Below are 52,254 nucleotides of genomic sequence, written 5' to 3' on the forward strand. Positions count from 1 at the left end.
CCCCGCGTCAGCCTTCAGCAGTCCCGACGACGCCGCGGGGCAGACCACCACGATCGCCCTGACCGCGGGGCAACCCGTGACACCGTCCACCGTGCTGGGCCCCGGGGTGCTCACGGGTCAGCCCCAGGGGACCACCGCTGCGACGGTGCGGGTGAGCGATCCCGCGGTGCTACGACATGTCCGACCGGGTGACGTGGTGGACGTGGTGCACCACACCGACGATGCCTCGAACGGGCGCGGTCGCGCCGTGGCCCAATCGGTCACCGTGCTGTGGGCCGCGACCGCACGCTCCCCCGACACCTCGTCCCTGCTCTCCGCGTCGGGCACCGACGGGGATGCCGGGCTCGTGGTCCTGGCGGCGTCCCGTGAGACCGCCGCGGAACTGGCCACGCTCGACGGGACGGGTCGGGTGTCCCTCGTCCTGGTGTCGTCGTGAGGGAACGCGGGATCATGCAAAACCCTGCCCCGGGTCGAGGTCATACGGACTCGGGTGGAATCACCACCGGATCCATCCGGCAGCCGGTTCACCCCCAGTGGGGCGGGCGCTGCTGTTTCAACCACTGCGCGTGGCCGCTCTCCGCGGCAGCCTCCCGGGGGTCCGGGGCGTCGCCGCCCAGCTCGTCGGAGCCCGCACCCCACTCAGTGGTGCGCAGCGCGCACTCCGCGTCCGGCGCGGTTCCGCCCGTCGCGCGGCGGTGGCCGCGGCGGCGTCGTCCCCCGGGCTGGGCGGAAGTGGCGCCATCCGGGGCGCCCTCGGACGAGGTGACCGCTGCGCCCGGGGCGTCCTCGCCATCCGTGGGCCTTGGGCCCCACGCAGGATCCGGAGCCACCTCCTTCGGCGCCGCCTCGTCCCGCGAGCGCCCGTCCCCGGCGTCCGAGCCGTCCCGCGAGGACTCAGGACGGCCCGCCGGGCGATCAGTCGTCACGCGAACCGCTCACTCTCCGCGCGTCGGTCCCCGAGTCGGACCCCGCATCGGACCCCAGGCCGAGGTAGCGCTGGACGAGACCGGCCACGGTCTGCGGGTCCGTGAAGACCTCCACGGACCACAGGCTCACGTAGTTCCAGCCCGCGCGTTCGAGCTGTTGCGGGATGAGCCGCGAGCGTTCGCGCACGCTCAGCGCGCGGCTGCGCTCGGACCCGTCGGAGCGCAGCGCCACCGGGATGCGTACGGGCTCGCCCGTGGCCGCACGCTGGGTGACAGCCCCCGCGGACAAGGACTCGGTCTCCGCGTACGCGGCCATGTCGATCATGTGGGCGTAGCCGGTGTGGACCGTGGCTCCGGCGCCCCGCAGCCGTCGGGCGAGATCAGCGACCAAAGCATCCGGGGCGGCGTCGGTGTCCTCGGCGGGAGCCACCGCGCGCTCCGACGTGGTGTCCTCCCCAAAGAGGATCTCGAGCATGTGGTACATGTCCCTGGCGCCGTTCTGCAGCCGCCGCGGCTCGGTGTCCTTGGGGTGGATGGACGTGACGATGTGCGTATGGCGACGCGAGCGGGTCATCCCGCGCACGAACGCCTGGCGCCCGTCCCGCTCGGACAGTGCACCCAACTGCGGGGTGCTGCGCCCGGACGTGGTGCGCCCGAAGCCGAGCGAGAAGATCACGGTGTCCCGCTCGATCCCCGCGGCCCGGTGCAACTCGACCACGCGGAAGGACTCCCGCCCCGGGGCGAAGAACTCGGCGGACTCACCGGTCTCCCGCAGCCGACGCTGCACGGCCTGGGCCACGCGGGCGGCATGCATCGCACTCGCGGTGACCACGGCCAAGGACCGCTCGGGGTGCCGCTCGGCGTGGGCGAAGACCAGGTCCACGGTGCGGTGGACCTCTGCGGTGGGTGCCTGCACCCCTTCGCTGCCTGCGGTGAGCATGCCCACGCCGTTCACGACGTACTCGGCGGACATCCCCGTGCTCACGCTCGTCAGTTCCGAGGCCTGCGGCACGCGGGTCAGGGTGCCGTCGTAGAACGCGTCGTTGAGGTAGTCGAACAAGCGGGGGTCCATGGGCCGGCGCACCGAGGTCAGGGACCGGGAGTCCACCACGCGGGTCAGTGCGTCGTACGCCGAGTCGATGTCCGCGACGGGTTGCGGAGTGTCCCGGGCCGCGACGTGCGGGGCCACCGTGAAGGGCTGAGGACCCGCGGCGTTGCGGTCACCGAACGCGATGACCTGATCCGCCCGCACGAGCGCGGGCAGCGTGGCCGCGAGCGGGGTGGACTCGGCGTCCAGGACCACCACGGTGTCCACGGACTGCTCCTCCCCCAGCGTGGCGGTGAGCACGAGCGGGCTCGCGGTCCACACGGGCACGAGCGACGGCGTGAGGTGCTGGACCCGGTCCAGCTCCTCGGTGCGCACGTGACCGCTGCGCAGCATGTTCCGCAGCGCGCGAGCCTCCCGGGGGTTGCGCTTGGTGTCCCGCGCCCAGCGCTCGGCCAGCGCGTACTCGAGTCGCGCCGGTGCGGCCGCGATGTGGGCGGAATCGGCGCGGCGGAACACGGATTCCGTGCGGCGCAGCTCGGAACCGTCCGGCATGGCCACGAAGTCATCACCGCTGATCATGGCCTCGAGCACGGACTGCCACCACGCGAGGTCGAGTTCCTCGCCCACGCGCTCGGCGGGTACCGCGCGGGTCTCGAGGTCTTGCAGGAACTCCCCGAGCCCGCGCGCCCGCAGGTCGTCGAGCAACACGGTGCGTTCGGGCAGGGTCGCGAGGTGGGCCTCGTCGTTGATCAGTTCGTCCAGGATTTCCTGGAGTTCGTCCACCCCGGCCGTCTCCAGGCGCGCGGCAGTGCGCGAGCCCTCGAGTGCGATCGCGAGCCCCTCGAGGTCCTCTCGGAACCGGCGATGGATCTGCAGGGTCTCCCCGGCGCGGTCCGAGACGGCGGGCTGTTCGAGCGTGGTGGCCCATTGGCGCCACCTGTCCCGTTCGGACTGCACTTTCACGAGCGCCGAGTGCAGGTCCGAGAGGTGCACGCCGGGTCGGAGGTATTCCTTGGCGGCCTTGCGCAGGCGGGAGCGCTGCAGCCCACTCAGCTCGATCTCGTGGTCCCGCCGCCAGGACGCGGAGGCCGTCGCGGCGATCAGGTCCGTCACGGGCCGGTCGTAGATGTCCGGTGTGAGGTACTCGAGCGACTCCCCGACCTCGATCACGAGTTCGAGCTGTTGCTCCCATTCGCCGATGGTCGAGCCCACGCGCAGCCCCGAGACCCCCAGGACGTTGCGCAGGGCCGTCTTGAGGGTGGTCAGTTCGAGCAGCAGGGACTTGGCGAGGTCGTGGGCCTCACGGGCCTCGTCGTCGTTGACGAGCCGCGCACCGTGCCACGGGCTCGCGAGCGCCGCAGCGTCGAACGCGCCGAGGGTCGCGGCGCGCTGGAGCTGACGCTGCACCTCGCTGCGGTGGGACACGGCGTCCAGCACGGAACGGCGGAACCGCACGGCGGTCTGCGGTCCGGGGGTGCGCGCGGTCAGTTCCGCGAGCGCCTGCATGGCCTCGTAGGGCGAGGCCTGCCAGCGGGGACGCAGTGCGTGCAGGGATTCCTCGTGCACCCGCAGCTGTTCGCGGCTGCGCTGCAGGGCGTCCAGGTGCTGTTCCAGCTGCGGCTGCTCGGCGCGTTCGTTGCGGGCGACGGCGCGCACGAGCCGCTCCGCGACGTCGTCCGGACTCAGGTGGGAGCCCAGCGGCAGGACGAGGGAGTCCAGGCCGGTGCGGTTCCACGCGCGGTTGAACGCGGCGAGCGTGGTGCGGGACTCGCCGAGCACCAGGACGCTGCGGCCACGGTGCACGAGTGCGCCGACCGTGGAGACCACGGTGTCCACCGCGGCGGTGCCCACGGGTGTAGCGACCACGAAGCTCTCACCCTGTTCGGCGAGGTCCACGATCTCCTGCTGATTGGCGTCCAGGTCCGTGAGCAGCAGCTCCTGGGCGGGGTCGCGCTCGTCGAGACCGGGTGCCTGATCGGTCAGGGGGCGCACGACTGGCAGTTTGCCGACCTCGGGGTTCTTGAGCCGGGCGAGGTCCTCGATCAACTGGGTGTGCGCGACCACGTGCTCGTCCGCGGGACGTTCGTGCAGATCCGCGAACGTGGAGACCAGCAACTCGTGTTCCACGTGCATGCCCGGGACATGGGCCGCGAGCTGGCGCAGGGTCTCCAGCACGGGCGCGGGGTCCAACTTGCGGGTGCCGTACGCGAGCCGGGACATCTCCGCCGTGGCCAGTTCCACGCCGTGGTCCTCGCGCAGCCGACGCACGAGTGCCGGGTTGAGGTGGGCGGGACCCACGATGTGCAATTCGAAGTCCTTGTGGTCCGGGCGCAACTTGACCGTGACCGGGGCGAGCAGGACCGGGGCGATGAACCGGCGCAACCCGTCCGCCACGGGATCGGCGAGCCACGACGCCGTGCCCGCGGCCAGGTAGGAGGCGTCCAGACCGTGCATCACCGACAGCTCGTGGACCTTGGTGCGCAGCGCCCGGGCCGAGCGCACGGCGCGCTCGTACGCGGGGCTGTCCTGGTGGATCATCGTGGACAGCCGGGTGGGACGGCCCATGAGCAACTGTGCCTGCCCCGAGGAGTTGGCCTCGGTGAGATCGATGCAGACGTTGTCCACCTGGTTGAAGTCCAGCAGGGTGTCCGGGCCCGTGTAGGCGTCCATCTGTTGGGTCCAGGAACGCAGGGACACGCGGGGGTGTTCGCGCTCGCCCGTGGCGCCCGTGTCCTGGGGGATTGTTCGGGAACGGTCCGGGGCGGGTGTCGACATGGTGCTCCTACTCACGAGTGCGCCGGTCTGCTCACCACGGGGGATGGGGCGGACCGGCGCACCGCAACTAACGATGGCTCTCTACGCGGTGGGGTTCACTCCCACTCGATGGTTCCCGGCGGCTTGGACGTGACGTCCAGGACCACCCGGTTGATCTCCTCGACCTCGTTGGTGATGCGGTTGGACATCCGGGCGAGCAGCTCGGAGGGCAAGCGGGACCAGTCAGCGGTCATAGCGTCCTCGGAGCTGACCGGGCGCAGCACCACGGGGTGGCCGTACGTGCGACCGTCCCCCTGGACGCCCACCGAGTGCACATCCGCGAGCAGCACCACGGGCATCTGCCACACGTCGTCGTCGAGACCGGCGCGCGTGAGCTCCTCGCGGGCGATCGCGTCCGCGCGGCGTAGGATGTCCAGGCGCTCCTCGGTGACCTCACCGATGATCCGGATCCCCAGACCCGGACCGGGGAACGGCTGGCGGCCCACGATGTTCTCGGGCAGTCCCAGTTCGCGGCCCACGGCGCGGACCTCGTCCTTGAACAGGGCGCGCAGCGGTTCCACGAGTTCGAACTGCAGGTCCTCGGGCAGCCCACCCACGTTGTGATGGCTCTTGATGTTGGCGGCACCCTCACCGCCGCCGGATTCCACGACGTCCGGGTACAGCGTGCCCTGCACGAGGAACCGGACGGGCTGGCCGTCCTGGGCCTCGTCGCTGAGCACCTTTTGCTCGGCGGCCTCGAACGCGCGAATGAATTCCCGGCCGATGTTCTTGCGCTTGGTCTCGGGGTCGGTGACACCCTTGAGCGCGGCGAGGAAGCGGTCCTGCTCGCGGGCCACGTGGAGCTTGATGCCCGTGGCGGCCACGTAGTCCTTCTCGACCTGCGCGACCTCGTCCTGGCGCATCAGACCGTGATCTACCAGCACGCACGTGAGACGGTCCCCGATCGCGCGCTGCACGAGGGCTGCAGCCACCGCGGAGTCCACCCCGCCGGAGAGCCCGCACAGGGCCTTGCCGTCACCCACCTGGGCGCGGATCGCGGCCACCTGCTCCTCGATGATGTTGCCCGTGGACCACGTGGGCGTGAGCTGGGCCCCCTCGAAGAGGAAGTTCTCCAGGATCTTCTGCCCGTACGCGGAGTGCTTGACCTCGGGGTGCCACTGCACGCCGTAGAGCCTACGCTCGCGGTTCTCGAAGGCCGCCACCGGGACGCCCTCCGTAGTAGCCAGGGTCGTGAAACCCTCGGGCGCGGCGGTGACCGAGTCACCGTGACTCATCCACACTGTCTGCACGTCCGGGGTGCCGTCCAGGATGGTGCCCACGCCGTCCCCGGAGGTCGAGGCGGCGGTGGCCCCGTACTCGCGCACACCCGTGCGCTCAACGGTCCCGCCCAGGGCGTTGGCCATGATCTGAAAGCCGTAGCAGATCCCCAGCACGGGCACGCCAGCTTCGAACAGTTCGGCGTCCCGTTGCGGCGCACCGGGCGCGTACACGGACGCCGGGCCGCCGGAGAGGATCAGCGCGGCGGGGTTGCGCTGCAGGATCTTCTCGGTGGACCAGGTGTGCGGGACGATCTCGGAGTAGACGTTCGCCTCGCGTACCCGGCGGGCGATCAGCTGCGCGTACTGCGCGCCGTAGTCGACCACGAGTACCGGACGTTGCTCCAGTTCGCTCAGGGTGTCAGGGGATTCACTCACGCGGACAAGTCTAGAACACCGCTCGGACACCCTCGCCCGGTCTCAATAGCGCCGGGCGGCGCGCGGATTGGCCACGAGTTCGGCCTCCGTGGAGCGGTGGATCTTGCGTTCCACGATGAACGAGAGGAACGGCACCACACCGCCCAGGGCCATCACGACCAGCTGCGCGAACGGCCAGCGCATGAGCGACCACACGCGCAGGCATGAGAGCAGGTAGATCACGTAGAACCAACCGTGGATGATCAGGATCCACGTGGAGATGTTCACGCCCCCGGCCAGGTTCTCGAGCTCGAGGTCCTGCCAACCCAGGGCCACGCTCTGCCCCGTGGCCTTGTCCGTGCCGCCCGCGATCAGGTCGTAGCCGAAGCCGTAGCGGGTGATCATCTCCGCGACGAGCAGCAGCAGGAAGGTACCCGAGATCCACGCGCACACCTTGTAGAAGGTCAGCGCGCCGCGGATCTGCGCCTCGGTCCCGCCGAAGCGCCGTCGTGGTTTCAGCGCGGCGGCCTTGGCGCGCACGCTGTCCGGGACGGTCGCGCGCTCGGGGCTCGCGTCCTCGGGCGCGGTGACCCGCACGCCGTCGGTGCGACGCACCGGGCGGGGCTGGGAATCGGGCTGCGGCGTGTGATCACTCATGACTGGCTCCGTGGGATCGCGGGGTGGAACTCGTGGGTGGGGTGCGCGATTCCGTGCGCACCGCGGGTTGGTCGTCGAAGTAGTAGTAGCACTGGTCCTGGGCGTCCCAGTAGTAGTAGGACTGCTCGGCCTCGTCCCAGAAGTAGTCGCCGTCGAAGTAGAAGTACTTCTCGGGGTCCTGCCGGCGCAGGTAGTCGTCCCGCACGAAACGCCACCACATGAAGAACGCGAAGCCCGCGAACACGACCCACTCGATCGCGTAGAACAGGTTCAGGGCGTGCACGGAGGTGTCCGCGGGTTGCTGCTGGATCTGCAGGGGTTCCAGCCCCTCCCCTATGAGCCCGGCCGACACCGCGAGCGTACCCTCCCGGGTCACGGGCGCCGGTTCCGCCGCGGGGTTCTCCGCGAACGCGGCCACGTACCCCGAGTACAGGGGCGCGTCCCACAGATTGCTCAGCTGCGCGGACGCCACGGACGCGACCTGCCCGGCCGGCACGTTCTCGCTCGGTAGCGGGGAGTCCGTGGGCAGGAGTCTGCCGATCACCCGGATCTCGTCCGACGGCGCTCGCGGCACCCGGTCGGCGGAAGCGACCCAGCCCCGGGCCACCGCGATCGAGACGTCGTTATCGGCGGCGTCCCAGCGCTGTTGCGAATCGGGGATCGCGAGTTGGGTGACCACCCAGTACCCAGGGTTGCCGTCCTGCAACCGCCCCGGAACCAGCACCGTGGAATCGGGGACGTAGCGCCCGACCGCGGATACCATGTGATCGGCTTGCTGAGCGGTCGTGGCCTCCCCCGGGGAGACCACGTCTTCCAGGGTCGAGACCCGGTCCTTGGCGGGATCCACCACCGTGGAAGACTGCAGGGAAGCGTTCAACTGCCACATGCTCAACACCACGAACAGTGCCGCCACGATCAGCGCGACCGCCAGGAAAGCCAGGGAGCGGGGGCGCAGGGCGGTCTTGAGCACCCCTCAACCCTAGTGCTCCGGGCTGGACGTTTCCCAAATCAGCGGGGGTACGGGCAGCCCCGATCACGGGACGGCCACGGGTCACGGGTCCGTAACGGCCACCGGTTTCCGGGCCGGAAGCGCGGGCGTACCCGCGGCCCGGCACGGGGGGATCAGCTGCGGATCACCACGTCCGCGCGTTGGAACTCCTTGAGCTCGGAGTAGCCGGTGGTGGACATGGCCCGGCGCAGGGCACCGATCACGTTAGAGGAGCCGTCCACGTGGCGCGAGGGCCCGTTGAGCAGCTCGCCCAGAGGACCCACGGTCCCCACGTGGGTGCGCACACCGCGCGGTGAGTGCGGGTTGTGGGCCTCGGGACCCCACAGCCAGCCCTGACCCGGGGCCTCCTCCGCGCGGGCCAGCAGGGTCCCGAGCATCACGGCGTCGGCGCCCATGGCGATGGCCTTGACGATGTCACCCGAGGTGCCCAGACCGCCGTCGGCGATCACGTGGACGTACCGACCGCCCGACTCGTCGAGGTAGTCGCGGCGGGCCGCGGCGACGTCGGAGATGGCCGAGGCCATGGCGGCGTGGATGCCCAGGATGGATTCGGTGCGCAGGGATGCGCCGCCCCCGAAGCCCACGAGCACGCCCGCCGCACCTGTGCGCATGAGGTGCAGGGCCGGGGTGTAGCCCGCGGCGCCGCCCACGATCACGGGAACGTCCAGGTCATAGATGAACTTCTTGAGGTCCAGGGGCTCCTGGGTGCGCGAGACGTGCTCGGCGGAGACCGTGGTGCCGCGGATCACGAACAGGTCCACGCCCGCCTCGAGCACGGTGCGGTAGTGCTCCACGACGCGCTGCGGGGACAGGGAGCCGGAGACGATCACCCCGGACTCGCGGATCTCGGCCAACCGGGCCTTGATCAACTCGGGCTGGATCGGGGCGGAGTACAGCTCCTGCATCCGCCGCGTGGCCTGCGGCAGGTTTTCAGAGCTGAGGTCCGCGATCTCGTCCAGGACGGGCTGCGGGTCCTCGTAGCGGGCCCACAGGCCCTCGAGGTCCAGCACGCCCAGACCGCCGCAGCGGCCCAGGGCGATCGCCGTGGCCGGGGACATCACGGAGTCCATGGGCGCACCCACCACGGGGATGTCGAAGTTGTAGGCGTCGATCTGCCACGAGGTGCTCACGTCCTGCGGGTCGCGCGTGCGTCGGGAGGGCACCAGGGCGATCTCGTCCAGGCTGAACGTGCGGCGTGCCCGCTTGGAGCGCCCGATTTCGATGTCGTAACTCACGAGGGATCCTTTCACCGCGCGGAGAGCGCGGGGGCTGGCGCGATCAGCGCTTGTAGTTGGGGGCTTCCACCGTCATGGTGATGTCGTGCGGGTGGGACTCCTTGAGCCCGGCCGGCGTGATCCGCACGAACCGCCCCTTGTGCTTGAGCTCCTCGATGCTGTGCGCGCCCACGTAGAACATGGTCTGGCGCAGCCCACCGTCCAACTGGTGCAGCACGGACGCGAGTGGCCCGCGATAGGGCACCTGGCCCTCGATGCCCTCGGGGATGAGCTTCTGGTCGTCGGCCACGTCCGCCTGGAAGTAGCGGTCCTTGGAGTAGGACGTGTTCTTGCCGCGCGACTGCATGGCCCCGAGCGAGCCCATACCGCGGTACGCCTTGAACTGCTTGCCGCCCACGAACACGAGTTCCCCGGGGGACTCGTCGCAACCGGCCAGCAGGGAGCCGAGCATCACGGAGTCCGCACCGGCCACGAGGGCCTTGCCGATGTCCCCAGAGAACTGCAGCCCGCCGTCGGCGATCAGCGGCACGCCCGCGGGGATGGTGACCTGGGCGGCCTCGTTGATCGCGGTGATCTGCGGGACGCCCACGCCCGCGATCACGCGGGTCGTGCAGATGGAACCCGGACCCACACCCACCTTCACGGCGTCCGCGCCGGCGTCCACGATCGCCTGGGCGCCCGCGCGGGTCGCGGCCTGCCCACCGATGATGTCCACGTGGGCGGCGGCAGAGTCCTTCTTGAGCCGGGCGATCATGTCCAGCACGCCCTGGGAGTGACCGTTGGCGGTGTCGATGAACAGGGCGTCCACCCCGGCCTCCACGAGCGCCATGGCGCGCTCGTAGCCGTCGCCGAAGAAGCCCACGGCGGCACCCACGCGCAACCGGCCCTCGTCGTCCTTGGTGGCCAGCGGGTACTGCTCGGCCTTGGTGAAGTCCTTGACCGTGATCAGCCCGGTCAGCCGGTCCTGGTCGTCCACGAGCGGCAGCTTCTCGATCTTGTGCTTCGCGAGCAGCGCGTGCGCCTCGTCCTTGCTCATCCCCACCTTGCCGGTGACGAGCGGCATGGGGGTCATCACGTCCCGCACGAGCCGGGTCTCGAAATCGCTCTCGGGCAGGTAGCGGGTGTCCCGGTTGGTGATGATCCCGAGCAGCTTCTGGGACTCGTCCACCACGGGCAGACCGGAGACCTTGTAGTAGCCGCACAACCGGTCCAGTTCCGCGAGCGTGGCTTCCGGGGATACCGTGACCGGGTTGGTGATCATCCCGGACTCGCTGCGCTTGACGCGGTCCACGTGATCCGCCTGGTCCTGGATGGACAGGTTGCGGTGGATCACGCCGAGTCCGCCCTGGCGGGCCATGGAGATGGCCATGGCCGATTCCGTGACGGTGTCCATCGCGGCGGAGAGCACGGGAGCCTCCAGCGTGATCCTGCGGGACAAGCGAGTCCTGGTGGAGGCCTCCGACGGGATCACGTCCGTGTTGCCGGGAAGCAACAGCACGTCGTCGTAGGTCAGTCCGGTGAAGCCGAACGGGTCGTCCATGAGGGCCGTGGGCACGGGTTCAGACACGAATAATCCCTTTCACGCGAGAATGTCCCCACCAGTCTACGGCGCGCGCCGAGGGCTCACTCCGCGGCCACCCCCGGTGTGACCTGGACCGCGCGGACCAGGGTGTCGTGCAACAGCGGGGCCATGCTGCGCGTGTAGTCCCACGTGAGGTGGTGCGAGTCGAGCCACACAGCCACATTGCCGATCACGGGTGCACACACGTCCACCGGACAGATCAGGTTTGTGGGGTCGATCCCCACGAAGCCCGGAATGCTGTCTAGGCTCGAGGCGGGATCCGTGTCCCCGAGAACGGTCTGCCGTGCAACTCGGCAGGATTCGTCGTCCCGGCCCTTCTCCGCGATGCAGCGGGTGGGGTCGAAGTCCAGCCGGGGGTTGTCCCGGAATCCCACCACTATGCTGCCCTGCTCCGTAAGGTCCTGGGTGAGCTCCTCGAGCCCGCTCACCACGTGCTCGGCGCCCCCGTCCATGAGCTCCGAGCGGGTGGAAGTGGTCATCACAACGTCCGGTTTCAGGACCTCGAGGTAGTCCATGACGGCCTCGTTTCCATCGCGGCACGTGCTCGACTGACCCTCCACCCCGAAGCCGCACCCGGGTTGCAGCACCGAGATCAGCTGCCAGTTCTCCTCCTCCGCCACCGGGATCACCGCGCCCATGTACTGCTCCATGTGGGAGTTGCCAACAACGGCCACCACCTTGGTCGGGTTCTCCACCTTCTCCGCCTGCCGACAGAAACCCTGGGCCGTTCGGTTTGCACTCTTGTACTCTCCCTCGCAGGCGCGGGGCAGTCCCACCCACTGGTCCTGCATCGAGGCAGGCAGTACGGGCGCGTTCTCGTCCCCCGTGAACTCGTAGCCGGGTTCCAGCACCCGAGCCCCCGGGTTGTTGAGTTCAGCCCGCGCCTCGAGCTGGGCCGTGCGGTGACGCTCCACCGCAGACCACGTGCCGGCGCTCGCCAGCACCAGACCCATGCAGATCACAATGACCAGAGCGAGCCGCCAGTTCCTCGCCTCCGGCCACTTCCACCGCTTCAACGGGTTCTCCACGAACTTCGTCAGCAGCAGCGCCAGCACGATCGAGACCACCACGAGCGCCACACCCGAGCGCGGCCCCGCCACAGGCCGCTCCCGGACCACCAGGTAGGTAATCAGCAGCGGCCAGTGGACGAGGTAGAGCGCGTAGGCGGCGTCGCCCATCTTCACCACCGGGGCCCACGAGAGGAACCTGTCGACCCCGACCGGCAAACCGGACTGCCCCGCCACGATGATCGCCGCCGCCGACAGCAGCGGCCACAGCGCGATCCACCCGGGGAATGCGCCCTGCACATCCACGAGAATGCCAACAAGGACCATGCTCACAAAACCTCCCCACCCCAGGACCAGCCGCACCGCACGGGGAAGCTTCACATAGGGAATGGCGAGCGCCACCAGGGACCCCAGGGCGAACTCCCACAGCCGGGCCCTGGTGTCGAAGTACGCGAACTCCTGGTGCGTGGCCGTGGAGAGCACCGAGAAGGCCAGCGAGGCCGCGAACACCAGCCCGAAGCATGCGGCCAGAACGGGGACGCTGCTGTGGCCCGTCCGGCGCTTGTCCAGCCACGCCAGGCCGAAGATCAGCGGCCACAGCAGGAAGACCTGCCCCTGGACCGAGAGGGACCAGAAGTGCTGGAACGGCGAGGCCGAGGAGTGGTCCGCCGCGTAGTAGTCCACCGCGTTGAAAGCGAGCGTCCAGTTCTCGAAGTACAGGATCGAGGCCACGCCCTGAAAACGGAAGTCCGCCACGTCCTGTGCGGGGTACAGCCACCACACGAGGAACAGCGTGGCCAGGATGACCACGGTCGCCAGCGGCAGCAGCCGCTTGAAGGTGTGGAGCCAGTAGCGGCCCAGCGCCAGGGGACGCCCGCCCTCGAGCTTGCGGACGAACGAGAGGGTCATGAAGAACGCGGAGATGAACAGGAAGACGTCCACACCACCGGACACCCGGCCCATGAACACGTGGTAGACGACCACCAGGAGCACGGCCACGGCCCGCAGCCCCTGCACCTCGGGGCGGAACCCCGAGAACCGGGCCACACGGGCCGCGGCATCCGAGGATCCCGGGGACGCGGACGCGGTCGGTGCCCCGGCGGAGGAGACGTTCCCCCAGGGCGCGGGCGCCGAGGACGGCGCAGCGGTGGCTGAGGTCTCGTCACGGGGAAGCACGCAGGCCATCGTAGACGTTTCCCCCAGTCGGGTGGCAGGCGGGACTCAGCGGGGCGCGTCGAGACCCGCTCCACCGTCCGCGCTCATCGCCTCCGCGGTGCGCTCTGCGAAGATCGGCGCGGTCGTGGCCGAGTACATGCCCGTGATGTGGTCGTCGTCCAGGTACACGTACACGTTGCCGATCACGGGGTGGCACTGCTCGCGCGGGCAGATCACGTCCGTCATGTCCACGGCCGAGAACCCGGGCAGCACATCCGCAAGGGTCTGCTGCGGGTCCTCGGTGCCCAGCATGGGGTGGGTGCCCACGCACTGCGGGGCGTCCTCCCCGTTCTCCACAGCGCACTCGGACGGTGACTGCGAGAAGCGGGGGACGTCGCGGATGCCCACCACGTCGATGCCCTGGGAGACGAGATCCCGCACCCGGGTCTCCAGGCCGGCCTTCCAGAACTCCCCGTCCACGTTGGTGAAGGTTCCCTGGACGAACATGAGACCGGGGTGCACGGCGTCCACCATGGGCTGCGTTCCCTCGAACCATCGGTCGCACGTCTCGAACGGGGGTTGCTCCCCGGCCACGGTGTAGTAGCACCCGGGCTGGATGTAGTTCACGACCCGCCAGTTGTTCGCCTCGGCCAGGGCCGTGATGGCCGGTAGCCAGTGCTGCGTGTGGCTGTTACCCGTGACGAGCACAGTCTCGGTGGGGCTCTCCGCGGCCCTGGTCTCGTGGCAGAACTGCCGGAACTGCTCGGGCAGCTCGATGTCCTCGGGGCATGCGCCGCCCAGCTCCGCCGCGCTACGGGACAGGTCCTCGGGCAGCGGCAGCGTGGCTGCTTCCGGGTCCCCCGCGAACTGGAAGCCGGGCAGCAGGGACACCGCGCCCGGGTTGTTCTCGGCCGCGTTCCACGTGAGCTGTTGCGTGCGGTGACGTTCGACGGCGCTCCAGGCCCCCGCGGTCGCGACCACGAGTCCCATGCACACCACGATCACGAGGCCCATGCGCCATTTCCGGGCCTCGGGCCACGCCCACCGCTTCAACGGGGTCTCGATCCACCGGGTCAACAGCAGTGCCAGTACGACTGAGAGCACCACGAGCGCCACACCGGACCGGGGCCCCGCCTCGGGGCGCTCCCGGAGCACCAGGTAGGAGATCAGCAGCGGCCAGTGCACGAGGTAGAGCGCGTACGCCGCATCCCCCAGTCGCACGATGGGACCCCACGAGAGGAACCGGTCGAAACCGATCGGCGATCCCGTCTGCCCGGCCACGATGATCGCCGCCGCCGACAGCAGCGGCCACAACGCGATCCAACCCGGGAACGCGCCCTGCACGTCCACGAGGATGCCCACCAGGACCATGCTCACGAAACCGAGCCAGCCCAGCACCACGCGCAGCACGCGGCCCGGGTGCAGGTACGGGATCGCGAGCGCGATGAGCGACCCCAGCGCGAACTCCCACAGTCGGGCACGGGTGTCGAAGTACGCGAACCCCTGCCGGGTCGCCGTCGTCACCACCGAGAACGCGAGCGAGGCGGCGAACACGAGACCGAAGCACACGGCCAGCACGGGGATGCTGTTACGCCCCGTGCGCCGTTTGACGAACCACGCGAGCGCGAAAATGAGCGGCCACACCAGGAACACCTGGCCCTGGACGGACAGGGACCAGAAGTGCTGAAAGGGAGAGGCGGTCGAGTGGTCCGCCGCATAGTAGTTGACCTCGTTCGCCGCCAGGGCCCAGTTCTCCAGGTACAGGATCGAGGCCACGCCCTGGGACCGGAACTCCGCGACGTCCGTGCGCGGGAACACGAGCCAGATGAGCGCCAGGGTGAACAGGATGATCACCGTGGCCAGGGGCAGCAGGCGTTTGAACGTGTGCAGCCAGTACCGGCCCAGCCCCAGAGGCCGCCCGCCCTCGATCCGACGCACGAACGACAGGGTCATGAAGAACGCCGAGATCAGCAGGAAGACGTCCACACCACCGGACACCCGGCCCATGAACACGTGATAGACGACCACGAGCAGCACCGCGATCGCCCGCAACCCCTGCACCTCCGGGCGGAACCCCGAGTACCGCTGCACCCGTTGCGCGGAGGAGGATCCGGCAGCCCACCGGGGTCGCTGCCCCACCGGGAGCGGGGATGAACCGGCAACGGGATCCAAGGCTGGGGGAATGCGCATCTGGTCAGCCTAAACGCAGCGGGGCGCACCGATCACATCGCACCCGGTTCCGCCCCGACCCGTCTCCGTAGGTGGGCAGCGCGCATGGCCTGCGGGTTGAGCCACCCGGTCGCGCGGGGGCAGACGTCGAGCACCGTCGCCGGTCGCAGCACCACAGACGACCGGCGGCCCACCCCCCGAAAGGGGCGGGCCGCCGGCCATTCAGCGATTCCCGGAAGGATCGGGAGGACTCAGTCCTCGTCGTCCTGCTTCTCCGCCACGAGGGTCTCCGTGGTGAGCACGAGCGCCGCGATGGACGCCGCGTTCTGCAGAGCGGAACGGGTGACCTTGACGGGGTCGATGATGCCCGCGGCGAGCAGGTCCTCGTACTCGTCCGTCAGGGCGTTGTAGCCGTTGCCGGGCTCGAGGTCCGCCACACGCGCCGCGACGACGTTGCCGTCCTGGCCCGCGTTCTCCGCGATCCAGCGCAGGGGCTGGGTCAGGGCGCGCCGCACGATGGTCACGGCCGTAGCCGCGTCCCCGGTCAGACCGAGGTCCGTGCCGTCGAGCGCCTTAGAAGCGTGGACCAGCGCGGAACCGCCGCCGGCCACGATGCCCTCCTCGAGGGCCGCGCGGGTCGAGGACACGGCGTCCTCGATGCGGTGCTTGCGTTCCTTCTGCTCGACCTCGGTCGCGGCACCGACCTTGATCACCGAGATGCCACCGGCCAGGCGCGCGAGGCGCTCCTGGAGCTTCTCACGGTCCCACTCGGAGTCCGTGCGGGCGATCTCCGCCTTGATCTCCGCCACACGCTCGGCCACGGCCTCCGAGGAGCCCGCACCGTCCACGAGCGTGGTCTGGTTCTTGGTCACGGTGATCCGGCGGGCGTTGCCCAGCTGGGACACGTCCACGCCCTCGAGCGAGATGCCGAGCTCGGGGGTGATCACGGTCGCATCCGTGAGCACGGCCAGGTCCTGCATGATCGCCTTGCGGCGGTCACCGAAACCGGGGGCCTTCAGGGCCACGACGTCGAGCGTGCCGCGCAGCTTGTTGACCACCAGGGTGGACAGGGCCTCGCCCTCGACGTCCTCGGCGATGATGGTCAGCGGCTTCTTGGCCTGCAGCACCTTCTCGAGCACGGGCATGAGGTCCTGGACCGAGGAGATCTTGCCCTGGAACAGCAGCACGAAGGTGTCGTCCAGGACGGCTTCCTGGCGCTCCGGGTCCGTGACGAAGGACGGGGACAGGTAGCCCTTGTCGAACTGCATGCCCTCGGTGACGTCCAGCTCCACCTCGGTGGAGGAACCGTCCTCGATGGTGATCACACCGTCCGTGCCCACGGTCTCGAAGGCGCGGGCGATCAGTTCGCCGATCTCCATGGACTGCGCGGAGATCGCAGCCACGTGGGCCACGTCCTTGCCCTCCACGGGGCGGGCGTTGTCGAGCAGACGCTGGGCCACGGTGGCCACGGCAGCTTCCACGCCGCGCTTGATGTCGCCCGGGGCCGCTCCGGCGGCCACGTTGCGCAGACCCTCCTTGACGATGGCCTGCGCGAGGACGGTCGCCGTGGTGGTGCCGTCACCGGCGACGTCATTGGTCTTGGTGGCCACTTCCTTGGCCAGCTGGGCGCCGAGGTTCTCGTACGGATCCTCGAGCTCCACCTCACGGGCGATAGTCACGCCGTCGTTCGTGATGGTGGGTGCGCCCCACTTCTTGTCCAGGACCACGTTGCGCCCGCGGGGGCCCAGCGTGACCTTGACGGTGTCGGCCAGTCGGTTGACACCGGATTCGAGCGCTTTGCGAGCGGCGTCGTTGAACACCAACTGCTTGGGCATGTGTGCTCCTTACGAAACGAGAAGGGTGTGGAAATGACGGCGCGGTGCCCGCGTGGCCCGTTCTCGGGCGAACGTCCGGGCACCGCGCACGAAAGTCGTTGCGGGGATTACTTCTCGATGACGGCCAGCACGTCGCGCGCGGGGAGCACCAGGTACTCCTCGCCGTTGTACTTGACCTCGGTCCCGCCGTACTTGGAGAAGATGACCACGTCACCCTCCTTGACGTCCACGGGGATGCGGTTGCCCTTGTCGTCCACGCGGCCCGGACCCACGGCCAGGACGGTGCCTTCCTGCGGCTTCTCCTTGGCGGTGTCCGGGATGACCAGACCGGAAGCGGTGGTCTGTTCAGCGGCCAGCGGCTGAACCACGATGCGATCCTCGAGAGGCTTGATGGAGACCGACACGATCTCTCCCTTTCTTCTAGGCGTGTGAGACGGTGTGCGAACGCGCCGTGTCATGGGGTCCCATGACCGCGTCCGCCACAGGCCAGTTGGCGTGCCAACCGTCGTCGCGGTGCCGATTGAGCGCCTGGCCTTTAGCACCCTCACCATGAGAGTGCTAATCATCACTGTAGGGAGACGGGCCGCACGCGGTCAAGGCGCGCCCGCCACGCTCGCCTCTGGGCGCAATCCGCGGGTACGACGCCGCTGTCCCCAGCCTCCCCGCGGCCGCGTCAGTAGTGGCCGGCGAGCCGTCCGAGCCGCGTCAGGAGTGGCCGGAGAGCCCTGCGTGCCGCGTCAGTAGTAGACCGCGAGCCGTCCGTGGGGACCGTCGTGGCACGTGACCGGGGTGTCGAACACGCGCGTGAGGGTCTCGTCCGTCATGATCTGCTCGGGCGGGCCGAACTCCACCACGCGACCGTCCTTCACGGCGCAGATCCAGTCCGAGTAGTGGCTCGCGAAGTTGATGTCGTGCAGCACGATCAGCACGGTGCGTCCGAGCTCGTCCGCGACGCGGCGCAAGTGATGCATCATGTGCACCGAGTGGCGCATGTCCAGGTTGTTCAGGGGCTCGTCCAGCAGGAGGTACTCGGTGTCCTGGCACAGCACCATGGCCACGTAGGCGCGCTGGCGCTGACCGCCCGAGAGCTGGTCCAGGTAACGGTTCTGCAGGGGTCCCAGGTCGAAGAAGTCGATCGACTCGGAGATGATCCGCTCGTCGTCCCGGGTGATCCGCCCACGCGTATAGGGGAAGCGACCCAGCGCCACGAGCTGGCGCACGGTGAGCCGCGCGGTGAAGTGGTTCTCCTGGCGCAGCGTGGAGACCACCTTGGCGAGTTCGCGCGGCGGCGTCCTGCTCACGTCGTGACCGCCGATCTCCACGGTGCCGGCCTCGGGACCCAGCAGGTGACCCATCATGGTCAACAGCGTGGACTTCCCCGCGCCGTTGGGCCCCACGAGCGCGGTCACGCCACCGGCGGGGATCTGCAGATCCACCGGCCCGATCGCCATGTCCGTGCCGTACTCCTTGACCAGTCCGGTCAACTGGATCACAGTCTGCCCCTCCTCAGGATCACGAAGAGGAAGACACTGCCACCCACCAGCTCGATGATGATGGACACAGCGCCCTCCGCGTAGAAGATGTTCTTCAGGACGAAATAGGCCCCGGACAGCACCGCGAAACCGATCAGCGCGGCCATGGGGAACACGTAGCGGTGGTCGTGGGTGTCCGCGAACTGGTACGCCAGGATCGCCACGAGGAACCCCAGGAACGTCATGGGCCCGATCAGGGACGTGGAGACCGCCATCAGAATGGACACCCAGAACAGGGTGAGCAGCAGCTCCCGGCGGTGGTCCATGCCCAGGTTCGTGGCCACGTCCCGCCCCATGGCCATGACGTTGAGCGTGCGGGAGTGCACGTACAGAGCCACCGTGGCCACCACGCACAGCGGCACGGCCAGCGGGAAGTACCCGGGATCCGCGTTGGCCACCGAGCCGAACAAGCGGGCGCTGAGCACGTCGAACTCGCTCGGTGAGAGCAAGCGCTGCATGAAGGTGGACACCGCGCCGAGCCCGCCGCCCAGGACGATGCCGATCAGCAGCATCACCTGCACGTTGGCGTACTTGCCCGAGAGCAACCAGCCGTAGAGCCCCAGCGCGAACACGATCATGAGGCTCACCTGCAGGGCGTACTGCGGCAGCCCCTGCACCGCACTGACCCCCACCGCACCCAGGAAGTAGACCGCCGAGGTCTGGATGAGCACGTACAGGGACTCGAAACCCATGATCGACGGCGTGATGATCCGGTTGTTCGCGGCGGTCTGGAACGCGACCGTGGCCATGGCTTGGCTCACCGCCACGATCAGGATCACCACCACGCTCGTGGCCCGGGACTCGGCGATCCGCCAGAACCCCGGGGTGCCGAACGGCAGGGGGTTGTCCCACGTGAGGATGCCCGCGCAGAACACGAGTCCCGCCGCGAACAAGGACAGCGCGGTGATCCAGTAGCGGTGGCGGTGGGCCGGGGAGACGAAGGCCCCCGATCCAGTGCGCGCCCGGTCGTGGCGCAGCGCGGTCACCTCAGACATGGCGCCGGCTTCGCAGCAACAGGGCGATGAACACCGCAGCGCCCACGACGCCCAGGATCAGGGACACGGGGACCTCGAACGGCGCGATGATCGTGCGCCCGATCAGGTCGCACACCGTGACTAGGCCGATCCCGAGCAGGCACACCCACGGCAGGTTGGAGCGCAGGTCGTCGCCCCGGAACAGGGACACCACGTTGGGCACGATCAACCCCAGGAACGGCAGGTTGCCCACGACCACCGTGACCACGCCGGTGGCCGCGGCCACGAGTCCGGTGCCGATCAGGATGATCCGGTTGTAGTTCAATCCCACGTTGGTCGCGATGTCCTCGCCGAGTCCCGCCACGGTGAGCCGGTCCGCGGTGATGACCACGAGCACCGCCACGAGTGCCACGACCCAGAGGGTCTCGTACTGGCCGCGCAGCACGGACGTGAAACTGCCGGCGAACCACACGCCCAGGTTCTGCAACCGGTCCGTGACGAGCGCCAGGTAGGTGGAGATCGACCCCACCACGGCCCCGAGCATGATCCCCACGATCGGCACGATCAGGGAGGAACGCAGCGTAACCCGGCGCAGGAACGCGAAGAACACCATGGTCCCCACGAACGCGGCCACGATCGCGCCGATCATCCGCGCGCTCAACCCGGCGTCCGGGGCCAGGATCATCATGAGCAACAACCCCAGCCCGGCCCACTCGGTGGTGCCCGTGGTCGTGGGTTCCACGAACCGGTTCTGGGTGAGCAACTGCATGACCAGCCCGGACATGGCCATCGCGGCACCGGCCAGGACCAGGGCCACCGTGCGGGGAATCCGGGTCAGACCCAGGAACTGCTCACCCTGGGCGTTCGAAAGGTCCGCGACCCCCGTGACCAGGGACAGCCAGAGCAGTCCCAGGACCACCAGCAGGGCGAGCCAGAACTTCCAGTCCCGGGCCACCCCCGTGCGGGTCGGACGTTGTGCAGTGGAGACCATCACGTGTGCTTCCTGGATCATGCCGAAGCCCCGCGGGAGGCTCCCGCGGGGCGTCGGTGGTCGTGCGGGGTGGGAGGGATCAGTTGCTCCGGCCTCCCAGTTTCTCCGCGATGTCGTCGAGGATCTCGGTGTAGGTCTGGATCCCCTCGTTCGTGTAGGTGTCCGCGGGCAGGTAGACCACGTTGCCGTTCTTCACTGCGGGGACGTCCTTGAGGGCCTCGGACTTCTCGATCACCTCGGACGCCGGGCTAGCACCCTCGGAGGTCTTCACGCCCGCGTCACGGTCCAGCACGATGAGCAGTTCCGGGCGGGACTGGGCGATGGCCTCCACGGAGATGTCGTCCCCCTGGTGGTTGTCGGAGCCCTCGACCTTCAGCGCGGGCTGCAGCCCCACCATGTCGAACAGCGGGCCGATCGTGCGTCCCTTGCTCGGTGCCACGTACCCGATGTCACCACCGGAGACGATCACGCCCATCGTGGACTGGCCGTCGTAGGCGTCCTTGGCGCGCTGGGCGGCCTGGTCGAGCCCGTCGGTGAGTCGGCGGGCTTCCTCCTGCTTGCCGAAGACCTCGCCCAGGGCCGTGGTCTGGCGCTTGAGTTCCTCGTCCAGCGGCTGATCGTCGCGCGGATCCAGTTCCAGCATGGCGGCGTCCGGGACGAGCTTTTTGATGTCGTCGTAGTACTGCGCGAAGCGCTGCCCGTTGATCACGAGGTCCGGGTCCACCCCGGCGATCGCCTCGAGATTCGGTTCACGGTGCGAACCCAGGTCCACCACGGCGTCGTCGTTCGCATAGGAGATGCCGTTCGGGATCAGCTGCTTGGGGGCGGCCTTGAGCTGTACGCCCCAGTCCGCGAGCGTCTCGAACACCCGGTTGTCGGTGGCCACCACGGACTGCGGCGGTGCGGGAACGGTCTGCTCGCCCTTGTTGTCCGTGACGGTCACGGTGGCCGAGGACGCCTGGGTGTCGGAGGCGTTCTGGGCGTTGGCACCGCATCCCACGAGGGCCAGTGCCGCCACGGCACTCAGCGCCACACCGGGGATCAATCGGTTCATGGACATGGATCTTCTCGCAATCTCGCGGGGTCGTCTGTTACGGGCGGCCAGCCACTAGGTGAGCCTAACCTAATTAGGGATGCGGATCGTAATGTAAATGGCTCTGTGACGGGCGTCGCGGCCCGCGCGTTCGCCGCGGCTTCCCCGCGCCGTGATGTGATGGACGTGTGAACGCCTCCACCGCCCCCGACGACGCCGAGACCCGCAGCCTCGCCCAGCTGCTGACCCCGCGGGGGATGCGGCTGCTGGATTCGCTGGGCCCCTACGACCCGGACGCCACGTTCGCGCTCTCCCAGTCCCTGCGAGCACAGGGCCATGACCCGGAGCTCGTGGCCGCGGTCCTCACCCAGTCCCGGTTGCGCGCCAAGGCCCACGCCAAGTTCGGGGACTTCGCCCGTCATATGGTCTTCACGCGCGATGGTGTGGAGCAGGCCACCCGGTGGTCGGTGGCCGCCCTGCACGCCCAGCGGTTCGCGCAAGCGGGGATCGAGCACGTGGTGGACCTGGGATGTGGGATCGGCGCGGACTCGCTGGCCCTGGCCGCGCTCGAGCGCACGGTCACCGCGGTCGAGCGGGACCCGGTCACCGCGGCCGTGGCGACCGTCAACCTCACGGGGTGGCCGCGCGCTCGCGTCGTGTGCGCGGACGCGCAGTCCTTGGACCTGGACGCCCTTGAGTCCGGTCCCGCGCAGGGCGTGTGGTTGGACCCCGCGCGCCGGGTCTCGGGTCATGGGCGCACGCGGCGGTTGTTCGACCCGGAGGCCTTCTCCCCTCCCCTGTCCTTCGTTACGGACCTCGCGGACCGGGGGCTCTCCGTGGGCGCCAAGCTCGGTCCCGGCATCCCCCACGAGCACGTCCCGCGCGCCGCGGAGGCCCAGTGGATCTCACAGCACGGTGACGTGGTGGAGGCCGCGCTGTGGTTCAACGCCGTGCGCCGCCCGGACGTCGCACGCGCCGCCCTGGTCCTCGGACACGACGGCGCACCCCGCCTTCCCGGCGCCGCCGACGACGCGCTCGTGCCGGGTGACGACGCGCCGGGTGCCGGGGACGGCCGGAGCGGTGACGCATCCCGGGACGGTGCCGCGGCGTCGTCGGCGGCCGAACTGACCTCCGCGACGTGGGAGTCGCCCGCGGCGGAAGGGGAACTGCTGGGCGCGGTGGGGCAGTACTTCTACGAGCCCGACGGCGCGGTGATCCGCGCGGGGCTCGTGACCGATCTCGCGCAGCGCATCGGAGCGCGTCTGATCCATCCCGCGATCGCGTACCTGAGCTCGGACACGCTCGTGCACACCCCGCTGGCCACCGCGTACGAGGTGCGCGAGGTGCTGCCCCACACCGTGAAGACCCTCAAGAAGTGGGTGCGGGAGCAGGACGTGGGGACCCTGGAGATCAAGAAACGCGGCACGGACGTGACCCCCGAGCAACTGCGTAAGCAACTTGCACCCCGGGGTTCGCAGCGAGCGACCCTGGTCATGACGCGACTCGAACAGGCGGGGAAGGAACGGCGCGTGGTGCTCGCCGTAAACCTCGTACACTGATACCCCTGTGTTCGGACCGCGCGCGACACCCCGGTGGTCGGCAACGACGTCCCGGTTCAGGTCACGACCGCCGATCCCGGTGCACCCATGAGAGGACCACGCCGTGCAGATTGATTTCCACAGCTCCGAACGTTCCACCCTGGGTGTGGAGTGGGAGGTCGCCCTGGTCGAGCGCGAGAGCGGCGAGCTCGCCCCGCGCGGCCAGGAGGTCCTCGATGCCCTCGTGGCGCAGCACCCGCAGTTCGGTGAGGAGGGGGACCACCCCCATGTCACGGGCGAGTTCCTGCAGAACACCGTGGAGATGGTGACCGGTGTGTGCGACACCGTGGGCGAGGCCGTGGACCAGCTCGCGGACACCCAGGACCGGATCCGGGAAATCACGGATCCTCGGTCCCTCGAGATCTTCGGCGCGGGGACCCACCCGTTCTCCCAGTGGGCGGACCAGCCCGTGGTGGACAAGGAACGCTACTTCAAGGTCCTGGACCGGGCGCAGTACTGGGGCCGGCAGATGGTGATCTTCGGGGCCCACGTGCACGTGGGCATCGACCACCGGGACAAGGCCCTGCCCGTCCTGGAGGGCCTGCTCAACTACTACCCCCACCTGCTCGCGTTGTCCGCGAACTCGCCGTACTGGTGCGGCCAGGACACGGGGTACGCGTCCCACCGGGCACTGATCTTCCAGCAGCTGTCCACGGCGGGGCTGCCCTTCCACTTCGACACGTGGGGCGAGTACGAGTCCTACGTCAACGACCTCATCGAGACCGGCGTGATCGAGGAGATCTCCGAGAACCGCTGGGACATCCGCCCCGTCCCCCGCTTCGGGACCGTGGAGATGCGCGTGTGCGACGGTCCCTCGACCCTGCGGGAGGTGGGCGCGATCGCCGCACTGACGCAGTGCCTGGTGGAGTCCTTCTCCCGTTCCCTCAACGACGGCGGGACGATCCCCGTGATGCCCCCGTGGCACCACCAGGAGAACAAGTGGCGCGCCGCGCGCTACGGTCTCGAGGCCGTGGTGATCCGGGACACCCGCAACCGCGAGCGCCTGGTCACGGAGGACCTCGCGGATCTGCTCACCGATCTGGAACCCCTCGCGGACGAGCTCGGCTGCGCCCGCGAGCTCGCGCACGTGGAGACCATGATGAGCGGGGCTGTGGGCTATCAGCGCCAACGGCGCGTGGCCCGGGAGAACGGCGGGGACCTGCGCGCCGTGGTCATGGACATCGTGGAGCGCAACCGCTCGGAACGCTGATCCGGATACGGCCCGGCAGGACTACGCCGCGGGCATCGACACCGCGGACACCGGCAGGCCGGGGTCCGCGGTGAACGAGATCCCGGTGGGCTGACGGCCCTGCGCCACCAGCCGGGAGCCCAGGGCGGCCACCATCGCGCCGTTGTCGGTGCACAGGGACAGCGGCGGGATCACCACGGGAATCCCGTGCTCACCGCACCGCGCGGTCACGACCTCCCGCAACCGGGAATTGGCGGCCACGCCCCCGCCCATGAGAAGGGTGGTGATCCCGTGTTCGGTGCACGCCAGCACGGTCTTGCGCGCGATCACGTCCACGACCGACTCCTGAAAGCTTGCGGCCACGTCCGCCACGGGGACGGGTTGACCGGCGGCGTCGAACGCCTCGACCACGCGGGCCACGGCCGTCTTCAAGCCGGAGAAGGACATGTCGTAACGGTGCGGACCGGGATTCTCGGCCGACCCCATGTACTTGCCCGCCGTCAGCCCCCGGGGGAACGCGAAAGCCGTCGGGTCGCCGTCCTTCGCGGCCTTGTCGATCGCCGGTCCACCGGGGTAGGAGAGTCCGAGCAGGCGGGCGACCTTGTCGTAGGCCTCGCCGGCGGCGTCGTCGATCGTGGCGCCCAGTAGCCGCACGTCGCTCGTGATGTCGGGGACGGCCAGGATCTCGGTGTGGCCCCCGGAGACGAGCAGCGCGCCCAGGCCGTCGGGCAGCTCACCGCGGTCGTCGAGCAGACCCACCCCCACGTGGGCCACGAGGTGGTTGATCGCGTACAGGGGTTTGCCCGTGGCCACCGCGAGTGCCTTGGCCGCCGCGACCCCTACCATGAGCGCCCCGGCGAGCCCGGGCCCGGAGGTCACGGCGATCGCGTCGAGCTGGTCCAGGGTCACACCGGCGTCGTCGAGCGCAGCACGCACCGCGGGGACGAACGCCTCGAGGTGCGCGCGCGAGGCGATCTCGGGGATCACCCCGCCGAAGCGCACGTGTTCGGCCATGGACGAGGACACCGTGTTGGTGAGCAGCTCGGTGCCCCGCACGATCCCGATACCCGTCTCGTCGCACGAGGACTCGATGCCCATGACGAGCGGTTCAGCGGTGTTCATGAATGGTCCTTCCGTCCGCGCTGCGGGTGGGCTCCTTCGCGGGAACCAGTTCGCAGCGCATGATCAGCGCGTCGTGGCCGGGCCCGTAGTAGTGCGCCCGGGTGTGGATGTGGTGATAGCCGAAGTGGCGGTACAGCTCTTGTGCCCGCGGATTGTCCGCCCGCACCTCGAGCATCATCTCGGTGGCGCCGCTGCGAATCGCGGCCTCGTGCAGCACGCGCAGCAGGGCACTGCCCAGGCCCTTGCCCTCGTGGTCCTTCGCGACCGCGATGGTCTGCACATCCGCGACCGGCGGGATGCTCATCATCCCCGCGTAGCCCACGATCTCCCGGTCCCGGGTGAGCACCCAGTACTGCCGTGTGGGGTGGGTCAGTTCCTCGTGGAACATGTGCCGGGGCCAGGCGTCCTCGGGGAACAGGACAGCCTCCAGCGCGTACACGTCCTCGAGGTCCCCAGGTTGCATGGGGCGCAGCGCGTAGCCCGCCGGTAACGACGACGCCGCTCCCACCGCAGCCGCGTGCCCTCCCGTCATGGGGTGGCCCGTCATCGTGTGGCCCGCTTGGGGGATGCGGGCACCTTGGCGTCGGAATCGCGCAGGTACAGGGGAGACGTGTCGGTGCTCAGTTCCTGACCGCGGCTCGTGATCGCCCACGCCGCCCGGGCGAGATCTGCGGCGGAGGGGTGCAGGTCCGAGAATCCCGGGACCGCGTGCGACAACCGATCGGGGTAGAGCCCCGCACCGGAGCCGTAGCACGGCAGCGCGGGAACGTCCTCCGGGGGGCCAACCCGGGGATCGCCCAGCGGGGTGATCACGGGTCCGCGCTCGTCCTCGTGCACCCGGTAGTCGCGGCGGTAGAGCTCCTTGCGGCGCGCATCGGTGACCACCACGAACTCCGCATGACCCGCGGCGAGCGCCTCCGGGGCCACGTGGAACGCCGCCGCGTCCAGGGAACACACCCCATGGACAGGCAGGGCCCAGGCAAAGCCCAAGGTGCGACCGGTCACAAGTCCCGCGCGCAGACCCGTGAACGGTCCGGGACCGGTGCCCACGAGAACGGCGTCCAGGTCGGTGCCGGTGAGGCCCGCCTCCGCCATGAGGTCGTGCACGGCGGGAGCCAGGGCCTCGGCGTGGGATCGGGTGTCGACGGTGTCGAACCTGCTCAAGACCTCACCGTCCCGGGACAGTGCCACGGACGCGATCGACGAGGAATCCAGACTCAGCACAAGCACCCGAACAGTCTAAGCCCGGCCCCGCAACCGCTCCGGGCCCCGGCGACCGCCCGCCGCCATCACTCCGGGCTCCGGCCGCCCCTCACCCCGGCACTGCGTGGCGAGGTCACAACTGGAGGGGGTCCGCCCAACGGGGTCCGTAGCCGCGCACGATTACCGCGCGCGGTTCATCGCTGAGTTGCTCCGCGGATTTCCACTCGTCGTTGAGGGCGCGGATCACGTCCGCCGCGGAGGGGGAATGGCCCTCTCCGTCGGAACCTGATCCGCCGGAGAGCACCGCCCCCCTGAGATCCGCGGGGTCCTCACCGTCCGTGGTCCCCACGGTGGACTCCGCACCCGTCGCGTCCGACACCGGATCCGCCGAGCCGGGCCCGTCCTGCGTACCCCGCGCCCGGACGATGTCGATCACCAACCGGGAATCGCTGAGGTGTTCCACCTTGCCGGTCCCCCACTCCACGACGGTCACGCACGTGTCCACGGTGTCCTCGAGGTCGATGTCGTCCACGTCCGCCGCGGAGTCCAAGCGATAGGCGTCCACGTGCACGAGATCGGGTCCGCCCGGGCGGGGCCCGTCCGGATCGTTGGGGTGCACGCGGCTCAACACGAACGTGGGGGATATGATCCCGTCGCGCACGCCGAGGCCCCGGCCGAGCCCCTGGGTGAACGTGGTCTTCCCGGCGCCGAGGTCACCGTTGAGCATGACCAGGTCCCCGGCCCGCAGGTGCTCGGCCACCCGCTCGGCGAGCACCCGGGTGTCATGAGCGGTGTCGGGATGCCGAGTCACGGTCCAGGCGGCACCGTCCGCCGCGCTCCCGGCTGTTCCGACGCCGCCGGCATCGGGAGCGTTCACGTACTCCCGGGGTACGCGCGGCGAGATCCTCGTGACGATCTCGTAGTTGATCGTCCCCGCGGCATCCGCCCACCGCGTGGCGGACGGGTCCTCCCCCGCCCCGAACAGCACGGCCTCGTCCCCCACGCGCACGGGCGGTTCCGCCGCGGACGAGTCCACTCCGGGCGGTTCCGATCCGGACGACCACGCCGCGGGCTCCCCGCCCCGCGACAGGTCCACGACGCACTGGTCCATCGCGATCCGCCCCACCACGGGGTACACCCGGTCCCCGATCCGCACGGGGGCGCCCGTGGCTACCCGGGGAACGCCGTCGGCGTAGCCCAGCGGGATCAGCGCAAGGTGCGTGGGCCCGGTGGTGCGGTACGCGAAACCGTACGAGACCCCGTGGCCCGCGGGAACGGCTTTGACGTTGGCCACACGGGCCCGCAGGGTCATGGCCGGGCGCAGGCCGAAGTCCTCGGGGGTGCAATCCGCGAACGGGCTCAGCCCATACAGGCCCAGCCCCACCCGCACGGCGTCGCGGAGCATGAGATCGGGGTCCGCCATGTCCTGTGCCCCGAATAATCCGGGGGTGTTGGCCGCGTGGATCAGGGTGGGGTCCAGGCCCGCGTCGCGCGCGATCCGCACCGCATCGCTGAGCGCGTGCAATTGCGCAACGGTCTCGGTCTCGCGTTGCGGTTCGTCCGCGACGGCGAGGTGCGTGAAGATCCCTTCCACGCTCAGCAGACCGGCGTTCTGAGCGGCCACCACGCGCTCGACGAACCCGGGCCACTCCTCCACCGTGGCACCGTTGCGGCCGAGCCCGGAATCGAGTTTCAGGTGCACCGTGGCCGGGGTGCCCGTGTCGCGGGCGGCGGCCAGAACGGCGTCGAGCTCCCACCCGTTGAGACCCAGGCGGACGTCGCGTCGCAGCGCCTGTTCGAAGTCCGTGGCAGGGGTGTGCAGCCACGCGAGCACGGGGGCGGTGATGCCCGCGTCGCGCAGGGCCACCGCCTCGGACGCGTGCGCCGTGCCGAGCATATGGGCGCCGGCGGCGAGCACCGCGCGCGCCACCGGAACCGCCCCGTGGCCGTACGCATCTGCCTTGACCACGGCGATCAGCGTGCGCCCCCGGGCGAGTTCCGCGAGGTGCCGCACGTTGTGCTGCACGGCGGAGAGGTCCACCACCGCGCTGCGTTCGCTGGGTTGCCGGGGCTGTCGGTCTGTCATCGCACTCACCATTCCATTGTGCCCTGCGCCGCCGGCGCGCCCGGCCCCGCCCGAGCCACGCGCACTCGTTCCCGGGCGGGCGGTCCCGGTACGCCGCCCCAGTAGGCTGGTCGCGTGTCCTCTCCCGATCGGCCCCGTGTCCTGCTGCTGAGCATGCACACGTCCCCCGTGGACCAGCCCGGGACCGGGGACGCCGGTGGCATGAACGTGTACGTGTGGCACCTAGCCCACGCGCTCGCCCACGCGGGCTGGGCCGCGGACATGGCCACCCTCGATCGCGATCCGTCCCATTCCCCCGGCATTCGCACGACGGACCTCGCCCCGGGCGTGCGGCTGCTCACCGTGGCGCTCGCGGGCGCCGCAGAGGTCCCCAAGGAGGGCCTGCCCCGGTTCGCACGTGCCTTCGGCGAGGCCCTCGCACAGCATTACGCCGACGACGCCGCGCCCGTCGTGCACGCCCACTACTGGCTCTCCGGCGTGGCCGGGCTCCACGTGGCCAGCTTCCTCCGGGCTCCCCTCGTCCTGACCCTGCACACCTCCGCCGCCGCCAAGAACCTGCGCGCCGGATCGGACGAGTCCCCCGAACCGGCCAAGCGGGAGGCCGCCGAACGAGAACTGATCGCCCACGCCTGCCGCACCGTGGTGAACACCCCCGCGGAACAGCGGCAGGTCGTGGAGCTGTACGGCGCGGATCCGGCGAGCGTGGTCGTGATCCCGCCCGGGGTGGACCCCGAGGTCTTCCACCCGCCGGTCCCGGACGAACGGGACGAGTTACGGAACGGGCCCTTCACCGTCCTGTCCGCGGGACGCATGCAACCCCTCAAGGGACAGCAGATCCTGGTCCGCGCGCTCGGAGAGTTGCACCGCAGTCACCCTGACGTTCCCGTTCGCTTGATCCTGGCCGGTGTGGGCTCCCCCGATTTCCTGGCCCACCTACGCGAGCTGGCGGACGCGGGGGGCGTGGCGAGCGCCGTCGACTTCCGCGGCTCCCTGCCCCGCGAGGACCTCGCCCGACTCATGGGCCGGGTGGACGCGGTGGCCGTGGCGTCGTCGTCGGAGACGTTCGGGCTCGTGGCGGTCGAGGCCCAGGCGTGCGGGACGCCCGTCCTGGCCACGGACGTGGACGGACTGCGCTACGCCGTGCGCGACGGTGAGACCGGCCGGCTCGTCCCGGACCGCGAGCCCGCGAGCTGGGCGGACGCACTGTACCGCGCGGCCCGGGACCCGGGCGCGTGGCGAGCAATGTCACACGCCGCTCGGCTGCGAGCGCGCGAGCTGACGTGGGACGACGTCGCCGCGCAGCACACTGCGGCCTACCTCGCCTGTGCGGCGCGCGAGCACGACGCCTAAACTTTCCCGTGTGACCACCGCGTACCTGAGCCGTGATTCCCTTGCCCGTTACCTGGACCGCTCCCGGATCACCGGGGCCGTCGCGACCCCCCGTGAAGCCAACCTCCGCAACATCCAGGGTTTCCTGGACGGGGACCAGCACCAGCACATGGGGGTCGAGCGCATCAGGGACTGGGATTTCGACTCCGTCTTCGAGCTCATGCGCGACCGCGTGGGGATCAACGACGACCCCGAGTACGCCGAGGGCCAGGACTTCATTTCCGCGCAGCTGTGCGTGGCCGGACTCGACCGCTACGCCGAGCTGTTCAGCCGCGCGGTGCAGGGCCGCAAGCGGTTGTTGTTCGCGACCGGTCATCCCTCCGGCCTCGCGCCCGTCTACGCCCGCCTCGCGCGGGTGGCCCGCAAGTCCGGGGCGCGCGTGCTGCGCTTCGACGAGGCCCTGCCGTTCGAGGACGGGGACGTCCGCCAGATCGAGGACGTCGTGATGGTCGAGCAGTACGGCGGCCTGCGCCACACCCACTTCCCCGAGCCCATGCAGCTGGTCCTCGATCACCTGCGGGACCAGGGCCGCGAGGCGCCGGACCTCGTGATCGCCGATCACGGGATGGCCGGGTACGCGGGCTCGCGGGCGGGGCTGTCCACCATCGCGATGGGTGACTGCAACGACCCCGGGATCTTCGTCGCTGAGGCCCAGGGGCAAGTGGAGGTCGTGGTCCCGCTGGACGACAACGTCCCCCCGCACCTCTACGACCCCGTGGTGGACTACATCATTTCCCGTGCGGGGCTCGCGGGGCAGGAACGCGGCTGAGTTCGGCGATCCCGTCCGGCCACTCGCACGCCTGCCGCGCGGGCGGTCGGCCCTCGGCGGCGTCGTGCCGACCCGCGTCCCCGAACCGGGACGCGCCCGCTGCCGCGAGGGTCTCGTCCAGCACGACGACGCCGCGCGAGAACGTCTCCCCGTACGTGCGGTCCCCGAGGCCGAACGCCGCGTAGCGCACGCTGCTCAGATCCGCGGCTCCTTCGGCCACCGCCGTCGCGACAGCCCGCGCGGACGTGGGCAGCTCGCCGTCCCCGTACGTGGAACACACCATGACGTGCGGGTGGGAGGTGTCCAGCGCGGCGGGATCCGTTCCTGGGCGTGGGGACGGAGCTGAGTCGGGAGGAACTACCCGTGGTGTGCCGCCCGGTGTCCCCGGGGAACGAACGGGAATCGGTCGTGTTGGCCTGGCCGCGGGGTGTGACCGTGCCCCGGCGGGTCCGGGCGGTCGCGGACCTGGCGCGCGCGTCCGCCGGGGGCTGGGCGATCTTTCGCTGAACCGCGCGAGGGCCGGGCCGCACCCCCCCCAGGGACCCGGGCCGCCGCACCCGCGGGCCCGGGCCAGCGGCAGGACGCGCGCCCCCGGACGCAACCGAGGGCCGCCCGGTACGTGCCGGACGGCCCTCGCGGCGTCGTCGTGCGGTGCTACGAGACGATCAGCGCTCGACCTCGCCGCGGATGAACTTCTCCACGTTCTCGCGGGCGGTGTCGTCGTCGAACTGCTCGGGCGGGGACTTCATGAAGTAGGAGGACGCCGAGGTCAGCGGTCCCCCGATGCCGCGGTCCAGGCCGATCTTCGCAGCGCGGATCGCGTCGATGATCACACCGGCGGAGTTGGGCGAGTCCCACACCTCGAGCTTGTACTCGAGCGAGATCGGGGCGTTACCAAAACCGTGGCCCTCGAGGCGGACGAAGGCGAACTTGCGGTCGTCAAGCCACCCCACGTAATCCGAGGGGCCGATGTGCACGTCCTTGGCCCGCATCTCGTGCGGCACGTTGGACGTCACGGCCTGGGTCTTGGAGATCTTCTTGGACTCGAGCCGCGAGCGCTCGAGCATGTTCTTGAAGTCCATATTCCCGCCCACGTTGAGCTGGTACGTGCGGTCCAGGACGTAGCCGCGGTCCTCGAGCAGCTTGGCCAGCACGCGGTGGGTGATGGTCGCGCCCACCTGGGACTTGATGTCGTCGCCCACGATCGGCACGCCGGCGTCCGTGAACTTCTGCGCCCACTCGTCGGTCCCGGCAATGAACACGGGCAGGGCGTTGACGAACGCCACACCGGCGTCGATCGCGGCCTGCGCGTAGTAGCGGTCGGCCTCCTCGGAACCCACCGGGAGGTAGGAGACGAGCACGTCCACCTCGCGTTCGCGCAGCACCTGCGCGACGTCCACGGGCTCGGCGTCCGATTCCGTGATGGTCTCGCGGTAGTACTGGCCCAGCCCGTCCAGGGTGGGTCCGCGCTGCACGTTCACGTCCAGGTTGGGGACCTTTGCGATCTCCATGGTGTTGTTCTCGGAGGCCAGGATCGCCTGGGAGAGGTCCAAGCCCACCTTGGCGGCGTCCACGTCGAACGCGGCCACGAACTGCACGTCCCCCACGTGGTAGTCACCGAAGCGCACGTGCATGAGCCCGGGCACGGTCTCGGAGGGGTCTGCGTCCCGGTAGAAGTGGACGCCCTGGATGAGCGATGTGGCGCAGTTGCCCACACCGGCAATGGCCACTCGGATGGGATTTTCGGACACGGTTCTCCTCAGCTCGGGTGATGACGGCCACGCGCACCTCGCGCGTTCGTGCGTGGGCACCGCATCCTGCCGTGCCACGCCGCACGCAACCGACTCCACAGTCTAGCCACGCGCTCGGACGTGCCTCGCCCGGGCACCGCCGTGACGACGACGCCGCTGCCGCCCTCACGCTGCACGGTCACTCGGCCAGGACGACCTCCACGAGCAACAACACCGCGACCAGCAGGAACACGACCCCGGCCGCGATCTCGACCTCGGCCGAACGCGCTTGGAACCGCCGCGCCAGCGCGGGGACGGAACCGAACCACGCGACGGCCAGGAACCATGCCAGGCCCACGGCCATGAGGAGCGCCAGGGTGATCAATCCCTCCCACCACAGGATGTCCGCGGGGACAACGGTCGCGAACAGGGCGATGAAGAAGACGATCGCCTTGGCGTTGGCCAGGTTGGTGATCGTCCCCTGGAGCAGGGCCTTGCCCGATGTGAGGTGGCGGGTCCCGAGCAGACCTCCGGCCTTGGAGAACGCGGGACCCCCGATTGTGCCCGTGGGTGCGGCGGGGCTCGCGGCGACGTCGGGGTCCACTGGTCCGCTGAATCCGGCCGAACCGCCGGGGCCGTCCTGCCCGTCGGTGCAGACCCGTGCGGCGAGGCCCGCTCGTGCATCGGGATCCGAGGTCTCCGCGTGACCCGTTCCACCGCGATTCAGCGCGCGCGTGGCCAGCCCGGCGCGCAGGGATCCGTAGCCCATGCGCGCCAGGAACAGGGCACCAGCGATCTGGATCACGAGTTTGAGCACGTGATTGCTGTTGATCACCAGCGTCACGCCCGTGAGCGAGAGCGTGATCCACATGAGGTTGCCGACCATCACCCCCGCCGCCGTGAGCATGGCCTTGCCACGTGTGGTGAGGAACGCATTGCGCAGAATCACCAGGACGTCCGGACCCGGGGAGATGATCCCCGCGATCCACAGTCCCAGCAGCGCGGCGTACTGCGCCGCGGTCATACGTGCTTGGACTCGGTGGCCGCCCCCCAGATGTTGATGTCCGCGTCCGAGACCAGCTCGTCGATCCGCTGCAGTTCATCGTCGGAGAAGTCCAGGTTCTGCACGGCGCGGGCGGAATCGGCGATCTGCTCGGGCGAGGACGCGCCCACGAGCGCCGTCGTGACCTGTCCCTCCGCCTGCGGACGCAACACCCACGCGATCGCCATCTGGGCCAACGTCTGCCCGCGGTCCCGGGCCATCGCGTTCAGTTCCCGAATCTGATCCAGGGTGTTCTCACTCAACCAGTCCGGGTTGAGTGACTTCCCAGCGGCCGCGCGGGAGTGCTCGGGTACACCGTTCAGGTACTTGTCGGTGAGCATGCCCTGGGCCAGCGGGGAGAAGCTGATAGAGCCCATGCCCGCTTCCGTGAGCGCGCCCAGCAGGTTCTTCCCGTCCGCGTGCTCGTCCGGCTGCTCGATCCAGCGGTTGAGCATGGAGTACGAGGGCTGGTGGATGAGCAGCGGAGTGCCCAGCTCCCGCATGATCCCCTGCGCGGCGAGCGTGAGGTCCGCGCTGTAGGACGAGATCCCCACGTAGCTCGCGCGGCCCGAACGCACGATATGGTGCAGGGCACCCATGGTCTCCTCGAGGGGAGTATCCGGGTCCGGGCGGTGGTGGTAGAAGATGTCCACGCGGTCCAGGCCCATGCGTTCGAGCGACTGGTCGATGGAATCAAGCAGGTACTTGCGTGAACCGCCCACACCGCCGTACGGGCCGGGCCACATCTGCCACCCGGCCTTCGTGGAAATCACGAGTTCCTGGCGGTACCGGGCGAAGTCCTCCCGTAGGATGCGCCCGAAGTTCAGCTCCGCGGAGCCCGCGGGCGGGCCGTAGTTGTTGGCCAGGTCGAAGTGCGTAATCCCCAGGTCGAACGCCCGGCGCAGCGTGGCCCGCATGGTCGCGAGCGGGGTGTCATCGCCGAAGTTATGCCACAACCCCAGAGACAGCGCGGGCAGCTTTAGCCCGGAGTTGCCCACCCGCCGGTACGGCATGGTCTCGTAGCGGTCCTCGGCCGCGGTCCACACGGTGTTCTCACCAAAAGTCAGCATGGGGTTCAGTGTGCCACCTCGCGGGCGGGGCTGACTCGAAGCAGGTAACGGTCACGTCCCGGGCCCGGTGCCGCAGCCCGCACGACGACGCCGCGGCGGGGCCCGCGCGGCCCCCCCCCATGGAATCCCGCCGCACACACCGACGCCGCGCAGAACGACGCCACACGCATAGCTACACGCGCAGCACCACCGCCGTCTCCGGCGCGAGCCGCACCGCGCCCGGCGTCGTCGTAATGTCAGGGTCCGTGCCACTCGCGAAGAGCACCCGCGGGGCGTCACCGCCCATGAGCGGCAGCTCGCGTTCGGAGTCCGAGAGGTTCACGGCCACGACCACGCCGTGTTCGGACTCCGGCTCGCTCATCCGCTTGAGCACGAACCACTGCTCGGAGTCGCTCGCCTGGGTGGCCACGGTGGCCCAGTTCTGATCGGTGAGCTCCGGGGTGTCGTGGCGCAGCGCGATCAGCTCCCGGTAGGCGTCCAGGATGCGCTGGTGCTCACCTTCGTGCACCTCGCCCCAGTCGAGCTTGGAACGTTCGAACGTCTGCGGGTCCTGGGGATCCGGGACGGTCGCGTGATCCCAGGCCATCGCGGCGAATTCCGCCTTGCGGCCCGTGGCCACGGCCTCCCCCAGTTCGGGTTCGGGGTGGGCCGTGAAGAACTGCCACGGCGTGCTGGCCCCGAACTCCTCGCCCATGAACAGCATGGGCGTGTAGGGCTGGGTGAGCAGCCACGTGGCGGCCGCGATCGCCCGGTCCACGCTCATGCCGTGGTTCATCCGGTCCCCGGCCGCGCGGTTGCCCACCTGGTCGTGGTTCTGCAGGAACGTCACGAACTGCCACGGCCGCTGCTCGGCAGGATCGATCTCGCGGCCGTGCGAGCGGCCACGGAACGTGGAGTACGTCCCGTTGTGGAAGTACGCCGTGTGCATGGTCTTCTCCAGGGCGTGCAGGGATGCGAAGTCCCCGTAGTACCCGTGGGTCTCCCCGGTGAACGCCACGTGCGCGGCGTGGTGGACGTCGTCGAGCCACTGCGCGTCCATGCCCAGACCGTGCCCCTCCGTACCCGCGATCATGCGGGGATCGTTGAGGTCGGATTCCGCGATGGCCACGAGCTCCTTGCCCGTGCGCTCGGACTCCGCCGCGATGCGCTGGGCGATCTGCTCCAGGATGTGCGTGGCGCGGGAATCGGCGAGCGCATGCACGGCATCCAGGCGGAACCCGTCCACGTGGTAGTCGCGCAGCCACATGGTGATGTTGTCCAGGATGTACTCGCGCACCCCGTCCGAACCCCACCCGTCCAGGTTGATCAGGTCCCCCCAGCTGGAGGCCCCGGGCTTGAAGTACTCCGCGAAGAGCGGCAGGTAGTTCCCGCTGGGTCCCAGGTGGTTGTAGACCACGTCCTGGATCACGGCGATGCCCTTGGTGTGGCACGCGTCCACGAACCGCTGATAGGCCTCGGGCCCACCGTAGGACTCATCCACGGTGTACCAGGCGACGCCGTCGTAGCCCCAGTTGTGGTCCCCGTTGAACCCGTTGACGGGCAACAGTTCCACGGCGTCCACGCCGAGGTCCACGAGGTGGTCCAACTTGCCGATCGCCGCATCGAGCGTGCCCTCCGGGGTGAACGTCCCGGGGTGCAGTTCATAGAGCACCGAGTCCCGCAGCGGACGCGGCCGCCACGCGGCGTCGTGCCATTCGAAGGCGTCCGGGTCGAACGTGCAGGACAAATCGTGCACACCTTGCGGCTGGCGGCGTGAGCGCGGGTCTGGAAGCACCTCGGACACCGAAGTGCGTTCCTTGTCCGTGCCCTCGTCGAAGACCTTGGTCAGCAGGTAGCCGTAGCGCACGGTGCCCCGGGGGACGTCGGCGTCGTCGGGCAGCGTCCACCAGCCGGGGCGATCGGCCAGGCCCTGCATGGGGTGGTCCACACCGTCGATGCGCACGGTGACCTTGCGGGCGTGGGGTGCCCACACGTCGAAACGATGGTCCTGGGTCATGTCTCAGCCGTCCTTCCGGCGCAGGATCGCCACGGGGTAGGTGAAGAGGAGGTCGGCCAGGCGCACGGCGCCGTCCTGGTCCGTGGTGTACTCGCGGTGCGTGAGGACGTCCTGCCACGTCCCCGGCGCGAGGACCACGGTCTCGTCCGTGAAGCCGCCCTCGGGGGCGAGGGTCGCGGGGAAGCGGGTGACCACGGTGGCCACGCCGCCGCGGTCGAAGCCCAGTGCGTGCTCGGCGAGCGCGCCCCGGAACTCCAGCGGTATGTACTCCGTGAACAGCTCGGGGTGCTCGCCGCGCAGCCGCAGGGCGCGCGAGGTCAACAGCATGCGCGCCGCCCCCGTGCCGTCCACGGGCGGGGTGGCGTCCGCGGAACCCGGCCGAGCGGCGTCGAGCCGTGCCAACATCTGCTCGCGCGCCGCGAAGTCCACGGGCCGACGGTTGTCGGGGTCCACGAGCGACGGTTCCCACAACTCCTGCCCCTGGTAGACGTCCGGGACGCCCGGCAGGGTCAGCTGCAGCGCGGTGGCCGCCAGGGCGTTGCTGAACCCCGGTGCGCTCACGCGCTCCACGCACCCCTCCACGATGCCGCGGGCGCGCGGGTTGCTGAAGAGGAAGTCGATGAACCGGGTCAGCTCCGCCTCGAAGTGCTCGTCCCCGTCCACCCACGCGGTGGACACGGACGCCTCGCGCACGGCCTTCATCGCGTAGTCCACGGCACGATCGCGCTCGAGCGGCCACGCACCCACCACGGCCTGCAGGACGAGGTTCACGGCGGGTCCGTCCGCCAGCTCGATCTGCGCGTCCTTGGCGCGGTTGACGAGCGTGGCCACGGTCTCGGACCAGGCCCTGGGCTGCTCCGAGAGCACCGTGATCCGCGCACGCACCGATGCCGAGCGCTTGGTGTCGTGGGTGGTCAGTGCGTTCATGGTCGCGGGCGATTCACGCTGCCGCCGCGCCGCCTCCGCGTGGAACTGCTCGGGCGTGAGCGAGAAGACCGAGGGGTCACCGCCCACCTCGGTGAGGGAGGAGAGCTTGGGGTATCGGTAGAACGCGGTGTCTTCCACGCCCTTGGCCATGACCATGCCCGAGGTCTGCTGGAAACGCTGCGCCACTCCGCTCAGGGTGCCGTTCACGTCCCCGCCGAGTTCACGCGCGAGGTCGTCGAGCACGTCCGCGAGCTCGGGGCGCCATCGCCGCGCGGCGGCGACCGCGTCGCGCAGGTACTGCGCACCCTCGGGCAGGTACGTGCGGTACACCGGGAAGTTGGCGAGGATCTCGGCGAGACCGTCATACGACGCCGCGGCCCCGTGCGGGAAGTCGGCCGGCAGTTCGCGCACCAGGCGGTGCACCTCTGCGGCCAGGCCAGCGTCCGCCATCCGGCGCTTGGTCTCGTGGATCAGCGGGTCCCAGCGCACGGGCTGACCACCGCGCAGCTTGGTGTCCAATGAGGCGAGCTCGTAGTGCCCGCGTGCGTCCGTGAGCACCCGGTCGATCCAGCCCAGCGAGTCGTAGCCCGTGGTCCCGGCCGTGCGCCACTGTTCGGGCAGGTACTCCCCCGGTTCCAAGATCTTCTCGACGACGGTCCACGCGCCGTCCGTGAGCCCGGCCAGCTTCCCGAGGTAGTCCTGCGGGTCCCGCACCCCGTCCGGGTGGTCGATGCGCAGCCCGTCCACGAGTCCCTCGCGGAACCAGCGCGCGACCTCCGCGTGGGATTCCTCGAAGACACGGGCGTCCTCGACCCGCACCCCGGCGAGCGTGGCCACGGTGAAGAACCGGCGGTAGTTCAGCTCGGAGTCACCGCGGCGCCAGTTGATCAGTTCGTAGTGCTGCCGCCCGTGCACCTCGGCGGGATCGTCGCCCTCGCGGTACGTGCCCTCGGCCAGGGGGTAGACGTTGTCGTAGTAGCGCAGCGTCCCGTCCTGGACGGTGAGCGCGGAGAGGTCCTCGTCACCGTCGCCGAGCACCGGGATCAAGATCTTGCCGCCGCCGGCCTGCCAGTCCACGTCGAACGCGTCCGCGTAGGGGCTGTCCTGCCCCTTCTCGAGCAGCGACCACCACCACGGGTTCTCCTGCGGGGCGGCCACGCCCTGGTGGTTGGGCACGATGTCCACGACGACGCCCAGTCCGGCCTCGTGCGCGGCATCGGACAGTGCCTTCAGCCCCTCCGATCCCCCGCGTTCGGGATCCACCTCGGTGGGATCTACGACGTCGTACCCGTGGTCCGAGCCGCTCGTGGCCCGCAGGATGGGCGAGAGGTACACCCACCCCGCCCCCAGACGCTTGATGTAGGGGACCAGTTCCGCCGCGCGATGCAGGTCCTGCTGGGTCGTGATTTGCAACCGGTACGTTGAAGTGGGTGTCAGCACCCTTACAGTCTTGCCGAATGCGCGCGCTCGGGCCAGTCACCCCGCGCTCAACGAGCACCGTGACGTAAACGGCGGACGCGCCACCCGTGTGGGGTGACGCGTCCGCAGTCGTGTTCAGCGCGGCGCGGGCTGCGGGCGATCTGCCCGGTCACGCACCGCGGGGCGCTCAGGCGTCGTCGGACGACGCCGCGTACACCGCTGCCGCGACGGACGCGGCCACGGAGGCGTCCGGCTCTTCCTCGGGGGCCTCCCACGCGCGCAACAGCACCGTGGACTTGCCTGCCATCCGCAACGTGGAGGAGTGCCCGCGCACGGCACCGTCCGCGTGCTCGCCGGCGGTGTCCACGATCTCCTCCCACTTCATGCCGTAGCTGGCCGGGGGTAGTGTGACGTCCACGGGCTCGGGGTTGGAGTTGAAGTACACGATGAAGTTCACGTCCGTGATCCGGCGACCGCGCATATCCACTCCCGTGATGCCCTGACCGTTGAGCCACATGCCCACGGCACGAGCCAGGGGCTCGTCCCAGTCGGCGGGCACCATGGGCGTGCCGTCCGTGTTGAGCCAGGCAATGTCCGGCATGGGATCGCCCTCGGCACGCTCGCCCATGTCCACGGGACGCCCGTCGAAGAACTGCGAGCGGCGGAACGTGGGGTGTTCGTGGCGCAGGTGGGTGATCACGGAGGTGAACTCCACGAGCGGGGTGTCCACCTTCTCCCAGTTGATCCACGTGAGCTCGTTGTCCTGGCAGTACGTGTTGTTGTTGCCCTTCTGGGTGCGCCCCGCCTCGTCACCGTGCAACAGCATGGGCGTGCCCTGGGACAGCATGAGCGTGGCGATGAAGTTGCGCTGCTGACGCGCACGCATCGCGAGCACCTCGGGATCGTCCGTGGGCCCCTCCTCACCGCAGTTCCACGAGCGGTTGTGGGACTCGCCGTCGTTGTTGTCCTCGCCGTTCTCCTCGTTGTGCTTCTCGTTGTAGGACACGAGGTCCCGCAGTGTGAAGCCGTCGTGGGCGGTCACGAAGTTCACCGAGGCGAAGGGGCGCCGGCCGCTGTTCTCGTAGAGGTCCGCAGAACCGGTGACACGGGACGCGAACTCCCCCAGGGTCGAGGGCTCCCCGCGCCAGAAATCACGCACGGTGTCCCGGTACTTGCCGTTCCACTCGGTCCACTGCGGCGGGAAGTTGCCCACCTGGTAGCCACCGGGACCGATGTCCCAGGGCTCGGCGATCAGCTTGACCTGCGAGACGATAGGGTCCTGCTGGACGAGTTCGAAGAACGTGGAGAGCTTGTCCACGTCGTAGAACTCACGGGCCAGCGTGGCGGCGAGGTCGAAACGGAAACCGTCCACGTGCATCTCGGTGACCCAGTAGCGCAGCGAGTCCATGATCAGCTGCAGCGAGTGGGGGTGACGCACGTTCAGGGAGTTACCGGTACCCGTGTAGTCCATGTAGAACTTCTGGTCGTCGTCCACGGTGCGGTAGTACGCGGTGTTGTCGATGCCCTTCATGGACAGTGTGGGGCCCATGTGGTTGCCCTCGGCCGTGTGGTTGTACACCACGTCCAGGATGACCTCGATGTCCGCTTGGTGCAGTGCGCGCACCATGGCCTTGAACTCCTGGACCTGGCTGCCCAGGTGGGAGGCCGCGCTGTACTCGTTGTGGGGCGCGAAGAACGCGATGGTGTTGTACCCCCAGTAGTTGCGCAGCCCCTTCTCGAGCAGCGTGGAGTCCTGGACGAACTGGTGCACGGGCATCAGTTCGATCGCGGTGACACCCAGCTTCTGCAGGTGTTCGATGACCGCGGGGTGGGACACACCGGCGTACGTGCCGCGCTGTTCCTCCGGGACCTCCGGGTGCTGCATGGTGAGGCCCTTGACGTGGGCCTCGTAGATCACGGACTTGTGGTACGGGGTGCGCGGGGTGCGGTCACCCTCCCAGTCGAAGAACGGGTTGATCACCACGCCCTTCATCATGTGTTCCGCGGAGTCCTGGTGGTTCTCGGAGTCCTCGTCGCCGAAGTTGTAGGAGAACAGGGACTCGTCCCAGTCGATCCCGCCCTCCACGGCCTTGGCGTAGGGGTCCAGGAGTAACTTGTCCGGGTTGCACCGCAACCCCTGGGACGGATCCCACGGCCCGTGCACCCGGTACCCGTAGCGCTGACCGGGCTGCACCTGGGGGAGGTAGCAGTGCCACACGTAGCTGTCCACGGCGGTGACCTCCACGCGCGTCTCCGTGCCGTCCTCCTCGAACAGGCACAGTTCCACGCGGTCCGCGACCTCGGAGAAGAGCGCGAAATTGGTCCCCGTGCCGTCGAACGTGGCGCCCAACGGGTACGGTTGTCCTGGCCAAACTTCCATGTACTTCTCCTCAGCGTGTCGTGGGGCTGTGAGCGGATCCCCGCTCACAGCCAGTCACTAACAATAGTCGTTCGGGTCGCGGCTCACGGACGGGTCAGCACCGCGCGCACGTTCTCCGCGAGCACCGACGGCGGGACGGGGCCCTCCCCATTTGCCCGTGAGGCCACCGCGTGCAGACCGGCCCCGAGGGCCGCGGCGGCCGCCCAGCGACCGTCCCCGCGGGCCCAGTCGCCCAGGACCGCGAGCGCGTCCGGGTGCTCGGCCACGTGGGCCACGACCGTGCCCAGGATTCCGGCGAGGGTGTCCCCCGAACCCGCCGTGGCCAGCCAGGGGCTCGCGTGGCCGATGCTCAGGCACAGGCATTCGTCGCGCCCGGAAGCGTTCCCGTCCTCGCATGCGTCCCCGTTCCGTCCCACGGGGGACGCGATCACGGTCGACGCGCCCTTGAGCAACACCGTGGCGCCCGTGAGGCGCGCGGCTTCACCGGCCCAGTGCACGGGGTTGGCCTCGATCTCGGAGCGCTCCACCGTGGAATCGCACACCCCGAAACCGTGGAGCCACTCGAAGACCTGGGACAGCTCCCCCGCGTGGGGCGTGAGGATCTTATGGGGGCCCAGAGCGGCGTCGAGCACGGATCGCGCGGCGGCGTCGAGCGCACCTGCGTCCAGCACAGCCGGCTCCTGGGCCTCGATGATTGCCTGCACGCGCGCGGCCTGGGACTCGTCCCCCACCACGCCGGGGCCCGCGAGCCACGCCTGGACGTGGACGTCCCACGGCTGGTCGTCCGAGCACACGACCTCCGGACTGCGCGCGAGCACCATGCCGCGCGTGGTCGAATCCCCCAGGAAGCGGACCATCCCCGCGCCAGCGTTGACCGCCGCCTGGGTGCACATGATCGCCGCGCCCGGATAGCTCGACGCGCCGGCCACGACGCCCAGTACACCTCGGGTGTACTTAGTGTCGGTCGCGCCGGGACGCGGCCACGCGGCGAGCACGTCACGCGGTTCGAGCCGGTGCACGGCGGGGTCGCTCAGCCGGTCCTCGATCCCGATGGGCACCACCGTGAGCGCCCCCGTGGCCTGCTCCCCCGGGGACACCACGTGGCCCGTCTTGGCCCCGCCGAACGTGATGGTCGCGTGGGCATGCAGGACCGGCTCGGGAGCCTCGCCGGTGTCCGCGCTGACGCCGGAGACGAGGTCGCACGCCACGATCCGTGGGAAGCGCCGTTCACGCGCGGCGGCGGGATCCCGCTGCCGTTCGGTGAACGCCCGCACGAGCTCAGCGGCCGTACCCCGCAGCCCGCCCTGCGCACCGGTGCCGAGCACGGCGTCCACGATCAGGTGGGCGTCGGCCATGAGGGAGACCGCGCGGGACACCTCCACCGGGTGCGCGGCGGCCACGGCGTCCGAGGGTTCGCGCTCCTCGCCGTCCTGGTCGGTGAGCCGCAGCGCGGTGCCGCCGCGAGCGAGCAGCGCCCGCAGGCCCTGTTCGTGCACGCGCGTGCCGGTCAGGATGGCCACGACCTTCACGCCGCTGCGGCGCAGGAATGCGCCCGCCCACAGTCCGTCCCCGCCGTTGTTGCCCGAGCCCACGAGCAGCACCGCCGTGGTGCCACCCAACAACCCTCTCCGGTTGGTCAGGCGCAACTGCGCTTCGCAGCCGCGGGCCAGTCCCAGGGCCGCACGACGCATCAGCACGTCCCCGTAGCCCTCGTCCAGCAGCGGCTGTTCCGCGGCGCGGATGCTCTCGCCCGAGTACGCCTCAATCATCGCGGTGTCCTCCCTGTCCCTCGGCCACGACGAACGCCACGGCCATGCCGCCGTCGTGGGAGATCGTTACGTGCCATGTTTCCACGCCCCTGCGCCGCGCCTGCTCGGCCACGGTGCCCGCGGTGTGCAGACGGGGAGCGCCGTGGGCGTCGTTGCTGATCCAGCAGTCCTGCCAGATCATCCCCGGCGGGGCCAGCAGCGCCTTGGCCGCGGCCTCCTTGACCGCGAAGCGCGCGGCCAGCGAGCGCGGGTGCAGTTCCCGTTCGTGCGGAACGAACAGGCGTTCCCGCAATCGCGGCGTGCGCTCCAGCTGTCGTTCGAAACGCGCGATGTCCACGATGTCCACGCCGGTGCCCACAATCATGTCGCCAGCCTACCGGCGCCGCCCGGCCCCCTCACGGGCGCCGCGGCACGGCCCGGGCCCCATGGGCGTCGCGGCATGCCCGGGTACGACGACGGGGGGTGACGCTCCCGTGGGAAGCGTCCCCCGCCGTCGGATGGACGAACCGGATGATTACTCCACGGTCACGGACTTGGCCAGGTTGCGCGGCTGGTCCACGTCGTAGCCCTTGGCCCCGGCGAGTTCGCACGCGAAGATCTGCAGCGGCACCGTGGCCAGCAACGGCTGCAGCAGCGTGGGCGCCTCGGGGACGTAGAAGACGTGGTTGGCGAACTCGCGCACAGCGTCGTCGCCCTCCTCAGCGATCACGATGGTCTCGGCACCGCGAGCGCGGATCTCCTGGATGTTGGAGACCACCTTGGCGTGCAGCGAGTCCCGGCCGTTGGGCGAGGGGACGATCACGAACACGGGCTGGCCCTGGTCGATCAGCGCGATCGGCCCGTGCTTTAGCTCACCGGCGGCGAAGCCCTCCGCGTGGATGTACGCGATCTCCTTGAGCTTCAGGGCGCCCTCCATGGCCACGGGGAAGCCCACGTGACGACCCAGGAACAGCACGGATTCGGCGTCCTTCATCCCGGTCGCGAGTTCCTTGACCTGCGGCTCCACCTCGTCCAGCACGCGCTGGATCTTGGCGGGCATGGCCTCAAGCTCGGCCAGCATGGTGGAGATCTCGTCCTTGAACTTGTTGCCGCGCAACTGGGCCAGGTACAGGCCCAGCAGGTACGCCGCGGTGATCTGGGCGAGGAACGCCTTGGTGGAGGCCACCGCGATCTCGGGACCCGCGTGCGTGTAGAGCACGGCGTCCGCCTCGCGCGGGATTGTGGAACCGTTCGTGTTGCAGATCGCCACGACCTTGGCGCCCTGTTCCTGCGCGTGACGCACGGCCATGAGGGTGTCCATGGTCTCGCCGGACTGGGAGACCGCGACCACCAGGGTCTTCTCGTTCACGATCGGATCGCGGTAGCGGAACTCGTGCGCGAGCTCCACCTCGGTGGGGATCCGGCACCAGTGCTCGATCGCGTAGCGCGCGACCTGCCCGGCGTATGCTGCGGTACCGCATGCGATCACCACGATCTTGTCGATCGAGCGCAGCACGGTCTCGTCGATCTTGATCTCGTCCAGCGTGAGCCGGCCGTTCTCGTCCAGGCGGCCCAGCAGGGTGTCGCCCACGGCGGCGGGCTGGTCGTGGATCTCCTTCTCCATGAAGGACGGGTAGCCGTCCTTCTCCGCGGCGGCGGCGTCCCACTCGATGTCGAAGGGCTTGCCCTCGGCGGCGTTGCCGTGGAAGTCCACGATCGTGTAGTCGTCCGCGGTGATGGTCACGATCTGGTCCTGGCCCATCTCCACGGCCCGCTTGGTGTAGTCGATGAAACCGGAGACGTCCGAGCCCAGGAAGTTCTCGCCGTCGCCCAGCCCGATCACGAGCGGCGAGTTGCGGCGCGCAGCGACCACGCGGTCCGGGTGGTCCGCGTGCACGGCCAGCAGCGTGAACGCGCCCTCGAGGCGGCGACACGTGTCCTGCATGGCCACGGTGAGGTCCTTCTCGTCCGCGCCCTGCGCGTTGTACGTGCGGGCCAGCAGCACCGCGGCGACCTCGGTGTCCGTCTCGGACGTGAAACTCTCGCCCTGGGCGCTGAGTTCGCGCTTGATCTCGCTGAAGTTCTCGATGATCCCGTTGTGGATCATGGCCAGCTTGCCGCCGTCGACCACGTGGGGGTGCGCGTTGACGTCGGAGGGGCCTCCGTGGGTGGCCCAGCGGGTGTGGCCGATCCCGATGTTCGATTCCGGCAGGGGGTGCGCTTCGAGCTCACCGATCAGGTTGCTCAGCTTCCCGGCCTTCTTGCGGTACTCCACCGCACCGTCGGCGATCACTGCGACGCCCGCGGAGTCGTACCCGCGGTATTCCAGTCGACGAAGCCCCTCGAGGATCACCTCGAGCGCACCGTGCTGTCGCCCGTCAGCACGGTTCGAGCCCACATATCCCACAATTCCACACATGAAAAATACTGTACCGGAAACGCTACGCGCCCTAATGCCTTGCGGGAGGGGGCCCGGGCCTACACTGGTCCGAGCATGAGCACACAGCCCATAACCCACCGCGTCTCCCCTTTCGTGGAGTTGGATCGTCAGACCTGGTCCAGGCTTTCGCACGAGATCGACGTCCCGCTCACCGCGCAGGAGATCGAGAACCTGCGCGGTCTCGGTGACCGGTTGGACGTGGACGAGGTCCGCGAGGTCTATCTGCCCCTTTCGCGGTTGCTCACGCTGTACGACATGTCCTCCACGCAGCTCAATGCCGCCACCAACTCGTTCCTGGGCGAGCATCACGCGCGCACCCCGTTCGTGATCGGGATCGCCGGGTCCGTGGCGGCGGGTAAGTCCACCACGGCCCGCTTGCTGCGCGAGATGCTGGCCCGCTGGCCGTCCACCCCGAACGTGCAGCTCGTGACCACAGACGGTTTCCTCTACCCCAACGCCGAACTACGACGGCGTGGACTCATGGACCGCAAAGGCTTCCCCGAGTCCTACGACCGGCGCGGGCTGCTGCGCTTCGTCTCCGAGATCAAGTCCGGCGCCCCCGAGGTGCATGCCCCCAAGTACTCCCACGTCACCTACGACATCCTCCCGGACGAGGAAGTGGTAGTGACCCGCCCCGACGTCGTGATCGTGGAAGGCCTGAACGTGCTCGCGCCCGCGAAGCTGGAGAGCGGCAAACGCACCGCGCTCGCGCTGAGCGATTTCTTCGACTTCAGCATCTATGTGGACGCCCGCACCCAGGACATCGAACGCTGGTACGTGGAGCGCTTCCAGGCCCTGCGCTCCTCCGCGTTCTCGGACCCCGAGTCCTACTTCCACCGCTACGCGGACCTCACGGACGAGCAGGCACAGGACGTGGCCACGGACATCTGGCGGCGGATCAACGAACCTAACTTGGAGCAGAACGTGCGCCCCACACGCGGCCGCGCCCGGCTGATCCTCTCCAAAGACCACGATCACAAGATCCGCAGGGTGCTGCTGCGAAAGAACTGATATTTTAGGCCCGTTTTCACTGTACGATGAGCGCCATGCTCAGTGGTTTCAAAGAATTCATCATGAAGGGCAACGTGATGGATCTGGCCGTTGCCGTGATCATCGGCGCCGCCTTCTCCAAGATCGTCAATGCTCTCGTCGAGAACGTCCTCATGCCCGCCATCTCGGGACTCGTCGGTTCGCCCAACTTCGACAATTTCGCCGCCGTCACGTTCAACGGCAACCAGGTCAAGTTCGGTGTGCTGCTGACCGCGATCGTGAACTTCCTGCTCATCGCCGCCGCCGTGTACTTCTGCATCGTGCTGCCCATGAACAAGATGATCGAACGCCGCAACCGCCGGCTGGGCATCGAGCCCACCGAGGAGCCGGCCGATCCCAACACCGTGCTGCTCACCGAGATCCGCGACGCGCTCACCGGGCACAACGCCGACGCGCTGCGCACGGACGGCACGCAGACCGGCCTCTCGGGACAGCCCGGTACCACCGGAGGAACGATCCGCTGACCCCCACCACCCCTTCGACGTCAGGAAACGGCGAGGCCCCGCACCACTTCCGGGGGGGGGCCTCGCCGTTGGTCCGTTCGGTGACGCTACAGGCTGAGGTGCTGTTCCACCACGGACACGAGCTCTTCCGCCTCGAGCTGGGCGATGTCCTGCGAAGCCGCCTCCACCATGACCCGTACCACGGGTTCGGTGCCGGAGGGGCGTAACAGCACCCGGCCCTCGCTGCCGAGCCGCTCCTCCGTGCGGGCGACGGCGTCGAGCACCGGTTCGCTCGTTTTGGCCGCCGCCTTGTCCACGCCCTTGACGTTGATCATCACCTGGGGCATGCGCGTCATGGACTTGGCGAGCTCTTGCAACGGCATGCCCGTCTGAGCCACCCGTGAGGCGAGCATCAGACCCGTGAGCAGACCGTCACCGGTGGTCGCGTAATCCGCCATGATCACGTGCCCCGACTGTTCGCCACCCAGGTTGTAGCCGTTGGCCACCATGGATTCCAGGACGTAGCGGTCCCCCACGGAGGCGCGCACGAGCTGGATCCCGGCCTCGTCCAGTGCCAGTTGCAGACCCAGGTTGCTCATGACCGTGGCCACGAGCGTGTTCTGGTTGAGCCTGCCCGCGTCCTTCATGGCCATGGCCAGGATGCACATGATCTGGTCGCCGTCCACCTCCGTGCCGGTGTGGTCCACGGCCAGGCAGCGATCTGCGTCGCCGTCGTGTGCGATGCCCAGATCCGCGCCCAGCTCACGCACGGCCTGCTTGAGCGGACCCAGGTGGGTGGAGCCCACGCCGTCGTTGATGTTCAGCCCGTCCGGTTCCGCACCGATCACGTGCACCTTGGCACCGGCGCCGCGGAACGCGTCCGGCGAGGCGCCGGACGCCGCGCCGTTCGCGCAGTCGAGCACGATCGACAGCCCGTCCAGACGGTGCGGGATGGCACCGACCAGGTGCAGGATGTAGCGGTCCTCGGCGTCCGACAAGCGGGTCACGCGGCCCACTTCCGCACCCGTGGGGCGGCGGAAATCCTTGGCCTCGTAGACCTCCTGGATAGTGTCCTCGATCGCGTCCGGTAGTTTCTTGCCCCCGTGCGCCAGGAACTTAATGCCGTTGTCCGGCGCGGGGTTGTGGGACGCGGAGATCATTACGCCGAAATCGGCGTCGATGTCCCCCACCAGGTAGGCGGCTGCCGGCGTGGGCAGCATCCCGGCGTCGTAGACGTCCACGCCGGAGCTCGCGAGACCCGCGATCACGGCCGCGCCGAGGAACTCCCCGCTCGCGCGCCCGTCCCGTGCCACGACGGCGGTGGGTCGCTTCCCGGCCTCCGCGTGGCCGTGGCCCAGGACGATCGCCGCCGCCTGGGACAGCTCCATGGCAAGTTCTGCTGTGAGGAGGCCGTTCGCGAGACCGCGAACGCCGTCCGTTCCAAAGATTCTAGACATCGAGAGTCATCTTACGACCAACGCCCGCGCAAACCCTGCGCATTCGACTCAGCCCTTCCCAGGCCGGACCACCGGGAAACCGTCCGGGTTCTCGTTGCTGTCCTCCGTGAGATCCGCCGCCCCACCCACGATCTTGGTGTCCGGCGTGCCCACCACGGAGTGGTCCTTGTTGGGGTAGTCGAACTGCGTGAGGACGTAGCGCATGGCCTCGAGCCGCGCGCGTTTCTTGTCATTGGACTTGATCACGGTCCACGGGGCGTCCCCCGTGTCCGTGTAGAAGAACATGGCCTCCTTGGCCTCCGTGTAGTCGTCCCACTTGTCCAGGGATGCCACGTCCGTGGGCGAGAGCTTCCACTGCCGCACCGGGTCCGTCCGGCGGGACTGGAACCGCGCGAGCTGCTCCGCGCGCGTCACGGAGAACCAGAATTTGATCAGGTGCGTGTCCGAGTTCACGAGCATCCGTTCGAACTCCGGCGCCTGACGCATGAACTCGTAATACTGCTGGGACGTGCAGTAGCCCATAACCCGTTCCACACCCGCCCGGTTGTACCACGAGCGGTCCATCAGCACGATCTCTCCACCGGACGGCAGGTGCTTGACGTAGCGCTGGAAGTACCATTGCGTCTGCTCGATGTCCGTGGGCTTCTCGAGCGCCACGACCCGCGCACCACGGGGGTTCAGGTGCTCCGTGAACCGCTTGATCGCCCCGCCCTTGCCCGCGGCGTCCCGGCCCTCGAAGATGATGAGCAGCTTCTGGCCGGTCTCCTTGATCCACAACTGCAGCTTGAGCAGTTCGATCTGCAGGGCCCGCTTGGTGCGCTCGTAGTCCTTGCGAGGCAGCTTCTCGTCGTACGGGTAGCCCAGTTTCCACGCGGTGGACGGTTCCGCCCCGCTCGCGTCGCTGAGTTTCTTCCCGAGCTCCGCGATCTCGTCGAGTTCGGCCGCGTAGTCCTCCACCACGGAGACCCGGTGCTGTTCCTTCTTGAGGGCCTCGTCCACCGCCACCCGCTGCTCTGTGCGCTGTTCCGTCTCGGCCTGCTGCTCCTCGACGACGGCGTTCCCCGACTTCTGCTCCGACTGCTTGCTCATACGGGCCCTCTCTCGACGGTACGGCGGGAGCGACCTCGCTCCACACCTTCATGTTACGTCCGTCACCGCGGCAGGTGGCCGCATGGCAACGCCCGGGCAACGAAACAGGGTCCCGTTCCCCGGCCGAAACCGAGGAACGGGACCCTGCACGAAAACGCCCGGCCGAGGCTTGGGCTGCTTCGTTTTAGCGCTTGGAGTACTGCGGAGCCTTGCGGGCCTTCTTGAGGCCTGCCTTCTTGCGCTCGATGACGCGGGCGTCACGGGTCAGGAAGCCGGCCTTCTTGAGGGCGGGGCGGTTGTGCTCGGCGTCGATCTCGTTGAGCGCGCGGGCCACGCCGAGGCGCAGCGCACCGGCCTGGCCGGAGGGGCCACCGCCGCTGATGCGGGCGATGACGTCGTACGCGCCCTGCAGTTCGAGCAGGCGGAAGGGGTCGTTGACCTCCTGCTGGTGCAGCTTGTTGGGGAAGTACTCCTCGAGGCTGCGACCGTTGACGCTCCACTGCCCGGAACCGGGGACCACGCGCACGCGGGCGATGGCCTGCTTGCGGCGGCCCACGGCCTGGCCGGAAACGGTCAGGGCGGGGCGGTCGGACAGGGCGGCACCGGCGACGGGCTCGGTGGACTCGGAGGTGTAGCTGGTCAGCTCCACGTCCTCGGTGATCTGCTCTTCAGTGTTCTGAGCCACGATTCTCCTTATGTGTTATTCGTTGGCCCGAATTACTGGGCGACCTGGGTGAATTCGTAGGGCTTGGGCTGCTGAGCCTGGTGCGGGTGCTCCGCACCGGCGTAGACCTTCAGCTTGGACAGTTGCTGAGCGGCCAGCTTGTTCTTGGGCAGCATGCCCTTGACGGCCTTCTCCACGGCGCGCGTGGGGTTCTTCTCGAGCAACTCGGCGTAGCTGGTGGACTTGAGCCCACCCGGGTAGCCGGAGTGACGGTAGGCGCGCTTCTTCTCGAGCTTGGCACCCGTGAGGGCGACCTTTTCCGCGTTGATGATGATGACGAAATCGCCGGTGTCCACGTGGGGAGCGAAGGTCGGCTTGTGCTTCCCGCGCAGCAGTGTTGCGGTCTGGCTGGCAAGACGACCCAGGACGACGTCGGTGGCGTCGATGACGTGCCACTGACGCTGGACGTCACCGGGCTTCGGAGTGTACGTACGCACGTTGATCTGCCTTCGTTTGTCTGCTGATGACACGAATGCTCGTGTCCGATGGTTCCGCTGTGCTTCGGGGCCCGGGTGAGATCCGGGCGGCATCCGTGCGTCCACAACCCGGTGCACCGCACGGCCCTGCGCTCTGCAACATGAGCGACCGATGCGGGTACACGTGAACCGGGGCAGAACACGCACAACAGCATTCCATATTACCGGATCACCGCCCGCCCCGCCAGTCGTGGGGCGCTATTCGTCGTGTTGGGCGGGGCGCCGAGCGCGCGTGAGCCGGGCGCGTTCGGCGAGCTGGGACTGGTCGGGATAGCGCACGGCATCAAGGACGAGACCGTGCGCGGGTGCCATGAGGACGTTCGCGTCCCGGACCCGGGCGCGCAGCCGCTGACCCGGCCACGCGGCGTCGTACCGCCCCTCCCCCACGCGGACCACCGCGCCCACAATGCAGCGCACCATGTGGTGGCAGAAGGCATCCGCCTGCAGGGCGATTATGATCATGCCGCTCTCGTCGCGGTGCACGCCCGCGCGCTGCAGGTCGCGGATCGTGGTGGCGCCCTCGCGGGGTTTGCAGAAGCTCAGGAAGTCGTGCAGCCCCAGCAGTTCGCGCACGGCCCGGTCCATCGCGGGCACGTCGAGGTGCCAGGGGACCCACCACGAGAACGTGCGCGTCAGGGGGTCGTGGCCGGTCACGGCGTCCGCCACGCGGTACGTGTAGCCGCGGGAGAGCGCGGAGAACCGGGCGTCGAAGCCCTCGGGGGCCACGGCGACGTCGCGCACCACGATCGCACCCACGGCGGGGTCCCAGCCGTGGGCCGCACGGTCCTTACCCAGGACCCGGTTGAGGGCGCCGTTGAGCTTGCGCGTGAGCCCCGCGGCGGCGGCATCGCGGGCCGCGACGTCCTGCACGTCGGCGGGACCGCCTGCGCTGAGATCGCCGGTGTCGGCATCACTTGCCAGGGGCCCGCGGGGACGCGAGCACGCGAACCGGGCCCACAACGGCGCGGGAACGTCCACGTGGACGGTCTGCCGACGCGCATGCACACCCGTGTCCGTGCGCCCGGCCACGACCGTGGCGCACGGCGCGCGGAAGATCAGCTCGAGCGCGTCCTCGAGCGCGCCCTGCACGCTCGGCAGCCCGGGTTGCCGGGCCCAGCCCTTGAACGGGGCGCCGTCGTAGCCCAGTTCCACCCGCAGTCTGAGGGTCTCCCCCGTCATCTGTGCGTTCCTCCCGAGGACGACGACGCCGCCGCAGGAACCTGCGGCGGCGTCGTGACGGTCGTGCTACTCAGAAGTCCCGATCACTCGGAGATCTTCTGGGCGGCGGCACCGCCGGCGGGCTACA

41 protein-coding genes (1 of these 41 running past the window's edge) are annotated in these 52,254 nt (G+C 69.3%); 7 read left to right on the forward strand and 34 right to left on the reverse strand.

Annotated elements, in window-relative coordinates; genetic code table 11:
- Positions 1-436, forward strand: partial view of a Flp pilus assembly protein CpaB gene (gene cpaB / locus A5728_RS12185; RefSeq protein WP_064847317.1) — the 3' portion only. Its footprint begins 239 nt before the window's first position; 436 of the gene's 675 nt are visible here — the last part of the coding sequence; its start codon lies off the left edge, out of view; its stop codon occupies positions 434-436.
- A gap of 88 nt (positions 437-524) precedes the next feature.
- On the opposite strand, the gene A5728_RS14580 is transcribed toward cpaB, so the two are convergent.
- From A5728_RS14580 to A5728_RS12260, 15 genes are all read right to left on the reverse strand, one after another.
- Positions 525-926 carry a hypothetical protein gene (locus A5728_RS14580; RefSeq protein ID WP_197493191.1) on the reverse strand — a complete coding sequence of 134 codons (402 nt, stop codon included), beginning with the start codon at positions 924-926 and terminating at the stop codon, positions 525-527.
- Positions 916-4,749, reverse strand: a complete 3,834-nt coding sequence (locus A5728_RS12195; protein WP_064847318.1) for a hypothetical protein — start codon at positions 4,747-4,749, stop codon at positions 916-918. The genes A5728_RS14580 and A5728_RS12195 overlap by 11 nt, the downstream gene beginning before the upstream one ends.
- A gap of 95 nt (positions 4,750-4,844) precedes the next feature.
- Positions 4,845-6,443 (reverse strand): glutamine-hydrolyzing GMP synthase, encoded by a 1,599-nt coding sequence (gene guaA / locus A5728_RS12200; protein ID WP_064847319.1) that lies wholly within the window; start codon positions 6,441-6,443, stop codon positions 4,845-4,847.
- 42 nt (positions 6,444-6,485) lie between these two features.
- Complete coding sequence (locus A5728_RS12205; RefSeq protein ID WP_035965872.1) at positions 6,486-7,079, reverse strand: DUF3817 domain-containing protein; 594 nt, start codon at positions 7,077-7,079, stop codon at positions 6,486-6,488.
- Positions 7,072-8,049 (reverse strand): SURF1 family protein, encoded by a 978-nt coding sequence (locus A5728_RS12210; RefSeq protein WP_064847320.1) that lies wholly within the window; start codon positions 8,047-8,049, stop codon positions 7,072-7,074. Before A5728_RS12210 ends, A5728_RS12205 begins: the two co-directional genes overlap by 8 nt.
- Before the next feature lie 152 nt (positions 8,050-8,201).
- Positions 8,202-9,323 carry a GuaB3 family IMP dehydrogenase-related protein gene (locus A5728_RS12215; protein ID WP_064847321.1) on the reverse strand — a complete coding sequence of 374 codons (1,122 nt, stop codon included), beginning with the start codon at positions 9,321-9,323 and terminating at the stop codon, positions 8,202-8,204.
- Between the two features lie 43 nt (positions 9,324-9,366).
- A complete protein-coding gene (gene guaB, locus A5728_RS12220; RefSeq protein ID WP_064847353.1) occupies positions 9,367-10,863 on the reverse strand; it encodes an IMP dehydrogenase in 1,497 nt (498 codons plus the stop codon).
- An 83-nt stretch (positions 10,864-10,946) separates the two neighbouring features.
- Positions 10,947-13,088, reverse strand: coding sequence for an acyltransferase family protein (locus A5728_RS12225; RefSeq protein ID WP_231885646.1), 2,142 nt, complete (start codon positions 13,086-13,088; stop codon positions 10,947-10,949).
- A gap of 45 nt (positions 13,089-13,133) precedes the next feature.
- Positions 13,134-15,257: an acyltransferase family protein gene (locus tag A5728_RS12230; RefSeq protein ID WP_082943463.1), complete on the reverse strand. Its 2,124-nt coding sequence runs from the start codon at positions 15,255-15,257 to the stop codon at positions 13,134-13,136.
- 230 nt (positions 15,258-15,487) lie between these two features.
- Positions 15,488-17,071 carry a chaperonin GroEL gene (groL, locus tag A5728_RS12235; RefSeq protein WP_064847323.1) on the reverse strand — a complete coding sequence of 528 codons (1,584 nt, stop codon included), beginning with the start codon at positions 17,069-17,071 and terminating at the stop codon, positions 15,488-15,490.
- A gap of 107 nt (positions 17,072-17,178) precedes the next feature.
- The gene (gene groES / locus A5728_RS12240; protein ID WP_035959438.1) at positions 17,179-17,475 is read right to left on the reverse strand and encodes a co-chaperone GroES; all 297 of its coding nucleotides are present in this window, start codon (positions 17,473-17,475) and stop codon (positions 17,179-17,181) included.
- Positions 17,476-17,808: 333 nt separating this feature from the next.
- Positions 17,809-18,564 (reverse strand): ABC transporter ATP-binding protein, encoded by a 756-nt coding sequence (locus A5728_RS12245; protein WP_035959444.1) that lies wholly within the window; start codon positions 18,562-18,564, stop codon positions 17,809-17,811.
- Positions 18,561-19,598: an iron chelate uptake ABC transporter family permease subunit gene (locus A5728_RS12250; protein WP_064847324.1), complete on the reverse strand. Its 1,038-nt coding sequence runs from the start codon at positions 19,596-19,598 to the stop codon at positions 18,561-18,563. Before A5728_RS12250 ends, A5728_RS12245 begins: the two co-directional genes overlap by 4 nt.
- Positions 19,591-20,568: an ABC transporter permease gene (locus A5728_RS12255; RefSeq protein ID WP_064847355.1), complete on the reverse strand. Its 978-nt coding sequence runs from the start codon at positions 20,566-20,568 to the stop codon at positions 19,591-19,593. Before A5728_RS12255 ends, A5728_RS12250 begins: the two co-directional genes overlap by 8 nt.
- Before the next feature lie 79 nt (positions 20,569-20,647).
- Entirely contained in the window at positions 20,648-21,628 is a 981-nt protein-coding gene (locus A5728_RS12260; protein WP_064847325.1) for a siderophore ABC transporter substrate-binding protein, read from the reverse strand.
- A 161-nt stretch (positions 21,629-21,789) separates the two neighbouring features.
- Here A5728_RS12260 and A5728_RS12265 point away from each other — a divergent pair, with 161 nt between their 5' ends.
- Entirely contained in the window at positions 21,790-23,160 is a 1,371-nt protein-coding gene (locus A5728_RS12265; protein WP_064847326.1) for a class I SAM-dependent methyltransferase, read from the forward strand.
- Between the two features lie 103 nt (positions 23,161-23,263).
- A complete protein-coding gene (locus A5728_RS12270) occupies positions 23,264-24,409 on the forward strand; it encodes a glutamate--cysteine ligase (RefSeq protein ID WP_064847327.1) in 1,146 nt (381 codons plus the stop codon).
- A gap of 21 nt (positions 24,410-24,430) precedes the next feature.
- Here the strand turns inward: A5728_RS12270 and tsaD are convergent, their stop codons facing one another.
- The 4 genes from tsaD to alr form a co-directional block, all read right to left on the reverse strand.
- Positions 24,431-25,510, reverse strand: coding sequence for a tRNA (adenosine(37)-N6)-threonylcarbamoyltransferase complex transferase subunit TsaD (gene tsaD, locus A5728_RS12275; protein ID WP_064847328.1), 1,080 nt, complete (start codon positions 25,508-25,510; stop codon positions 24,431-24,433).
- On the reverse strand, positions 25,497-26,042 hold the full coding sequence (gene rimI / locus A5728_RS12280; protein ID WP_064847356.1) for a ribosomal protein S18-alanine N-acetyltransferase: 546 nt from the start codon (positions 26,040-26,042) through the stop codon (positions 25,497-25,499). Before rimI ends, tsaD begins: the two co-directional genes overlap by 14 nt.
- Positions 26,043-26,053: 11 nt before the next feature.
- On the reverse strand, positions 26,054-26,740 hold the full coding sequence (gene tsaB / locus A5728_RS12285) for a tRNA (adenosine(37)-N6)-threonylcarbamoyltransferase complex dimerization subunit type 1 TsaB (RefSeq protein WP_064847329.1): 687 nt from the start codon (positions 26,738-26,740) through the stop codon (positions 26,054-26,056).
- A 106-nt stretch (positions 26,741-26,846) separates the two neighbouring features.
- A complete protein-coding gene (gene alr, locus A5728_RS12290; protein ID WP_082943465.1) occupies positions 26,847-28,799 on the reverse strand; it encodes an alanine racemase in 1,953 nt (650 codons plus the stop codon).
- Positions 28,800-28,913: 114 nt separating this feature from the next.
- Here alr and A5728_RS12295 point away from each other — a divergent pair, with 114 nt between their 5' ends.
- Together A5728_RS12295 and A5728_RS12300 are read left to right on the forward strand one after the other, a co-directional pair.
- Positions 28,914-30,149 carry a glycosyltransferase gene (locus A5728_RS12295; protein WP_231885647.1) on the forward strand — a complete coding sequence of 412 codons (1,236 nt, stop codon included), beginning with the start codon at positions 28,914-28,916 and terminating at the stop codon, positions 30,147-30,149.
- 10 nt (positions 30,150-30,159) lie between these two features.
- Positions 30,160-30,957, forward strand: a complete 798-nt coding sequence (locus tag A5728_RS12300) for a phosphatase (protein WP_064847332.1) — start codon at positions 30,160-30,162, stop codon at positions 30,955-30,957.
- Here the strand turns inward: A5728_RS12300 and A5728_RS14990 are convergent.
- From A5728_RS14990 to glmS, 10 genes are all read right to left on the reverse strand, one after another.
- The gene (locus A5728_RS14990; protein WP_255359900.1) at positions 30,917-31,558 is read right to left on the reverse strand and encodes a flavodoxin domain-containing protein; all 642 of its coding nucleotides are present in this window, start codon (positions 31,556-31,558) and stop codon (positions 30,917-30,919) included. The two genes, A5728_RS12300 and A5728_RS14990, sit on opposite strands and share 41 nt — an antisense overlap.
- A 64-nt stretch (positions 31,559-31,622) precedes the next feature.
- Positions 31,623-32,708: an inositol-3-phosphate synthase gene (locus tag A5728_RS12310; protein WP_064847334.1), complete on the reverse strand. Its 1,086-nt coding sequence runs from the start codon at positions 32,706-32,708 to the stop codon at positions 31,623-31,625.
- A 178-nt stretch (positions 32,709-32,886) separates the two neighbouring features.
- The gene (locus A5728_RS12315; protein WP_064847335.1) at positions 32,887-33,711 is read right to left on the reverse strand and encodes a LysE family translocator; all 825 of its coding nucleotides are present in this window, start codon (positions 33,709-33,711) and stop codon (positions 32,887-32,889) included.
- Positions 33,708-34,799: an L-glyceraldehyde 3-phosphate reductase gene (gene mgrA / locus A5728_RS12320; protein ID WP_064847336.1), complete on the reverse strand. Its 1,092-nt coding sequence runs from the start codon at positions 34,797-34,799 to the stop codon at positions 33,708-33,710. Before mgrA ends, A5728_RS12315 begins: the two co-directional genes overlap by 4 nt.
- A 172-nt stretch (positions 34,800-34,971) precedes the next feature.
- Entirely contained in the window at positions 34,972-36,795 is a 1,824-nt protein-coding gene (treZ, locus tag A5728_RS12325; RefSeq protein WP_064847337.1) for a malto-oligosyltrehalose trehalohydrolase, read from the reverse strand.
- Between the two features lie 3 nt (positions 36,796-36,798).
- The gene (gene treY, locus A5728_RS12330) at positions 36,799-39,162 is read right to left on the reverse strand and encodes a malto-oligosyltrehalose synthase (protein ID WP_064847338.1); all 2,364 of its coding nucleotides are present in this window, start codon (positions 39,160-39,162) and stop codon (positions 36,799-36,801) included.
- A 166-nt stretch (positions 39,163-39,328) separates the two neighbouring features.
- Positions 39,329-41,521 (reverse strand): glycogen debranching protein GlgX, encoded by a 2,193-nt coding sequence (gene glgX / locus A5728_RS12335; protein ID WP_064847339.1) that lies wholly within the window; start codon positions 41,519-41,521, stop codon positions 39,329-39,331.
- An 83-nt stretch (positions 41,522-41,604) separates the two neighbouring features.
- Complete coding sequence (locus tag A5728_RS12340; protein ID WP_064847340.1) at positions 41,605-43,290, reverse strand: bifunctional ADP-dependent NAD(P)H-hydrate dehydratase/NAD(P)H-hydrate epimerase; 1,686 nt, start codon at positions 43,288-43,290, stop codon at positions 41,605-41,607.
- Positions 43,283-43,654, reverse strand: coding sequence for a holo-ACP synthase (locus A5728_RS12345; protein ID WP_035959524.1), 372 nt, complete (start codon positions 43,652-43,654; stop codon positions 43,283-43,285). The genes A5728_RS12340 and A5728_RS12345 overlap by 8 nt, the downstream gene beginning before the upstream one ends.
- Positions 43,655-43,804: 150 nt before the next feature.
- Positions 43,805-45,688: a glutamine--fructose-6-phosphate transaminase (isomerizing) gene (gene glmS / locus A5728_RS12350; protein ID WP_064847341.1), complete on the reverse strand. Its 1,884-nt coding sequence runs from the start codon at positions 45,686-45,688 to the stop codon at positions 43,805-43,807.
- Positions 45,689-45,763: 75 nt separating this feature from the next.
- Between glmS and coaA the strand changes: the two genes are divergently transcribed.
- Together coaA and mscL are read left to right on the forward strand one after the other, a co-directional pair.
- Entirely contained in the window at positions 45,764-46,720 is a 957-nt protein-coding gene (gene coaA / locus A5728_RS12355) for a type I pantothenate kinase (protein ID WP_082943466.1), read from the forward strand.
- Between the two features lie 35 nt (positions 46,721-46,755).
- On the forward strand, positions 46,756-47,223 hold the full coding sequence (mscL, locus tag A5728_RS12360) for a large conductance mechanosensitive channel protein MscL (RefSeq protein WP_064847343.1): 468 nt from the start codon (positions 46,756-46,758) through the stop codon (positions 47,221-47,223).
- Between the two features lie 86 nt (positions 47,224-47,309).
- Here mscL and glmM read toward each other — a convergent pair whose 3' ends face one another.
- The 5 genes from glmM to A5728_RS12385 all read right to left on the reverse strand — a co-directional run bounded on the left by glmM (position 47,310) and on the right by A5728_RS12385 (position 52,127).
- On the reverse strand, positions 47,310-48,659 hold the full coding sequence (glmM, locus tag A5728_RS12365; protein WP_064847344.1) for a phosphoglucosamine mutase: 1,350 nt from the start codon (positions 48,657-48,659) through the stop codon (positions 47,310-47,312).
- A 48-nt stretch (positions 48,660-48,707) separates the two neighbouring features.
- Positions 48,708-49,748 carry a polyphosphate kinase 2 gene (ppk2, locus tag A5728_RS12370; RefSeq protein WP_064847345.1) on the reverse strand — a complete coding sequence of 347 codons (1,041 nt, stop codon included), beginning with the start codon at positions 49,746-49,748 and terminating at the stop codon, positions 48,708-48,710.
- Positions 49,749-49,932: 184 nt separating this feature from the next.
- Complete coding sequence (gene rpsI, locus A5728_RS12375; RefSeq protein WP_064847346.1) at positions 49,933-50,433, reverse strand: 30S ribosomal protein S9; 501 nt, start codon at positions 50,431-50,433, stop codon at positions 49,933-49,935.
- A gap of 32 nt (positions 50,434-50,465) precedes the next feature.
- Positions 50,466-50,909, reverse strand: a complete 444-nt coding sequence (gene rplM, locus A5728_RS12380) for a 50S ribosomal protein L13 (protein WP_035959569.1) — start codon at positions 50,907-50,909, stop codon at positions 50,466-50,468.
- A 237-nt stretch (positions 50,910-51,146) separates the two neighbouring features.
- Positions 51,147-52,127, reverse strand: a complete 981-nt coding sequence (locus A5728_RS12385) for a tRNA pseudouridine(38-40) synthase TruA (RefSeq protein ID WP_064847347.1) — start codon at positions 52,125-52,127, stop codon at positions 51,147-51,149.
- Positions 52,128-52,254: the final 127 nt, after the last annotated feature.

This window comes from Kocuria sp. ICS0012, from assembly GCF_001665945.1.
Classification (GTDB): domain Bacteria; phylum Actinomycetota; class Actinomycetes; order Actinomycetales; family Micrococcaceae; genus Kocuria; species Kocuria marina.

Excerpts from the sequence above, each read along its gene's own strand:
- mscL (WP_064847343.1), top strand. The coding sequence starts at position 46,756 with ATGCTCAGTGGTTTCAAAGAATTCATCATGAAGGGCAACGTGATGGAT.
- groL (WP_064847323.1), bottom strand. The coding sequence starts at position 17,071 with ATGCCCAAGCAGTTGGTGTTCAACGACGCCGCTCGCAAAGCGCTCGAA.
- coaA (WP_082943466.1), top strand. The coding sequence starts at position 45,764 with ATGAGCACACAGCCCATAACCCACCGCGTCTCCCCTTTCGTGGAGTTG.
- A5728_RS12250 (WP_064847324.1), bottom strand. The coding sequence starts at position 19,598 with ATGTCTGAGGTGACCGCGCTGCGCCACGACCGGGCGCGCACTGGATCG.
- A5728_RS12315 (WP_064847335.1), bottom strand. The coding sequence starts at position 33,711 with ATGACCGCGGCGCAGTACGCCGCGCTGCTGGGACTGTGGATCGCGGGG.
- rimI (WP_064847356.1), bottom strand. The coding sequence starts at position 26,042 with ATGACGGGAGGGCACGCGGCTGCGGTGGGAGCGGCGTCGTCGTTACCG.
- glmM (WP_064847344.1), bottom strand. The coding sequence starts at position 48,659 with ATGTCTAGAATCTTTGGAACGGACGGCGTTCGCGGTCTCGCGAACGGC.
- A5728_RS12230 (WP_082943463.1), bottom strand. The coding sequence starts at position 15,257 with ATGCGCATTCCCCCAGCCTTGGATCCCGTTGCCGGTTCATCCCCGCTC.
- tsaD (WP_064847328.1), bottom strand. The coding sequence starts at position 25,510 with ATGAACACCGCTGAACCGCTCGTCATGGGCATCGAGTCCTCGTGCGAC.
- A5728_RS12195 (WP_064847318.1), bottom strand. The coding sequence starts at position 4,749 with ATGTCGACACCCGCCCCGGACCGTTCCCGAACAATCCCCCAGGACACG.
- A5728_RS12385 (WP_064847347.1), bottom strand. The coding sequence starts at position 52,127 with ATGACGGGGGAGACCCTCAGACTGCGGGTGGAACTGGGCTACGACGGC.
- A5728_RS12255 (WP_064847355.1), bottom strand. The coding sequence starts at position 20,568 with ATGGTCTCCACTGCACAACGTCCGACCCGCACGGGGGTGGCCCGGGAC.
- A5728_RS12340 (WP_064847340.1), bottom strand. The coding sequence starts at position 43,290 with ATGATTGAGGCGTACTCGGGCGAGAGCATCCGCGCCGCGGAACAGCCG.
- ppk2 (WP_064847345.1), bottom strand. The coding sequence starts at position 49,748 with ATGAGCAAGCAGTCGGAGCAGAAGTCGGGGAACGCCGTCGTCGAGGAG.
- A5728_RS12205 (WP_035965872.1), bottom strand. The coding sequence starts at position 7,079 with ATGAGTGATCACACGCCGCAGCCCGATTCCCAGCCCCGCCCGGTGCGT.
- A5728_RS12345 (WP_035959524.1), bottom strand. The coding sequence starts at position 43,654 with ATGATTGTGGGCACCGGCGTGGACATCGTGGACATCGCGCGTTTCGAA.
- treZ (WP_064847337.1), bottom strand. The coding sequence starts at position 36,795 with ATGACCCAGGACCATCGTTTCGACGTGTGGGCACCCCACGCCCGCAAG.
- guaB (WP_064847353.1), bottom strand. The coding sequence starts at position 10,863 with ATGGACGACCCGTTCGGCTTCACCGGACTGACCTACGACGACGTGCTG.
- mgrA (WP_064847336.1), bottom strand. The coding sequence starts at position 34,799 with ATGCTGACTTTTGGTGAGAACACCGTGTGGACCGCGGCCGAGGACCGC.
- alr (WP_082943465.1), bottom strand. The coding sequence starts at position 28,799 with ATGACAGACCGACAGCCCCGGCAACCCAGCGAACGCAGCGCGGTGGTG.
- glmS (WP_064847341.1), bottom strand. The coding sequence starts at position 45,688 with ATGTGTGGAATTGTGGGATATGTGGGCTCGAACCGTGCTGACGGGCGA.
- A5728_RS12260 (WP_064847325.1), bottom strand. The coding sequence starts at position 21,628 with ATGTCCATGAACCGATTGATCCCCGGTGTGGCGCTGAGTGCCGTGGCG.
- glgX (WP_064847339.1), bottom strand. The coding sequence starts at position 41,521 with ATGGAAGTTTGGCCAGGACAACCGTACCCGTTGGGCGCCACGTTCGAC.